Source organism: Curtobacterium sp. MEB011 (assembly GCF_030209655.1).
GTDB lineage: Bacteria > Actinomycetota > Actinomycetes > Actinomycetales > Microbacteriaceae > Curtobacterium > Curtobacterium poinsettiae.
On the sequence record NZ_JARVRN010000003.1, the window covers coordinates 283,562 to 332,789 of the forward strand.

At 68.5% G+C, this 49,228-nt stretch carries 51 protein-coding genes and 1 pseudogene (1 of these 52 only partly in view); 18 read left to right on the plus strand and 34 right to left on the minus strand.

Annotation, left to right across the window (positions count from 1 at the left end; genetic code table 11):
• On the minus strand, positions 1 to 449 hold the beginning of the coding sequence (locus QRN30_RS05390) for a LysR family transcriptional regulator (RefSeq protein ID WP_056069929.1). The gene continues 493 nt to the left of window position 1, outside the view; 449 of the gene's 942 nt are visible here — the first part of the coding sequence; its start codon is at positions 447 to 449; the stop codon falls past the left edge of the window.
• Between the two features lie 120 nt (positions 450 to 569).
• On the opposite strand from QRN30_RS05390, the gene QRN30_RS05395 reads away from it, so the two are divergent.
• Entirely contained in the window at positions 570 to 1,526 is a 957-nt protein-coding gene (locus QRN30_RS05395; protein ID WP_284760595.1) for a putative oxygenase MesX, read from the plus strand.
• 37 nt (positions 1,527 to 1,563) lie between these two features.
• Positions 1,564 to 2,613 (plus strand): methionine synthase, encoded by a 1,050-nt coding sequence (locus tag QRN30_RS05400; protein ID WP_194590808.1) that lies wholly within the window; start codon positions 1,564 to 1,566, stop codon positions 2,611 to 2,613.
• Between the two features lie 138 nt (positions 2,614 to 2,751).
• Here the strand turns inward: QRN30_RS05400 and QRN30_RS05405 are convergent, their stop codons facing one another.
• The 3 genes from QRN30_RS05405 to QRN30_RS05415 form a co-directional block, all read right to left on the minus strand.
• Complete coding sequence (locus QRN30_RS05405) at positions 2,752 to 3,171, minus strand: DUF1648 domain-containing protein (RefSeq protein WP_194590809.1); 420 nt, start codon at positions 3,169 to 3,171, stop codon at positions 2,752 to 2,754.
• Between the two features lie 37 nt (positions 3,172 to 3,208).
• Positions 3,209 to 3,412, minus strand: a complete 204-nt coding sequence (locus QRN30_RS05410; protein ID WP_274006828.1) for a PLD nuclease N-terminal domain-containing protein — start codon at positions 3,410 to 3,412, stop codon at positions 3,209 to 3,211.
• Positions 3,413 to 3,483: 71 nt separating this feature from the next.
• Complete coding sequence (locus QRN30_RS05415; protein ID WP_274006829.1) at positions 3,484 to 4,233, minus strand: hypothetical protein; 750 nt, start codon at positions 4,231 to 4,233, stop codon at positions 3,484 to 3,486.
• Positions 4,234 to 4,487: 254 nt separating this feature from the next.
• On the opposite strand from QRN30_RS05415, the gene QRN30_RS05420 reads away from it, so the two are divergent.
• Positions 4,488 to 4,913, plus strand: a complete 426-nt coding sequence (locus tag QRN30_RS05420) for a hypothetical protein (protein ID WP_284760596.1) — start codon at positions 4,488 to 4,490, stop codon at positions 4,911 to 4,913.
• Between the two features lie 343 nt (positions 4,914 to 5,256).
• Positions 5,257 to 6,492, plus strand: coding sequence for an acyl-CoA dehydrogenase family protein (locus QRN30_RS05425; protein WP_284760597.1), 1,236 nt, complete (start codon positions 5,257 to 5,259; stop codon positions 6,490 to 6,492).
• Between the two features lie 136 nt (positions 6,493 to 6,628).
• Here the strand turns inward: QRN30_RS05425 and QRN30_RS05430 are convergent, their stop codons facing one another.
• The 3 genes from QRN30_RS05430 to QRN30_RS05440 are packed head-to-tail and all read right to left on the minus strand — an operon-like array spanning position 6,629 to position 8,805.
• The gene (locus QRN30_RS05430; RefSeq protein WP_284760598.1) at positions 6,629 to 7,090 is read right to left on the minus strand and encodes a hypothetical protein; all 462 of its coding nucleotides are present in this window, start codon (positions 7,088 to 7,090) and stop codon (positions 6,629 to 6,631) included.
• A gap of 3 nt (positions 7,091 to 7,093) precedes the next feature.
• Positions 7,094 to 8,515: a hypothetical protein gene (locus tag QRN30_RS05435; RefSeq protein ID WP_259553014.1), complete on the minus strand. Its 1,422-nt coding sequence runs from the start codon at positions 8,513 to 8,515 to the stop codon at positions 7,094 to 7,096.
• Complete coding sequence (locus QRN30_RS05440) at positions 8,512 to 8,805, minus strand: hypothetical protein (RefSeq protein ID WP_259553015.1); 294 nt, start codon at positions 8,803 to 8,805, stop codon at positions 8,512 to 8,514. Before QRN30_RS05440 ends, QRN30_RS05435 begins: the two co-directional genes overlap by 4 nt.
• A gap of 117 nt (positions 8,806 to 8,922) precedes the next feature.
• On the opposite strand from QRN30_RS05440, the pseudogene QRN30_RS05445 reads away from it, so the two are divergent.
• Together QRN30_RS05445 and QRN30_RS05450 are read left to right on the plus strand one after the other, a co-directional pair.
• Positions 8,923 to 9,441 (plus strand): annotated as a pseudogene (locus tag QRN30_RS05445) (uroporphyrinogen decarboxylase/cobalamine-independent methonine synthase family protein); the annotation flags it as partial.
• 248 nt (positions 9,442 to 9,689) lie between these two features.
• Complete coding sequence (locus QRN30_RS05450; RefSeq protein WP_284760599.1) at positions 9,690 to 10,115, plus strand: hypothetical protein; 426 nt, start codon at positions 9,690 to 9,692, stop codon at positions 10,113 to 10,115.
• Positions 10,116 to 10,575: 460 nt separating this feature from the next.
• Here the strand turns inward: QRN30_RS05450 and QRN30_RS17630 are convergent, their stop codons facing one another.
• From QRN30_RS17630 to nrdH, 7 genes are all read right to left on the minus strand, one after another.
• The gene (locus QRN30_RS17630; RefSeq protein ID WP_502869530.1) at positions 10,576 to 11,238 is read right to left on the minus strand and encodes an RNA ligase family protein; all 663 of its coding nucleotides are present in this window, start codon (positions 11,236 to 11,238) and stop codon (positions 10,576 to 10,578) included.
• Positions 11,226 to 11,747 (minus strand): PIN domain-containing protein, encoded by a 522-nt coding sequence (locus QRN30_RS05460; protein ID WP_284760601.1) that lies wholly within the window; start codon positions 11,745 to 11,747, stop codon positions 11,226 to 11,228. The genes QRN30_RS17630 and QRN30_RS05460 overlap by 13 nt, the downstream gene beginning before the upstream one ends.
• Positions 11,744 to 13,108: an AAA family ATPase gene (locus QRN30_RS05465; protein ID WP_284760602.1), complete on the minus strand. Its 1,365-nt coding sequence runs from the start codon at positions 13,106 to 13,108 to the stop codon at positions 11,744 to 11,746. The genes QRN30_RS05460 and QRN30_RS05465 overlap by 4 nt, the downstream gene beginning before the upstream one ends.
• A gap of 294 nt (positions 13,109 to 13,402) precedes the next feature.
• Positions 13,403 to 14,377 (minus strand): class 1b ribonucleoside-diphosphate reductase subunit beta, encoded by a 975-nt coding sequence (nrdF, locus tag QRN30_RS05470; protein WP_017886894.1) that lies wholly within the window; start codon positions 14,375 to 14,377, stop codon positions 13,403 to 13,405.
• Between the two features lie 90 nt (positions 14,378 to 14,467).
• Positions 14,468 to 16,573: a class 1b ribonucleoside-diphosphate reductase subunit alpha gene (gene nrdE, locus QRN30_RS05475; RefSeq protein WP_017886895.1), complete on the minus strand. Its 2,106-nt coding sequence runs from the start codon at positions 16,571 to 16,573 to the stop codon at positions 14,468 to 14,470.
• Between the two features lie 17 nt (positions 16,574 to 16,590).
• Positions 16,591 to 17,007, minus strand: a complete 417-nt coding sequence (gene nrdI / locus QRN30_RS05480; RefSeq protein WP_031259561.1) for a class Ib ribonucleoside-diphosphate reductase assembly flavoprotein NrdI — start codon at positions 17,005 to 17,007, stop codon at positions 16,591 to 16,593.
• A 111-nt stretch (positions 17,008 to 17,118) separates the two neighbouring features.
• Positions 17,119 to 17,352: a glutaredoxin-like protein NrdH gene (nrdH, locus tag QRN30_RS05485; protein ID WP_017886897.1), complete on the minus strand. Its 234-nt coding sequence runs from the start codon at positions 17,350 to 17,352 to the stop codon at positions 17,119 to 17,121.
• Between the two features lie 355 nt (positions 17,353 to 17,707).
• Here nrdH and QRN30_RS05490 point away from each other — a divergent pair, with 355 nt between their 5' ends.
• From QRN30_RS05490 to QRN30_RS05500, 3 genes are all read left to right on the plus strand, one after another.
• Positions 17,708 to 18,913 carry an MFS transporter gene (locus QRN30_RS05490; protein ID WP_056069857.1) on the plus strand — a complete coding sequence of 402 codons (1,206 nt, stop codon included), beginning with the start codon at positions 17,708 to 17,710 and terminating at the stop codon, positions 18,911 to 18,913.
• Between the two features lie 188 nt (positions 18,914 to 19,101).
• Positions 19,102 to 19,920, plus strand: coding sequence for an aldo/keto reductase (locus tag QRN30_RS05495; RefSeq protein WP_071251312.1), 819 nt, complete (start codon positions 19,102 to 19,104; stop codon positions 19,918 to 19,920).
• A gap of 55 nt (positions 19,921 to 19,975) precedes the next feature.
• Positions 19,976 to 20,542: a hypothetical protein gene (locus tag QRN30_RS05500; protein ID WP_017886900.1), complete on the plus strand. Its 567-nt coding sequence runs from the start codon at positions 19,976 to 19,978 to the stop codon at positions 20,540 to 20,542.
• Between the two features lie 6 nt (positions 20,543 to 20,548).
• Here QRN30_RS05500 and QRN30_RS05505 read toward each other — a convergent pair whose 3' ends face one another.
• Positions 20,549 to 20,887, minus strand: coding sequence for a hypothetical protein (locus QRN30_RS05505; RefSeq protein ID WP_017886901.1), 339 nt, complete (start codon positions 20,885 to 20,887; stop codon positions 20,549 to 20,551).
• Positions 20,888 to 21,005: 118 nt separating this feature from the next.
• Here QRN30_RS05505 and QRN30_RS05510 point away from each other — a divergent pair, with 118 nt between their 5' ends.
• The 4 genes from QRN30_RS05510 to QRN30_RS05525 all read left to right on the plus strand — a co-directional run bounded on the left by QRN30_RS05510 (position 21,006) and on the right by QRN30_RS05525 (position 23,115).
• Positions 21,006 to 21,836 (plus strand): hypothetical protein, encoded by an 831-nt coding sequence (locus QRN30_RS05510; protein ID WP_259494213.1) that lies wholly within the window; start codon positions 21,006 to 21,008, stop codon positions 21,834 to 21,836.
• A 94-nt stretch (positions 21,837 to 21,930) separates the two neighbouring features.
• Positions 21,931 to 22,452: a ribonuclease H family protein gene (locus QRN30_RS05515; RefSeq protein ID WP_017886904.1), complete on the plus strand. Its 522-nt coding sequence runs from the start codon at positions 21,931 to 21,933 to the stop codon at positions 22,450 to 22,452.
• A 64-nt stretch (positions 22,453 to 22,516) separates the two neighbouring features.
• Positions 22,517 to 22,711: a type II toxin-antitoxin system VapB family antitoxin gene (locus QRN30_RS05520; protein ID WP_259553210.1), complete on the plus strand. Its 195-nt coding sequence runs from the start codon at positions 22,517 to 22,519 to the stop codon at positions 22,709 to 22,711.
• Positions 22,711 to 23,115: a PIN domain-containing protein gene (locus QRN30_RS05525; protein WP_159556942.1), complete on the plus strand. Its 405-nt coding sequence runs from the start codon at positions 22,711 to 22,713 to the stop codon at positions 23,113 to 23,115. The genes QRN30_RS05520 and QRN30_RS05525 overlap by 1 nt, the downstream gene beginning before the upstream one ends.
• 7 nt (positions 23,116 to 23,122) lie before the next feature.
• Here the strand turns inward: QRN30_RS05525 and QRN30_RS05530 are convergent, their stop codons facing one another.
• Both QRN30_RS05530 and QRN30_RS05535 read right to left on the minus strand, forming a co-directional pair.
• Positions 23,123 to 23,374 carry a DUF6458 family protein gene (locus tag QRN30_RS05530; RefSeq protein WP_017886906.1) on the minus strand — a complete coding sequence of 84 codons (252 nt, stop codon included), beginning with the start codon at positions 23,372 to 23,374 and terminating at the stop codon, positions 23,123 to 23,125.
• A 64-nt stretch (positions 23,375 to 23,438) separates the two neighbouring features.
• On the minus strand, positions 23,439 to 26,009 hold the full coding sequence (locus QRN30_RS05535) for a DEAD/DEAH box helicase (RefSeq protein WP_140448752.1): 2,571 nt from the start codon (positions 26,007 to 26,009) through the stop codon (positions 23,439 to 23,441).
• A gap of 182 nt (positions 26,010 to 26,191) precedes the next feature.
• Here QRN30_RS05535 and QRN30_RS05540 point away from each other — a divergent pair, with 182 nt between their 5' ends.
• Positions 26,192 to 27,205 (plus strand): LLM class flavin-dependent oxidoreductase, encoded by a 1,014-nt coding sequence (locus tag QRN30_RS05540; RefSeq protein ID WP_140448751.1) that lies wholly within the window; start codon positions 26,192 to 26,194, stop codon positions 27,203 to 27,205.
• Between the two features lie 548 nt (positions 27,206 to 27,753).
• On the opposite strand, the gene QRN30_RS05545 is transcribed toward QRN30_RS05540, so the two are convergent.
• Positions 27,754 to 30,234 (minus strand): glycoside hydrolase family 3 protein, encoded by a 2,481-nt coding sequence (locus QRN30_RS05545; RefSeq protein ID WP_194590819.1) that lies wholly within the window; start codon positions 30,232 to 30,234, stop codon positions 27,754 to 27,756.
• A gap of 176 nt (positions 30,235 to 30,410) precedes the next feature.
• On the opposite strand from QRN30_RS05545, the gene QRN30_RS05550 reads away from it, so the two are divergent.
• Positions 30,411 to 31,001 (plus strand): TetR/AcrR family transcriptional regulator, encoded by a 591-nt coding sequence (locus QRN30_RS05550; protein WP_017886910.1) that lies wholly within the window; start codon positions 30,411 to 30,413, stop codon positions 30,999 to 31,001.
• A gap of 114 nt (positions 31,002 to 31,115) precedes the next feature.
• Positions 31,116 to 31,979, plus strand: a complete 864-nt coding sequence (locus tag QRN30_RS05555; protein ID WP_031259567.1) for an NAD-dependent epimerase/dehydratase family protein — start codon at positions 31,116 to 31,118, stop codon at positions 31,977 to 31,979.
• A gap of 3 nt (positions 31,980 to 31,982) precedes the next feature.
• Here QRN30_RS05555 and QRN30_RS05560 read toward each other — a convergent pair whose 3' ends face one another.
• Together QRN30_RS05560 and QRN30_RS05565 are read right to left on the minus strand one after the other, a co-directional pair.
• Positions 31,983 to 33,596 (minus strand): DUF7059 domain-containing protein, encoded by a 1,614-nt coding sequence (locus tag QRN30_RS05560; RefSeq protein ID WP_284760603.1) that lies wholly within the window; start codon positions 33,594 to 33,596, stop codon positions 31,983 to 31,985.
• Entirely contained in the window at positions 33,593 to 33,958 is a 366-nt protein-coding gene (locus QRN30_RS05565) for an ArsR/SmtB family transcription factor (protein ID WP_017886913.1), read from the minus strand. Before QRN30_RS05565 ends, QRN30_RS05560 begins: the two co-directional genes overlap by 4 nt.
• 103 nt (positions 33,959 to 34,061) lie before the next feature.
• On the opposite strand from QRN30_RS05565, the gene QRN30_RS05570 reads away from it, so the two are divergent.
• Entirely contained in the window at positions 34,062 to 35,315 is a 1,254-nt protein-coding gene (locus QRN30_RS05570; RefSeq protein ID WP_214519410.1) for an MFS transporter, read from the plus strand.
• Positions 35,316 to 35,449: 134 nt separating this feature from the next.
• On the opposite strand, the gene QRN30_RS05575 is transcribed toward QRN30_RS05570, so the two are convergent.
• Both QRN30_RS05575 and QRN30_RS05580 read right to left on the minus strand, forming a co-directional pair.
• Positions 35,450 to 35,899, minus strand: a complete 450-nt coding sequence (locus tag QRN30_RS05575) for a TIGR02611 family protein (RefSeq protein WP_017886915.1) — start codon at positions 35,897 to 35,899, stop codon at positions 35,450 to 35,452.
• 130 nt (positions 35,900 to 36,029) lie between these two features.
• Positions 36,030 to 36,362 carry a TraR/DksA family transcriptional regulator gene (locus QRN30_RS05580; protein WP_056069831.1) on the minus strand — a complete coding sequence of 111 codons (333 nt, stop codon included), beginning with the start codon at positions 36,360 to 36,362 and terminating at the stop codon, positions 36,030 to 36,032.
• Between the two features lie 50 nt (positions 36,363 to 36,412).
• Between QRN30_RS05580 and QRN30_RS05585 the strand changes: the two genes are divergently transcribed.
• Positions 36,413 to 37,450, plus strand: a complete 1,038-nt coding sequence (locus tag QRN30_RS05585) for an LLM class flavin-dependent oxidoreductase (RefSeq protein ID WP_071251327.1) — start codon at positions 36,413 to 36,415, stop codon at positions 37,448 to 37,450.
• 39 nt (positions 37,451 to 37,489) lie between these two features.
• Here QRN30_RS05585 and QRN30_RS05590 read toward each other — a convergent pair whose 3' ends face one another.
• The 12 genes from QRN30_RS05590 to QRN30_RS05645 all read right to left on the minus strand — a co-directional run bounded on the left by QRN30_RS05590 (position 37,490) and on the right by QRN30_RS05645 (position 48,791).
• Complete coding sequence (locus tag QRN30_RS05590; RefSeq protein ID WP_371830328.1) at positions 37,490 to 37,948, minus strand: ASCH domain-containing protein; 459 nt, start codon at positions 37,946 to 37,948, stop codon at positions 37,490 to 37,492.
• A 116-nt stretch (positions 37,949 to 38,064) separates the two neighbouring features.
• Positions 38,065 to 39,117, minus strand: a complete 1,053-nt coding sequence (locus QRN30_RS05595; protein WP_071251334.1) for a site-specific tyrosine recombinase XerD — start codon at positions 39,115 to 39,117, stop codon at positions 38,065 to 38,067.
• 38 nt (positions 39,118 to 39,155) lie between these two features.
• Positions 39,156 to 39,755, minus strand: a complete 600-nt coding sequence (locus QRN30_RS05600) for a DUF1349 domain-containing protein (protein ID WP_017886920.1) — start codon at positions 39,753 to 39,755, stop codon at positions 39,156 to 39,158.
• Positions 39,752 to 40,327 carry an NUDIX domain-containing protein gene (locus tag QRN30_RS05605; RefSeq protein ID WP_017886921.1) on the minus strand — a complete coding sequence of 192 codons (576 nt, stop codon included), beginning with the start codon at positions 40,325 to 40,327 and terminating at the stop codon, positions 39,752 to 39,754. Before QRN30_RS05605 ends, QRN30_RS05600 begins: the two co-directional genes overlap by 4 nt.
• Before the next feature lie 172 nt (positions 40,328 to 40,499).
• Positions 40,500 to 42,215, minus strand: a complete 1,716-nt coding sequence (pyrG, locus tag QRN30_RS05610; RefSeq protein ID WP_031259575.1) for a CTP synthase — start codon at positions 42,213 to 42,215, stop codon at positions 40,500 to 40,502.
• A gap of 142 nt (positions 42,216 to 42,357) precedes the next feature.
• Positions 42,358 to 44,052, minus strand: coding sequence for a DNA repair protein RecN (recN, locus tag QRN30_RS05615; RefSeq protein ID WP_071251335.1), 1,695 nt, complete (start codon positions 44,050 to 44,052; stop codon positions 42,358 to 42,360).
• Between the two features lie 16 nt (positions 44,053 to 44,068).
• Positions 44,069 to 44,992, minus strand: a complete 924-nt coding sequence (locus tag QRN30_RS05620) for an NAD kinase (protein WP_284760604.1) — start codon at positions 44,990 to 44,992, stop codon at positions 44,069 to 44,071.
• Positions 44,989 to 45,822 carry a TlyA family RNA methyltransferase gene (locus tag QRN30_RS05625; protein ID WP_071251342.1) on the minus strand — a complete coding sequence of 278 codons (834 nt, stop codon included), beginning with the start codon at positions 45,820 to 45,822 and terminating at the stop codon, positions 44,989 to 44,991. Before QRN30_RS05625 ends, QRN30_RS05620 begins: the two co-directional genes overlap by 4 nt.
• The gene (locus QRN30_RS05630; protein ID WP_284760605.1) at positions 45,815 to 45,982 is read right to left on the minus strand and encodes a hypothetical protein; all 168 of its coding nucleotides are present in this window, start codon (positions 45,980 to 45,982) and stop codon (positions 45,815 to 45,817) included. Before QRN30_RS05630 ends, QRN30_RS05625 begins: the two co-directional genes overlap by 8 nt.
• A gap of 10 nt (positions 45,983 to 45,992) precedes the next feature.
• Positions 45,993 to 46,964, minus strand: a complete 972-nt coding sequence (locus QRN30_RS05635; RefSeq protein WP_231564126.1) for an HAD-IIA family hydrolase — start codon at positions 46,962 to 46,964, stop codon at positions 45,993 to 45,995.
• A 31-nt stretch (positions 46,965 to 46,995) separates the two neighbouring features.
• The gene (locus tag QRN30_RS05640) at positions 46,996 to 47,865 is read right to left on the minus strand and encodes a tetratricopeptide repeat protein (protein WP_284760606.1); all 870 of its coding nucleotides are present in this window, start codon (positions 47,863 to 47,865) and stop codon (positions 46,996 to 46,998) included.
• Positions 47,856 to 48,791, minus strand: coding sequence for a hypothetical protein (locus QRN30_RS05645; RefSeq protein WP_284760607.1), 936 nt, complete (start codon positions 48,789 to 48,791; stop codon positions 47,856 to 47,858). Before QRN30_RS05645 ends, QRN30_RS05640 begins: the two co-directional genes overlap by 10 nt.
• Positions 48,792 to 49,228 lie beyond the last annotated feature (437 nt).

Sequence of the window (49,228 nt, forward strand, 5' to 3'; positions counted from 1 at the left end):
ATGCCCACCTCGCTGCGCAGGGTGCGGACGTCCTCGATGATGTCCCAGGTGCGTGTCTCACGCAGCGAGAACTCGTACTCGTCCGCAGCTGCTGCTTCGACCATGCGCACGAAGGCCTCCACCGCGAACGAGTAGTGCTGGGCGGACACCCCGAGCAGCCGGCGCGACCGCTGGCCGCCGACGTACCGCTGCTCGAGCAGGGAGACCTGCTCGACGACCTGCCGGGCGTACCCGAGGAACTCGACGCCGTCGACGGTGAGCACGACCCCTCGGGCCGACCGGGTGAACAGCGGGCGCCCGATCCGCGTCTCCAGGTCCTTCATCGCCGCGGACATCGTCGGCTGCGACACGTAGAGCAGGTCGGCCGCGGCGCTGATCGAGCCCTCCGTCGCGACCTCGATGAAGTACCGGAGCTGCTGCAGGGTGATGTCGTTCGAGACCCGGGCCATAGGCCGAGGCTATACCGGTGCATAGCGTCTCGGTATTACCTGATGGCTCACCATTCCCGCCATGATCGATGCATCCTTCCCACCGCGCCCACGGGCCGCTCGACGAACAGATTGCCGACCATGGCGAACGACCTCACCTTCAGCATCACCCGGACCCGGTTCGACGAGGACTACTCCCCCGCCGACAGCTCCCGGCTGACCACGAACTTCGCCAACCTGGCGCGCGGCGAGCACCGTCAGCAGAACCTCCGCGCTGCGCTGGCGATGATCGACGGGCGAGCGAACGAGCTGGCCGCGGCGCACGACCGCTACCGTCTGCATCTCGACATCGTCTCGGTGGCGCTGGAGTTCTCCGACGGTGGTTCGGACGCGGAGTTCCCGCTGCTCGAGATGCTCGACGTCACGATCGTCGACCAGCACACCGGCGAGCGCCACCAGGGGATCCTCGGCAACAACTTCTCGTCGTACCTGCGCGACTACGACTTCTCCGTCCTGCTGCCGTCGTCGCCGGGCTTGCCGTCTGACTTCGGGGCGCTGCACGGGGCACTCTTCCAGCGCTTCCTGGAGTCCTCCGCGTTCCACTCGAATTTCAGTGCCGAGCCCGTCGTCTGCATCAGCGTCTCGACGAGCCAGACCTACCGCCGGAACGGGTACGTCCACCCGATCCTGGGCGCCGAGTACGAGCACGAGCACTCCTCGCTCACCGACGACTACTTCGGCCGGATGGGCATGCGGGTCCGGTACTTCCAGCCAGCCGGGGCGGCTGCTCCGCTCGCGTTCTACACGCGCGGCGACCTGACCGGCGACTACACGGACCTCCAGCTCGTCGGCACGATCGCAACCATGGAGACGTTCCAGAAGATCTACCGCCCGGAGGTCTACGCCGCGAACACCCCGGCCGGCAGCACCTACCGCCCCACCCTCGACCACACCGACTTCACGCCGACCCCGGTGACGTACGACCGCGAGGAGCGCAGCCGCCTCGGGATCACGCAGGGCCGGTGGACCGAGGAACACCTGGTGCGGCCGCACCACGCACGCCTCGCCCGGTGGGCTGACCTCGCCCTCGCGCGCTGACTCCCTCTGCCCTTCGACTGACTGGACCATCACACCCATGCGTTCTCTCCTCCCCACCTCGATCGTCGGCAGCCTGCCGAAACCGTCCTGGCTCGCCGAGCCCGAACGGCTCTGGTCCCCCTGGGAGCTGCAGGGTGCGGCACTGACCGAGGGCAAGCAGGACGCCCTCCGGTCCGCCGTCCACGAGCAGGAGCGCCGTGGCATCGACATCGTCAGCGACGGCGAGCAGACCCGCCAGCACTTCGTCACGACGTTCATCGAGCACCTGGACGGCGTCGACCTGGAGCGCAAGGAGACCGTCCGCATCCGCGACCGCTACGACGCAGCCGTCCCGACCGTCGTCGGTGCCGTCAGCCGTCGGGCGCCCGTCTTCGTCGAGGACGCGAAGTTCCTGCGGGCTCAGACCGATCGCCCCATCAAGTGGGCGCTCCCCGGCCCGATGACGATGATCGACACGCTGTCCGACCAGCACTACAAGAGCCGCGAGAAGCTGGCGTGGGAGTTCGCCACGATCCTCAACCAAGAGGCCCGGGAACTGCAGGATGCCGGCGTCGACATCATCCAGTTCGACGAGCCCGCCTTCACGGTCTTCCACGACGAGGTGCAGGACTGGGGCGTGGCCGCGCTCGAGCGTGCAGCCGAGGGCCTGCGCGCTGAGACCGTCGTGCACATCTGTTACGGCTACGGCATCGAGGCGAACAACAAGTGGAAGGAGACCCTCGGCGCGGAGTGGCGGCAGTACGAGCAGTCCTTCCCGCTGCTGCAGCAGTCGTCGATCGACATCGTCTCGCTCGAGTGCATCCACTCGCACGTTCCGCTTGAACTCGTCGAGCTGATCCGCGGCAAGAAGGTCATGCTCGGGGCGATCGACGTGGCGACCGAGACCGTGGAGACCCCGGAAGAGGTCGCGGAGGTGCTGCGTCGGGCGCTCGAGTTCGTCGATGCGGACAAGCTCATCCCGAGCTCCAACTGCGGGATGGCACCCCTGGCGCGGGGCGCGGCGCTGGACAAGCTCGGCGCGCTGTCCGCGGGAGCGGACATCGTCCGGGCTGAGCTCGTCGGCGCGGCGGTCCCGTCGGGGCGCTGACCACTGCGAGACACCACGGCGGCTCTCTTCCGGAAGGAGGAGAGCCGCCGTTCGTGTTGCGTCCGCCGCGTGCGCGGCTTTCGGTCCGATCTGGAGGCGCGGCTGCGCTCCGGCTGGAAGGTCACGCCGGCAGTGGCGTCACCTTCCACCGCCCCTCGCGGGGGAAAGCAACCAGTACGGGACAAACGCCCACACGGGCGCCGCCGCGAGAAGCCACCAAGCCGTCGGACTCAACGTCGAAGACCCCAATCCCACGATGATCAGCCAGCTCATCGCGAGAGCCGCAACGAACCCTGCGGTGACCGCACACGAGATGCGACCTCTGCGCCGGTCTCGAGCAAAAGCGGAGCCGACCGCCCCCACGAGGAACAGCGACTGTACCGCCGCGAGCAGGATCGCGGTTCCCAACGGAGTTCCGTACCCGCTCGGGCTGCCATCCGGGCCGAACGTCGTCGCGATCCGGTCGGGCAACCGATCCCACCAGACGCTGGTGACCGCGACCTCGACGACGACCGGGAACGCAGCAGCGACGGCTGCGAACAAGGCACGCGGATTCATGCTGCGCACAGGGTGCTGATCCGACCGAAACTTCCCCTCACCGCTGGCCAACGTCGTCATTTCTGGGCACGATCGACCGTTCGCGGTGCCGAGCGACGAACCACGTTGCCGGCCCGATGATCGGAACAAACAGGACGACGAGAGTCCATCCGAGCAAACGACGGCCAGAGGTCGACCGAGCTCGGATCAGCGAGATGAACGCTGCGAGCGCGAGGAACAGCGCGAGGAGGGATACGGCCATCAGCACACCGTCGAGCACTGTTGGAACAAGTGGATTCATCATCTGCCCCGCCGCCCAAGACGCCATTCCGCTCACTCCCAGCGGTTGTAGGTGATCGCGCCGTTGCCCTTGGCGCTGAGGCGCTGGATCGAGGAGTAGGTGCTCCACGCAACCGTGCCCCATGGAGTCGGCACACCACGCTTCACGACGACCTTGCACTTCGCAGTGGCCTGTCCGCCGCTGATGTAACCGCTGCTCTTGGAGGTCCTCACTTCAGTGAACGGCTGGACGTTCCTGACGACGGTGCACGAGTACCCGAGCATCTTCCTCGCTGTAGTACCGCTGTACTGGTACGACATCGACACCTTCGTCTCGGTGAGCCGGATTCCGGCGAAGGCGAACCACTGCTTCCCCCACGACGACCGGGATGCGGCCTTGGTCCCCACCCCGACGCCGTTTCCTGCCTGTCCAGCGCCCGACGGTTCCGTTTCTCCCCATTCAAAGTCCCCGTTCGTCCGAACAGTCTCCGGCCCGAGCACCCTCTCATCGGCGGCTGCGGTGGCCGCGGACGCAATGCTCGGATCCAAGAAGTAGGAAGCGAGCTCATGGCGCTGATCAGCGCTGAGGCGGTCGAAGGCCGTGATGTCGGACGGGGTTCCGGAAGCGACGAGGTCAGCGCGGATAGCCGACAACACCTCGGACGGCGTTCGCGGTTCAACAGCGTTGCTGTCGGCGGGCGGCGTGACCGTGGCGTTTGCCGGAACGGCGACGATGACGGAACCAGCGACGACGGCGCATGATGCGCCGATCGAGACGACACGTCCGTAGGTTGACTGCTTCATGGAAATTCCCCTCGCTCTCCGGCCTCAACGCCGGCTTTCGCGTCGGCGGCGTTGCCGACAACGAGCAGTCAACTCAGTGGTACATCAGATCTGCAACTTCAGAATTGTTCCGGGCGTGTCGTTGACGCGCGGAGGGCGATCGGCCGATCGAGTGGCGCGCCAAGGCGGCCCCGGACTCCGAGGGTCGGGTCCACCCCGCCCACCAAGGGGACGGCGTCTGCGAAGCGTCAGACTCGAGGGCGTTGACTACGGTCATGATCACCAAGGGCGTCATCCACCAGGTCGAGAGTGCGACTGTCCGGGATCGCAACGGCGTATCAGTCGGCAAGGTCGTGCAGGTGTTCCCCTCCGACGAGGACGGCAGTGCGGCCTACGTCTGTGTCGCGACGGGACTGCTCGGGCGACACCAGGCGCTCGTCCCCGCCGACGACGCCACGTTCGACGGCACGGACGTGCACGTCGGGTACACGAAGGACGCGATCAAGGGCGCGCCGTCCCTCGGAGCCGGGCGCACCTTGTCCCCCGCCGAGGCGAACGCCGTCCGCGGACACTTCGGGCTGTCCCGCACCGGCGCTGCGACCGGCGACATGGGCGACCCACACGAGAACCTCGACAAGGCCGGGACAGGTCTTGCGGGTGCCGACGACACCGAGGGCGCTGGGACGACACCGCCGGCCTGAACCTCACCGGAGTGAACGACGCCGAAACCGAGGCTTTCGCCCACACCCGGCCAGGCAGTGGCCAGTCCTCTGGCGGGTGCGTGCTCCCTCATTGACGCGCGCTTCTGTGAGCGCGGCGCAGGCGGGCTCCCCGAAGGAGCATGCCCGTTGTCGTCCGAGGTTGACTCCCCAGCCATCGCAGCGCGGTCACGTGTCATCGGAAGTCACCCTCCGACACACATCGACACAACCCTTCTCGCGGGCGTTCGGCGATGCCAAAGTCTCGCGATGGCGCAGATCTGGACGGGGCCGTCCGGTGCCACACCACGCGACAGGTAGCAACCCAGAGCACGAAGGAGTCCTCGTGACCATCAGCAACCAGACCGCCGACCGCACGATCGACGAGGGCGCCGACGACGAGCTCCTCGCCCGCTTCCGTCCGATCTTCGACCGCATCGCTGCCGGCGCCTCCGAGCGCGAACGCGACCACCGCCTCCCGTTCGACGAGATCCGCGAACTGGCCGCCGCCGGATTCGGCGCCGTCCGCGTCCCCGTCGCCCGCGGCGGAGCCGGGGCGACCCTGCCCCAGCTGTTCCGCCTGCTGACCGAACTCGCCGCTGCTGACAGCAACATCCCCCAGGCGCTCCGCGGTCACTTCGCGCTGGTGGAAGACCGGCTGGTCGCCCGGTCCGGGGAACGCGAAGGGTGGCTGGACCGCTTCGGCCGCGGTGAGATCGCCGGCAACTCGTGGACCGAGGTCGGGTCAGTGCAGGTCGGCGATGTGGTCACGAAGGTGACCCCGCAGGCGGACGGGACGTTCCGGATCACCGGGCAGAAGTACTACTCGACCGGCAGCATCTTCGCCGACTGGATCGACACCTACGCTGAGCGCACGGACACCGGCGAGCGGGTCATCGCGATCGTCGACGCGCACCAGCCCGGGGTCACGCACACCGATGACTGGGACGGGTTCGGGCAGCGCACCACCGGCTCCGGTACCAGCACCTTCGACGACGCCGTCGTGCAGGCCGACGCGGTGATCCCCTTCGACGAGCGGTTCAAGTACCAGACGGCGTTCTACCAGGGCGTGCTGTTGAGCGTCCTCGCCGGGTCCGTGCTCGCAGCCGAACGGGAGATCGCCCGCGAGGTCCGCAACCGCACCCGCGTCTTCTCGCACGGCAACGCCGACACGTTCGCGGCCGACCCGCAGATCCTGCAGGTCGTCGGCGAGGTGTCGGCGGCCGGGTTCGCCGCCACCGCGATCATCGACCGGGCCGCCGCGGCCCTGCAGGGTGCGTACGAGGGAGCCGGGCTCGACACCGCCGAGGACGAGCGCCGCAACGACCGCGCCGAACTCGCGACCGCGCAGGCGCAGGTCGCGCTGACCACCCTGGCGACGACGGCGACCTCGCACCTGTTCGACGCGCTCGCGGCGTCCGGGGTGAGCACGACGAAGAACCTCGACCGGCACTGGCGGAACGCTCGCACCGCCGGCAGCCACAACCCGTGGGTGTTCAAGGCGCGGATCATCGGTGACCACGCGGTCAACGGTGCCGAACCGCCCCGCGTCTGGGCGATCGGTGCGACCCGCACCTCGTGACGCCTGCACCGGAAGCTGGCCGCGTGAGTGCACGCGATCTCGTGACAGACGACGGACGGGAGGCGCGGTGCCAGCTGGCACCGCGCCTCCCGTCCGGTACACGGTCGCGAACACACGACGGTGGCGTCGCCACCTTCTACATGTCGGCGATGAGACGGAGCGTGTAGCCGTCTGGCACCGTCTGGTGTTCGACGTAGTGCATGAACACCGGCGCAGCCTGGTCAGCCGTGAACAGCTCGGCAGGATGCCGGGGCTCGTGCGCCGCCTGCACGTCGATGGTCTCCGTGAGCGGTTCGGTGAGATCGTGGGCACGGCCGATGATGTAGAAGCGGTACTCCCCGTCGTCCTCGCGGCGGCGCAGCTCCACGCTCATCTTCTCGGCGGTGCCACCGGCCTGCAGGTAGGAGTTGCCGTACTGCTCCTCAGTCTTGTCGGGGTTGAACATCCAGTCGGCGTCGTCGGGACACCACCAGAGCCTCCACGCGAAGTGCTCGTCGTTGTCGAGCAACCCGAGCATGCGGCGGACCTGGTCTGGCATCGGCCGGAAGGTGTCCCGCAGGATGCTGCTGATGCTGCTGTTGGTCTCTTGGATGATCATGCGCTACTTCACTCGTTGGTAGTTGACCGAGGTGATCTTGATGCGTTCCCCGTTCAGTTTGGCGTACGCGGGATGGTCGTACGACACTGCCTGGTCGAACGCTTTCTGAGCTTTGTCCGCTGACGTACCGCTCTTGACTTCGATGCCCTCCCACGTCCCGTCGGGCTTCTTCACCAAGCCGTCGTAGATCCGCTTCTTCGTAGCGCCTTCCATGCTCGCTCGCACCTGCTGCGTGGTCGTCACCTCGACCCCGGTTTCGTCCTCGTACTGCTTGATGCCCCTTGCCTCCTTCTGCGCAGAGTCGGCGCGGGCTTTGTTGTTGTCCTTCGACTGGTACTGCCCCTTGTTGTTCCGCCCAGGGTGTCCCTCGTTCGGCCCGTACGGATCCTTCTCCGCCTGCTCGACGTGATCGGTACGGTTCGGACTCACCCCGTCGTCGGTCATCGCGTGCACGCCGAGCTGGCTTGCGCCGGCCGCAGCAGCGGTTGCACCTGCGGCCATCACCGCTGCACCGGAGATGTTCAACGGGACTCCGCCGATCGCTCCGATCCCGGTGAGGTCGAGTGCGACCCCGCCGGCTTCCATGGCGGATCCCCCGGCCATCGCCGCGATACCGCCGAGGAGCTCGAGCATCTCATCCGGGTGGTTGACCATGGCGTTGCCCATCGAAGCGAACAGATTTCCGGCGACCGCGGCAGCATCTTGAACGTGCGGCCACGCCGCTTCTGCTTCCGCGCCGAGGACTGCCCCGCCGACACCGACGGCGGTCTTGGCGGTGTTCCACGCGTCCTCGAACCAGTTGCTGTGCTCCCCGCCGCTACTCGACGACACGTCCGCAGCGGTGTGCACGGGATGGGCGTCCACGGTGGAGGGACTGATGCCCTCGACCTGTGCCGCGATGCTGGCGAGGGTCGTCGTGACGTTGTCGTTGTGCGCCTGCACCTTGATGCGCAGTCCGAGTTCCTCGGCGACGAGATCAGGCACCTGCTGCCAGTTCGTGACGACTGTGCCTACGGCTCCGAGCAGGTCCCCGCTGGCTGCCTGCTTCGCAGCGGCCGTGGCAACCTGGCCAGGCGCGGACGAGTGGAACTGCTCGATCTGTCGGACAAGCCGGTCGTGGTCATCCTTCAGATCGTCGATGCTGTTCGCCGCACGGGACGCGATCTGCAAGAACTCCTCCGCGGCAGCCTGCATCTGCTGCGCTTTCTGCACGGCGGGATCCATCAGCGGCGTCAGCGCCGGCTGCAATGCATCGGAGGTGAACACCGCCGGGAGTCCTGCCCAGGACCGTGACGCGTTCGTCGCTGCGCCGAGGACACCGTCCGCAGCAGTCGAGAACAGACGCGCGGCAGAACGAAGTGCATCAGCATCGTCCGGCACGTCGGTGACGTCAGCAGCAGTCAAGGCACCGGCGAGGACGCTCACTCGCTCATGCTCCGCGCGCTGCCGGCAAGCTCCGCATCCGTCGCAGTGAGAGCCGACGACGCGGCAGTCAGCGCGCCCCCGAGACTGGTCATCCTGACGCCTATGTCGTCGAATCCGCCGCGGAAGCGAGCGGCCAGCTGTTCCACCGCCGCTGCGAGCGGGGCCGACGACACCGCCCCGGCCGCCACCGCGAGTGCAGCGTCCGCCTGCGCGGCATGCTCGTCACTGCCAGCGCTGTGCACCTGCAGCTCACGAACGAGCGACGCAAGCCCGCCCTCGTCGAGATTCAATTCCCCAGCCATGAGACCCCCAGTCCCCGGGACACCTTGTTCCAAAGGCAAACGTACGATCATGAAACCGCTCCGCGCGACATGTCTGAGAGCAACAAAAGCTCGCGCGGCCCAAGGAACGAGCCCGCCTTCACCGTCTTCCACGACGAGGTGCAGGACTGGGGCGTGGCCGCGCTCGAGCGCGCAGCCGAGGGCCTGCGCGCCGAGACCGTCGTGCACATCTGTTACGGCTACGGCATCGAGGCGAACAACAAGTGGAAGGAGACCCTCGGCGCGGAGTGGCGCCAGTACGAGCAGTCCTTCCCGCTGCTGCAGCAGTCGTCGATCGACATCGTCTCGCTCGAGTGCATCCACTCCCACGTTCCGCTTGAACTCGTCGAGCTCATCCGCGGCAAGAAGGTCATGCTCGGGGCGATCGACGTCGCGACCGAGACCGTGGAGACCCCGGAAGAGGTCGCGGAGGTGCTGCGTCGGGCGCTCGAGTTCGTCGATGCCGACAAGCTCATCCCGAGCTCCAACTGCGGGATGGCGCCCCTGGCGCGGGGTGCGGCGCTGGACAAGCTCGGTGCGCTGTCCGCTGGTGCGGACATCGTGCGGGCTGAGCTCGTCGGCACGGCGGTCCCGTCAGCCAGCTGAGCACCGCGAGACACCACGGCGGCTCTCTTCCGGAAGGAGGAGAGCCGCCGTTCGTGTTTCGTCCGCCGCGTGCGCGGCTTTCGGTCCGGCCTGGAGGCGCGGCTGCGGTTGCGCCGACGAGGCACGTTGGCACCGGGGTGCCGACCACGACAGGGCGTCTCTCCGTCACCATCGGCGCTCGGGTCCTGACCGCCGACCAGGGGGACGGCGTCTGCGAAGCGTCAGACTCGAGGGCGTTGACTACGGTCATGATCACCAAGGGCGTCATCCACCAGGTCGAGAGTGCGACTGTCCGAGATCGCAACGGCGTATCAGTCGGCAAGGTCGTGCAGGTGTTCCCCTCCGACGAGGACGGTAGTGCGGCCTACGTCTGTGTCGCGACGGGACTGCTCGGGCGTCAGCAGGCGCTCGTCCCCGCCGACGACGCCACGTTCGACGGCACGGACGTGCACGTCGGGTACACGAAGGACGCGATCAAGGACGCGCCGTCCCTCGGAGCCGGACGCACCTTGTCCCCCGCCGAGGCGAACGCCGTCCGCAAACACTTCGGGCTGTCCCGCACCGGCGCTGCAACCGGGGACATGGGTGACCCCCACGAGAACCTGGATCAGGCCGGGACAGGTCTTGCGGGTGCCGACGACACCGAGGGCGCAGGGACGACACCGCCTGCCTGAACTTACCGGGCCGACGCTCAGCAGCAACCTCGCACCGGCGGAGGGCCGGCTGGTCGCCCGCACCGGGCAACACGAGGGCCGAGTGGACCGCTTCGGCCGCGGTGAAATCGCTGGCAACTCGTGGACCGACGTCGCGTCGGTGCAGGTCGGCGACGTGATCACGAAGGTGACCCCGCAGCCGGACGGTCTGTTCCGGATCACCGGGCAGAAGTCATACTCGACGGGCAGCATCTTGGCCAACTGGATCGACACCTATGCCGAACTCACGGACACCGGCGAGCGGGTCATCGCGCGCCGCGCGAGCAGCCTGGACGTTGCTGGTTTCGGTGAGTGTATTCGCCAGTTATTCGTCAACGCGGAGGCTGTGAATCTGGCACTCGCGAGGCGCGTTTGTGGCCAATTCGATTATCGCAAACACTTCCCACAACTCAACAAGATCCCCCCTCCTATTGACTCCCACCTACCGCAACGCAAGACGATTTCGAACTACGGGGCCCGTCATCCAATGAGCTTCAATACTTTGAGTGAAACCGCTCCGGACGACCTTAGCCCGCCCGACGCGTTGAGAACCCCCGGCACGAAGCACAAGGCCTTCCATTAGCTCTTCACCGAACTTGCTCTTCACGATGAGGGAGAGAAGCTCCTCTTCGGAAAAGACGCCAACACCCAGTCGGGGAACGGTAGCAAGACCGGCTTGTCTTGCAATACCGTCACGCTCATCAATCGGCAGAAACCCACGTTTGGAGTCATAGACATCAAACAACAGGAACCAATCAGGAAGAGAGTCGTAACCAACACTATGCCTCGAGGCGCACCATTCGCCGAATAAGACTTTGTCATTACCGGCAGCATCCTCCAACCGTCGGGATCTAGGATCCGCCCAGCTAGAGAGACCACGGAAGCGACGCCCCCCAGGTTCAACAAATGAGCCCCGGGCCTGAAACCGTGCGGTTCCCTCGGAAAATGAAATACCGAGGTTCTCGCCGTCAACCTTTTCCTCGACGATGACCGGCTCGACGAGGAAACTTCCGCGATCCGACGAATTTAAAACCTTGTCACTTCGAACGTCGACACCGTCAGGCACACGCAGATAGGGAATCGAGGGGAACCTCACGAAGTCCATATCGGCGCTTCCATCTTGAACTTCTTAGCATAAGCTCGCCTAATAGAATCCTCGTGCACGAAACGAACTTCGACACCGTGGCGCGAGAGGACTCCTTGCCAATTCAGCCATTTTGTGTCGGAAGCCTGGAAGATCGGAGTCTTCGCAACTTTAGCAGCCGCAATGAATTTTCTATCAGAGGGGTCAATTTCTGCATCATCGCCCCCAAGCACGCCGTAGCTGTTCGATTCTGAGCTGTTCGGACGAATATTCGGCCGATACTTCAAGTGCCAACTGTACTGGTAGTCATGCACGTACTTCAGAAACTCATCACCGAGAGACGGCTGACCGCTGAGACTTAGCTGATGCATATATTCTTCGAGGATTTCGCCACCGTCGTCTACCACGATCTCTAGACGCTTCTCGAGTACCGCCTCGATCAACTCGTCGCAAGCGTCGCGCAGTTCGGCAGGCCAGTCTTCGGGATTCCTGCAGATGAGAAGCACGTTCGTGTCCACCACTCGACTCACGACGCCTCATTCTTGCGCCGCAGTCGCGCGCTTCGAGTCTGCGCAACAATATCTTCAGCAGAGTTGCCAAAAAAATCTCGCGGCCAATTGTGGACATTGCCGAGGTCGTCGACCTCCAGCGGTTCAACGCGAGAGCCGTCCGGGCCATTATTGATTACGTAGCACCGTATTTCGTCGGTTGTGATAGCACCCTCCGCGATCCGACGCAAGAGTCGGCGGAGCATATGTTCGGAGTGCGACTCGACAATGAATTGTGTGTCCCTACGTCCCCCGTTCTCACGCATGCGAATTGCGTCGATAAACAGGTCCGCCAAGCCGGCTTGCACCGAGGGATGAAGATGAATCTCTGGTTGCTCCATAATGACCGTCGATCCAGGAGCAGAGTAGAAAGCCTCCGCGATAACAGGAAGTACCTGCGAGACCCCAAAACCTACGTTGGTGAGGGGAACCGGGTTATTACTCCCAGGCGCCGTTACCCTCACGTCATATTCGTCACGGCCAACACCAATTGGGTCAAGTGCGAAAGAATCAATAATCCCGAGGTTCTTCAGCCACTCTGCCACCAACGCTTGAAGTGGTATGAATCGCCCCTTAGGCTTTCGGTTGTATTTACGGTCTCGCCCGGCGAGCAACGCCTCTACAGTTCTTTCACCCCGCCACCCGACATTCCCGACCTCCTCCCCAGACCACCGATACAGTCGGCCCGGCTTCTCGCGCAGCGGACCCAAGTAGTTTAGAGACGAAAGCTGCTCTTCCAATGCGAGCACCAGGTCCGGTGCGAACTCGAGGTTCTGGTAGCGGGTGGTCAGATCATCTGGAAACGAGTGGAACTGTGCCGGTGCGGAGACCGGCCACTTCCTGCCGAGAGTGCGAACAAGTTCGATACCCTGCGCGGTCATGTCAAACTTTCCGGCTGCGTCTCTCGCGCTTGCAAGTTTGAAGGTACTTTCCTCCCCTACTAGTTCATAGCCGTATTCTTCAACGCGGACCCGAGGCGGGGCATCGCCGACTGCGTGAATAGTGGAATGGAACCGGACATCCCGCCCTTTGAACGTGCGCCTCTTCTTCGCATCGGTAACTTCGAGATTGCGACTACGCCGCCATCCAATCTCAAACTCAAGGGGGTGCCGGACGTCGCCGCCGCGAATCAAATCCGTATAGCTGCCAAGGTCTACGGGAGTATTTTCGTCCCCAGTGTGAAGGACTCTCTTGCGATCGGGTGATTCGACTGTCTGCCGAAGCATGAGCAAGAATTGATGGAGACTCGACTTCCCGGACGAGTTGGACCCGAAAAGAATCGTTAGCGGTGCCAGCTCAAGATCGCCGGTATCGCGCCAGGCCTTGAAATTGCGTATGCGCAAGTGTGTTAGCAAAATAGGTACCAATCTGGCCGGTTTTTAACGCGTGCAGGAGCGCGCTCGCTCAAAGTACCCTGCCGGAGAGCCGCCCGATGTGTGCCCCGCCCCGCCAGCGACGAAGACGGAGTGGACTTCCGATTACGGCAGCTGGCTTCCCGCCGTAGGCAATCACGACTGCCGAGGGCTTAGGCGCAGTGCCCCCGCCTGGGCAGCCTGTCTCGCGAGAGGCAGCAGGAGATGCACAGAAACGCCCCGCCAGCCGAAGCCAGCGGGGCGTCCCCATGAGTCAGTCCAGGATCAGAAGTCCCAGTCCTCGTCCTCAGTATTCACGGCCTTGCCGATGACGTACGACGAGCCGGACCCCGAGAAGAAGTCGTGGTTCTCGTCCGCGTTCGGCGACAGGGCGGAGAGGATGGCCGGGTTCACGTCCGTGATGTTCTTCGGGAACATCGGCTCGTAGCCCAGGTTCATCAGCGCCTTGTTGGCGTTGTAGTGCAGGAACTTCTTGACGTCCTCGGTCAGACCGACCTCGTCGTAGAGGTCCTGCGTGTACTGCACCTCGTTCTCGTACATCTCGAACAGCAGCGAGAACGTGTAGTCCTTGAGCTCGTCGCGCTCGGCCTGCGTGAGGGTTTCGAGGCCCTTCTGGTACTTGTACCCGATGTAGTACCCGTGGACGGCTTCGTCACGGATGATCAGGCGGATCAGGTCGGCGGTGTTCGTGAGCTTGGCACGCGACGACCAGTGCATCGGCAGGTAGAAGCCCGAGTAGAACAGGAACGACTCGAGCAGCGTCGAGGCGACCTTGCGCTTCAGCGGGTTGTCGCCCTGGTAGTAGTCCATCACGATGGACGCCTTCTTCTGCAGGTTCGGGTTCTCCTCGGACCAGCGGAAGGCCTCATCGATCTCACGCGTCGACGCGAGCGTCGAGAAGATCGACGAGTAGGACTTGGCGTGCACCGACTCCATGAACGCGATGTTCGTGTAGACGGCTTCCTCATGCGGAGTGATCGCGTCGGGGATGAGCGACACGGCGCCGACGGTGCCCTGGATGGTGTCGAGCAGGGTCAGACCGGTGAACACGCGCATGGTCAGGGTCTGCTCGGCCGGCGTCAGCGTGTTCCACGACTGCACGTCGTTCGACAGCGGCACCTTCTCGGGCAGCCAGAAGTTGTTGACGAGACGGTTCCAGACCTCGACGTCCTTGTCGTCCTGGATGCGGTTCCAGTTGATGGCCTGGACCCGATCAATGAGCTTCAGCTTCTCGACCAACGTGTGTTCCTTACAGAAATGGTGACTAAGTGACGGACTGGAGGCGCGGTGCGGGTTGGCACCGCGCCTCCAGGGAGCAGAGCGGCAGCTCTACAGCATGCAGCTGACGCAGCCCTCGACCTCCGTGCCCTCCAGCGCGAGCTGGCGGAGACGGATGTAGTAGATCGTCTTGATGCCCTTGCGCCATGCGTAGATCTGCGCCTTGTTGATGTCACGCGTGGTGGCGGTGTCCTTGAAGAACAGCGTCAGGGACAGGCCCTGGTCCACGTGCTGCGTCGCCGCGGCGTACGTGTCGATGATCTTCTCGGCACCGATCTCGTACGCGTCCTGGTAGTAGTCCAGGTTGTCGTTCGTCATGAACGGCGCCGGGTAGTAGACGCGGCCGAGCTTGCCTTCCTTGCGGATCTCGATCTTCGACGCGATCGGGTGGATCGACGACGTCGAGTGGTTGATGTACGAGATCGAACCGGTCGGCGGGACGGCCTGCAGGTTCTGGTTGTAGATGCCGTGCTCCTGGATGGACGCCTTCAGCGCCTTCCAGTCGTCCTGCGTCGGGATCGTGATGTTCGCGTTGTCGAACAGCGAGGCAACGCGAGCCGTCGCGGGGGTCCACGTCTGGTCGGTGTACTTGTCGAAGAACTCACCCGACGCGTACTTCGAGTCGCGGAAGCCGTCGAAGGTCTCGCCGGTCTCGATCGCGATCTTGTTCGACGCACGCAGGGCGTGGAACAGCACCGTGTAGAAGTAGATGTTCGTGAAGTCGATGCCCTCTTCGGAGCCGTAGTAGACGCGCTCACGAGCGAGGTAGCCGTGCAGGTTCATCTGGCCGAGGCCGATGGCGTGCGACTTGTCGTTGCCGTCCTCGACCGAACGCACCGAGGTGATGTGCGACATCTGCGAGACCGAGGTCAGGCCGCGGATGGCGGTCTCGATGGTCTTGCCGAAGTCGGGCGAGTCCATCGTCAGCGCGATGTTCAGCGAGCCGAGGTTGCAGGAGATGTCCTTGCCGATCTCCTTGTAGGACAGGTCCTCGTTGAAGGTCGTCGGGGTGTTGACCTGCAGGATCTCCGAGCACAGGTTGGACATGTTGATCCGACCCTTGATCGGGTTGGCCTTGTTCACCGTGTCCTCGAACACGATGTACGGGTAGCCCGACTCGAACTGGATCTCGGCGATGGTCGTGAAGAAGTCACGCGCCTTGATCTTCGTCTTCTTGATGCGCGAGTCGTCGACCATCGCGCGGTAGTTCTCGGAGATCGGGACGTCGCCGAAGGGGACGCCGTAGACCTTCTCGACGTCGTACGGCGAGAACAGGTACATGTCCTCGTTGTTCTTCGCGAGCTCGAACGTGATGTCCGGCACGACGACGCCGAGCGACAGCGTCTTGATGCGGATCTTCTCGTCGGCGTTCTCGCGCTTGGTGTCGAGGAACTTCATGATGTCCGGGTGGTGGGCGCTGAGGTAGACCGCGCCGGCACCCTGACGCGCACCGAGCTGGTTCGCGTAGGAGAAGGAGTCTTCCAGCAGCTTCATCACGGGGATGATGCCCGAGGACTGGTTCTCGATCTGCTTGATCGGGGCGCCGGCCTCGCGGATGTTGGAGAGGAGCAGGGCCACGCCGCCGCCGCGCTTCGAGAGCTGCAGCGACGAGTTGATGCCGCGCGAGATCGACTCCATGTTGTCCTCGATGCGGAGCAGGAAGCAGGAGACGAGCTCGCCGCGCTGTGCCTTCGCCGTGTTGAGGAACGTGGGGGTCGCGGGCTGGAAGCGGCCGGCGACGATCTCTTCGACCAGGTCGATGGCGAGCTGCTCGTTGCCCTGGGCCAGGCCGAGGGCGGTCATGACGACGCGGTCCTCGAAGCGCTCCAGGTACCGCTTGCCGTCGAACGTCTTGAGCGTGTAGCTCGTGTAGTACTTGAACGCGCCGAGGAACGTCTGGAACCGGAACTTCTTCGAGTACGCCAGGTCGTTGAGTCGCTGGATGAAGTCCAGCGAGTACATGTCGATCGTGGCTTGTTCGTAGTACTCGTTCTCGACCAGGTAGTCGAGCCGCTCCTTCAGGTTGTGGAAGAAGACGGTGTTCTGGTTGACGTGCTGCAGGAAGAACTGCTTGGCGGCCTCACGATCCTTGTCGAACTGGATGTTCCCGTCCGCGTCGTAGAGGTTGAGCATCGCGTTGAGGGAGTGGTAGTCCATCCCCGTCTGCGGCGACGTCAGATCGACGTCTGCAACTGCTGCGTCCAAAATGCATCCAATCCTGAGTTGACCGCCGACACGTCGTCAGGGGTCCCGAAGAGTTCGAATCTGTAGAGAAGGGGGACATTGCACTTCTGTGCGATGACGTCCCCTGCGAGGCCGTACGCCTCGCCGAAGTTCGTGTTGCCACCCACCACCACGCCGCGGATGAGCGAGCGGTTGTGGGCGTCGTTGAGGAACTTGATGACCTGCTTGGGCACTGCCCCGTCGCCGTTGCCGCCACCGTAGGTGGGCAGCACCAGGACGTAGGGCTCGTCCACGTGCAGGAACGGTTCGCTCGGGTAGATCGGGATCCGGTCCGCATCGCGGCCGAGCTTCTCGACGAAGCGTGCGGTGTACCCGGACACGCTCGAGAAGTAGACCAATCGGCTCATGGTGCGCTCCTCGTGGAAAGGTGCGGACAGGCGGACCGGGCGGGCCAGGAGAGGCGAGTCGCGCCTCCCGAGATGCCCTGCCTGCGGGCCCCTTCGGGGCCCGCAGGACGACTACGCCAGTTCGGCGCTGAGGGTCGCGATCTTGTCGGGGCGGAAGCCCGACCAGTGGTCGTCGTCCGTGACGACGACGGGGGCCTGCATGTAGCCCAGGCTCTTGACGTGCTCGAGCGCTGCTTCGTCCGTGGACACGTCGTGCACTTCGTACTCGATGCCCTTGTTGTCGAGGGCCCGGTACGTCGCGGTGCACTGGACGCAGGACGGCTTGGTGTAGACGGTGACGGCCATGTTCTCCCCTGGTTCCTACTGGTTTCTGCTGTGCTGTGGAGGTGGTGCTGATGTCTGTCCGCAGTCGTGTCCGGGAGGGGCCGCTGCGATGTCTCCACACTACATCTAGTGGCTAGCCGCAGCACCGACCACAAGAGGGAGTGTTACAGCCGTGTAGTTCTCCACAACGCCCTCCACAGTCTGTGGATTCCCGGGAGGCCCGAGTTTCCGCCAGTCTGCGGCCGGCCACCGACACTTCCCCACACCGGGGGACAGTCACGATCCACAGATGTGGAATCAGCCCATCGGCGTGTCGCGAAGGCCCCCTCCCCAGGACGGGGGACACCCCGATCCGGCCGGTCCGTACACTCGTCTCGTGAGTACGTACGGGCCCCTCCTGAAGACCCCTGGCGTGGGTCGTGTCATCGCCGCACAGCTCACCGCACGGTTCCCGTTCGGCATGCTGTCGCTGGCCTACCTGCTGCACGTCGAGCACGTGTTCCACTCCTACGGCGCCGCCGGTCTGGTGCTCGCGACGACGAGTGTCGGGCAGGCGCTGGCCGGGCCGCTGACGAGCCGCTGGATGGGCAGCTGGGGCATGCGCCCCGTCCTCATCCTGACGAGCATCGTCGCGCTGGTCAGCATGGTGGTGATCGCGTTCGTGGTCATGCCGCTCTGGGGCTACGTGGTGGTCGGGTTCCTCGGCGGTCTGGCGGTTCCACCCGTGCAGCCGGCGGTGCGCACCATCTACCCGAAGATGGTGACGTCGGCGCAGCTCACACCCCTCTTCTCCCTCGACGCCAGCGCGCAGGAGCTCATCTGGGTCGCCGGCCCCGTCATCACCACCTTCGTCGCCACCCAGGTCGGCACGGTCGAGGCGATCGTCGTCGCGATGGTCTTCCTGGTCGTCGGCGGCGCGTGGTTCATCGCCTCCCCCGAGCTCGGCCGCGTCCGCATCCCCCGTTCGAAGCGCGCCTTCGGTGTCGTGCTGAAGCGCCCCGCCGTCGTCGTTGCCACCCTGACCGGTCTGCTGCTCATCGGGGCGTGCGCGGCGGTCGAGGCGAGCGTCACCAGCGTCTTCGGTGAGGGCAGCCCGAACGCCGGCATCGTCCTCGCGGTGTTCGCGGTCGGTTCGCTCGCCGGCGGCCTGGCGTTCGGCCACCGCCCGATCTCCCGCAACACCCTGTGGACGCGCATGGCCGTCGTGTTCGTCGGCCTCACCCTGGCCCTCGGCGGCACGGGCTTCTGGTGGCTCTGCCTCGCCCTGGTCATCGCGGGTGTGGGCATCGCGCCGGCCCTCGCGGTGATGTTCGGTTCGGTCTCCGCCACCGTCAAGTTCTCCGACACGGCCGAGGCCTACGGCTGGATGGGCACCGGCCAGCTGATCGGCGCGGCCGGCGGTTCGGCGATCGCCGGCTTCCTGATCGACGGCAGCGGCCCCGTCGGCGGCTTCACCGTCGGCGCCGTGATGGCCGGCCTGGGCGTGCTGCTCCCCCTGGCGATGCGGAGCTGGCTGCCCGACCTGCGCGGCCGCGACGCCAGCCCGCTCCCCGACACCGAGCCGGTGCACCTGCCGACCTGAGCGGACGCTTTCGGGCGTACCTGGTCGAATCGGGCGTACCCGGTCGGAAGTTCTGAGCAGGTACGCCCGTTTCCACTCGCCATCGCCGCCGGTATGGGAAGGAACGTGCGCCCGGCGTACGGGTCGCGTTCTCCACAGATTGCCTGGAGGCCCGGCGCGCGCCCGCCAGGCACCGGCAGGATGGGTGCATGGTCACCTCAGTTCCCCTGCGCGACGGCCGCTCGATCCCCGCGATCGGCTTCGGCGTCTACAAGGTCGACGACGCACAGGCCGAGACGGCGGTCGGCCTTGCGCTGGACGCCGGCTACCGGCACGTCGACACCGCCGAGATGTACGGCAACGAGACCGGCGTCGGCAAGGCGATCCGGGCCTCCGGGCTGGACCGTGACGATGTCTTCGTGACGACCAAGGTGTGGAACGACCACCAGGGGCGCGAGCAGACCCTGCGGGCGTTCGACGGAAGCCTCGAGCGACTGGGGCTCGACGCCGTCGACCTCTACCTGATCCACTGGCCGGCCGCCGCGAACGACCGCTACGTCGAGACCTGGCGGGCGCTGGTGGAACTGCGCGAGTCGGCGCGGGCTCGGAGCATCGGCGTCTCGAACTTCCAGGTGCCGCACCTGCAGCGACTCATCGACGAGACCGGCGAGGTACCGGCGCTGAACCAGGTCGAACGGCACCCCTGGCTGCCGCAGCGCGAGCTCATCGCGTTCCACGAGCAGCACGACATCGTCACCGGGGCGTGGTCCCCGCTCGGCCGCGGGCGCCTGATCGACGAGCCGGTGCTGACCGGCATCGCGGACGCGCACGGCGTGAGCGTGGCGCAGGTGCTCGTGCGGTGGAACGTCCAGCAGGGCGTGGTGGTGCTGCCGAAGTCGGTCACGCCCTCGCGGATCCGGTCGAACCTCGACGTGGACGGGTTCGAGCTGACCGACGACGAGCTCGCGGCGATCGCGACACTCGAGTCCGGCCAGCGGACGGGCTCCCACCCGGACACGGTGTCGTAGCGGGCGGGGTACGCACCGGTCAGCCACGGCGAGGGCAAGGTCGTACTGTCGAGGGGTGATCGATCCTCAACAGGCCGCCCGTGAACATCTGCGTCCCGATGAGCACCTGTACTGGGCGGGCACCAGTGACCCGGCCAAGCTCTTCTCGGGCCGCGACGGCTTCCTCATTCCGTTCTCGCTGCTCTGGTGCGGATTCGTCGGCTTCGGCACCGTCAGCGTCCTCCGAGACGGTCAGATCGGGCCAGAGCTCGTCATCTTCCCGCTCTTCCTCGTCCTCGGCCTCCACTTGCTGTTCGGCCGGTTCCTCGTGAAGCTCCACCGGAAGCGGACGACGGTCTACGCCGTGACCGACCGCCGCGCCCTGGTCATCACGGCGCGTGGGACCCGCGACGTCCCGGTGGGCCGATCGGACCGCACGACGCGCTGGTCGGCCGACCGACGGCACTGCACGGTCGAGTGGCAGGAGCAGTTCGGTCCGTTCGCTGGCGTGACCCGCGGTCTGCAGACGCAGATCTACGCGAACACCGGACTCGATGGATTCTTCGGTCCGCAGCTCGTGGCGTTCTGGGACGTCCGCGACGGCGAGGAACTCGTGCGCGCACTCGAGCTCGCGACCCGGTAGCCCGGATCAGCCCCGGCGGTCCTCCTCTGACTGCCACGGCAGGTGCAGGTCGCCCGGTTCGGGCTCCACGTCGCCGGCGTCGTCCGCGCCGCCGGTCCCGGGGGCCGCGATGACCTTGGACGGGTCGATGCCGTCCTCACGCAGGTCGTCGTCGTCACGCTGCTTCGTCTGGGACGCGTCCATCTCGCGCTCACTCGACGGGCTGTACGACGTGTCCGCCGCCCGCTGCTCGCGGCCGCTGACCCCGTCGACGTCGTCGCTGTGCGCCGCGTCGCGGAGCGCATCGTTGCGTGCTCGGTCGTCGGACGGCTCGGGGCCGGGGGCCTTCGGGATGCTGTCGCTCATGGTGTTTCCTCCTGCAGCGGACGCTAGTCCTCGGCCCCGTGTAACGAGTCTGGCTCGGTCCGCTCCCCGCACTCGATGACGCCCCTGGCCCCAGCTACGCTGCCGACGAGGGGGAACGATGCGACGAACACGGACCGCGACGACCGCGGTGATCGGCTCGGCACTGGTGGGGCTGCTGCTCGCCGGGTGCACGGCGTTCGGCGGCGACGAAGCGATCCCGACGCCGACGCGTCAGGCATCACTCGACGGGACGAGCCGGAGCCCGGGAGCCGACCCGACCTCCGCCGCACAGCAGGTCAGCACACCGCAGGTCTTGGCGGCCGGCACGGTCGCCGCCGAGACCGATGTCGTCTCGGCGAGCGGTGACACCCGGATCCACGTGCGGGTCGTCGCGAACGAGAGCGGCACCTTCGACGCCGAGTTGTCCGGCTACCGCACGACGAACCCGCAGTGGATGAGCTTGGACTTCCGCGGAGGTGACGCTGACGGTGCCGGCGACGCCAGCGGGTACCGTGCCGGAGTCGTCATCTGGGACCCGGAGACCGGCGCTCCGGACTCGGTCGGGCTGTCAGACGCCGGCCCCACTCCGGACTTCCTGCACAGCGTCGCGCTCGTGCCGGCGCCGTCTGATGACGGGGACGATTCCGGACGCACCGGCATCGGCTCCGTGCTCGCAATCGCTCCGTTGCACTGGACGATCCCCGACCCGTACCCGGACCTGCAGGTCGACGTGGGCGCATCGCGGCCCGGGGCGAACGGTTGGGTGCACGAACGTGACGGCGTGCCGGTGTCGTACCAGGTGTCGAGCGACGACGCGCAGGTGACGGTCGCTGAGCGCTTGGGCATCACCGTCGCGCAACTCCGCTGGCTGAACCCGTCGCTGCAGACCGGCGCGGACGACCAGCTCATCACGGACACCGATCTCAACCTGGATCCCGCAGCGCGCTGATCCGGTCGCCGCCCCGCCGGACGGAGCCCGTCCGTACGGTCGGTTACGGTTGACCAGCACTCGCGAGCACTCGGCACCACCAGGAGGTCCCATCGTGACGATCGTCGCCGCCGCAGACGGCTCAGCCCTCGGCAACCCCGGCCCCGCCGGCTGGGCCTGGTACGTCGACGACGACCGGTGGGCGGCCGGCGGCTGGCCCCGCGCGACGAACAACATCGGCGAGCTCACCGCCGTGCTGCAGCTGCTCCGTGCCACGAAGGACACCGGCGAGCCGCTGCACATCCTGTGCGACAGCCAGTACGCCATCAAGGCCTGCACCGAGTGGCTCGCCGGCTGGAAGCGCAAGGGCTGGCGGAAGGCCGACGGCAAGCCGGTCCTCAACGTCGAGATCATCAAGGAACTCGACGCGGAACTGCAGGGTCGCAAGGTCACGTTCGAGTGGGTCCGCGGCCACGTCGGTCACGAGATGAACGAAGCTGCCGACGTCCGTGCCCGTGGTGCTGCCACCGCGTTCCAGAACGGCACCGACGTGCCGCACGGTCCTGGCTGGCCCAACGTCGAGGTCCCCGAGCCGTCCGCGCTGCCCGACGCCACCCCGCCCGCGACCCTCTTCTGACCCTTCCGCCAGCAGCCCGCCCGGTTATGTACTCCCCTGTATAACGGAGGTGATCGGCTTGGCAGTGACGACGATCGATCTTGATCCACGCGTGCTCGATGATGCGAAGCAGCTGACCGGCGCCCGCTCCAACCGCGAGGTCGTGCAGAGAGCACTCGAAACCCTCATCGCGGTGCGGCGACAGCCCGCCGCCGTCGAACGCATCATCGCGCGAGACTTCAGCGCCGACCCTTCTGCGGCCGACGAGCTGCATCCCTGATGGCGACGTACATCGTCGACAACTCCGTCTGGTGGAAGGCACACCGTTCAGCGGGCATCGCACAGCGGCTTCGCGAGATCGCGACGCAGGACCTGATCATGACCTGCCCGCCGCCGGTCCTCGAGTACTGCCATGCAGCACGCACCGGACCCGACCACCAGGGGTACCGCGACGACATGGACGCCTTCCTCGAGGCTTCAGAACACCCGGACATCCAGGATGTCACGAGCATCCATAACGCCCTCTGGAACAACGGCCACGTCCGCGGAGCCGGACCGATCGACGTCCACATCGCTGCCTACGCCGTGCGCAACGGGGCCACCGTCCTCAGCTCGGACCGCGACTACGACCACATCGCCGACGCAGTCGCCGATTTCCGGCACGAGTACCTGCCGGAGCGCTGACTGCGGGTCAGTAGGTCCCGTCGCGCCGCTCCTGCTGCGTGATCTGCTCCCCCGACGCCGGGTCGACGCCCGAGCGCGTGGTGGTCGTGGTGCGGCGACCACCGAAGGCCACGGCGAGGCTGATGATGAGCAGCACGACACCGGCTGCCATCAGGATGTAGCCGATCAGGCGCAGGTCGACGCCGGCGAGCTGGATGTTCAGCGCGAAGGCGACGATCGCGCCGATGACGATCAGGGCGATGCTGGATCCGATGCGCATGACGCAGTCCTCTCGGGTGGGGGTGGTGCGGCAGACGGTACACGTCCGACAACCCCCGCGCGGATCAGTCGACGTCGACTTCGGCCCACCCGTCGAACCGACCGATCTCGGTGACCCGCACGACGGCCTCGCCGACCTCGTCCGAGGCGTCCAGGTCGATCGTCGCCGAGAACCCGAAGTCCTTGTCGCCCTCGGGGTCGGAGAAGATCTGCCGTGCCTTCCAGACCCGCGGTGATGCCGTGGCACCGCTCTCGTCGAGCACCAGGTACTGCATGGACCGTGCGTCGGCGTCCGTGCCGATGCTGTCGTGCTCCTCGTAGTACTCCTCGAGCACGGTGTCCCACGCCGACCGGTCGAACCCGGCGGTCGCGTCGAGCTCCCCGAGCCCGTCGATGTCGTCGGCCGCGGCGAGCAGCACCCGCTGGAACAGGGCGTTGCGCACGAGCACCCGGAACGCCCTGGGATTGCCGGTGAGCCGTGCGGGCTGCGGCGGCGCGATCTCCTCGTGTTCCTCGGAGGCCAGCAGGACGTCGCCGTTGAGCAGCGCCTCCCACTCGTCGACGAGTGAGGAGTCGGTCTGCCGCACGACCTCGCCGAGCCACTCGATCAGGTCGTCGAGCTCCTGCGTCCGCTGTTCCTCGGCGATGGTCTGCCGCATGGTCCGGTACGCGTCGGACAGGTAGCGGAGCACGAGCCCCTCGGAGCGGGTGAGCTGGTAGAAGCGCACGAAGTCGCCGAAGGTCATCGCGCGTTCGTACATGTCGCGGACGACGGCCTTCGGGGACAGCTGGAAGTCGAGCACCCAGGGCTGTTCGGCGGCGTAGGCCTCGTAGGCGGCGGTCAGCAGCTCGTCGAGCGGCTTCGGCCAGGTGACCTCCTCGAGCAGCTCCATCCGCTCCTCGTACTCGATCCCCTCCTGCTTCATGCGGGCGACGGCCTCGCCACGCTCCTTGAACTGCTGCTGCGACAGGATCGCCCGCGGGTCGTCGAGCGTGGCCTCGACGACCGAGACCATGTCCAGTGCATAAGTGGGAGAAGAAGGGTCGAGCAACTCGAACGCGGCGAGCGCGAACGGCGACAGCGGCTGGTTGAGCGCGAAGTTCGGTGCGATGTCGACGGTCAGGCGGTAGGCGCCGTCGACCTTCTCGATCACCCGTGCGTTGATGAGGGTCCGGGCGATGACGAGTGCCCGCCGGGCCATGGCGAGCTGCCGGGAGCGCGGTTCGTGGTTGTCGTAGACCAGCGACCGGACGTCGGCGAAGGCGTCCCCGCCACGGGCGACGACGGACAGCACCATCGCGTGCGTGATCCGCATGCGCGATGCCATCGGCTCGGGCTCGGCCGCGATCAGCCGTTCGAAGGACGCCTGCCCCCATGACACGAAGCCCTCGGGCGCCTTCTTCCGCTTGATCTTGTTCTTCTTCTTCGGGTCGTCGCCGGCCTTGGCGACGGCGCGGGCGTTCTCGATGTCGTGCTCGGGGGCCTCGGCGACGACGTCACCCTCGGTGTCGTACCCGGCGCGTCCGGCGCGGCCGGCGATCTGGTGGAACTCGCGTGCGGACAGCTGGCGCATCTTGGTGCCGTCGAACTTCGTCAGTCCGGTGAACAGCACGGAGCGGATCGGCACGTTGATCCCGACGCCCAGGGTGTCGGTGCCGCAGATGACGGGCAGCAGGCCACGCTGGGCGAGCTGCTCGACGAGTCGTCGGTACTTCGGCAGCATGCCGGCGTGGTGCACGCCGATGCCCGCCCGGATCAGGCGCGACAGGGTCTGCCCGAACCCGGCGCTGAAGCGGAAGCCGGCGATGGCGTCGGCGATCTGGTCGCGGCGTTCGCGCGAGGCGACCTTCGCCGACATCAGCGACTGCGCCCGCTCGAGTGCGGCAGCCTGGGCGAAGTGCACGATGTAGATCGGCGCCTTGCCCTCCTCGAGCAGCCGCTCCACCGTCTCCTGCACGGGCGTCATCACGTACTGGTACTCGAGCGGCACGGGTCGCGAGACACCGGTCACGCGGGCGGTGGGCCGGCCGGTCCGGCGGGACAGGTCGTCGGCGATGGTGGTGACGTCGCCGAGGGTCGCCGACATGAGCAGGAACTGCGCACGCTCGAGCACGAGCAGCGGTACCTGCCACGCCCAGCCGCGGTCGAGGTCGCCGTAGAAGTGGAACTCGTCCATCACGACGACGTCGACATCGGCGTCCGGTCCCTGCCGCAGCGCCAGGTTCGCCAGGATCTCGGCGGTGCAGCAGACGATGGGGGCGTCGGCGTTGACGCTCGAGTCGCCGGTGACCATGCCGACGTTCTGCGCACCGAACAGTTCGACGAGCTGGAAGAACTTCTCGGACACCAGCGCCTTGATCGGCGCCGTGTAGTAGCTCCGTTTGCCCTCGGCGAGCGCGGCGAAGTGCGCGCCGGCCGCGACGAGCGACTTCCCGGTACCGGTCGGCGTGCTCAGCACGACGTTCGCGCCGGAGACGAGCTCGATGACCGCTTCGTCCTGCGCCGGGTACAGGGGCCGGCCGCCCTCGGCGGCCCAGGCCGCGAAGGCCTCGTAGACCTCGTCGGGGTCGACGACGCCGTCCACCGCCGCCGGGATCGCGGCGACGAGCGGGGGCGGGGCGGTGACGTCTGTCATGCGCCCATCCTCCCAGGTGCGGCCATGACGGACTGGGCCCACGCCGCCGGTCCCGGGGCGACGCGCCAGCGGCGGACCGGCCGTGCCGGTGGGGAGAGGCGCGGTGCCAGCCCGCCACGGGCCTCCCGTCCGCCCCGTCGCCGACTCAGGCGCATTTCGATACGTGCGCATAGACTCGCGCCATGCGCGAACTCGGCTTCCTCTCCTTCATCCCGAACCACGGCGGCACCGACGGCGCCGCCGGCGCCCTGGCGGACGGCCTGCGCCTGTTCGAGACCGCCGAGTCCCTCGGCTACGGCACAGGTTGGGTGCGTGGACGGCACTTCGAGCCGTACCTGACGAGCCCGATGACCTTCTTCGCGGCCGCTGCGCAGCGCACCAGCACCATCGCGTTCGGCACCGCCGTGCTCGGCATGCGCTACGAGGACCCGGTGCGCCTGGCCGAGGATGCCAGCACGGTCGACCTGCTCAGCGGCGGCCGTGTGCAGCTCGGCATCAGCACGGGCATCGCCGGGTACGGGCCGATCCTCGACCCGGTGTTCGGCACCGTCGACCGCAGCTTCCGCGACGAGGCCGAGGCCCGCGCAGCACGGCTGCTCGAGGTCCTGCAGGGCGAGCCCCTGGGCAGTGCCGGCAAGGGCTACGAGAGCATCCCCGCCGGGGCCGACCTGACCCTGCAGCCGCTCAGCCCGGGCCTGCGCGACCGCGTGTGGTGGGGTGGCGGCAGCATGGGCACGGCGGTGCGCACGGCCGAGAAGGGGCTGCTGCTGCACTGCTCGACCCTGAACACCGAGGACACGGGTGCGCCGTTCGCCGAGGCGCAGGCCGACCAGATCGCCGCCTACCGCGAGCGGTTCGCCGAGCTGCACCCGCACCGCGAGTCCAAGGTCGCCGTGGGCCGGATCGTGGTGCCGCTCCTCGACGACCACGACCGCGCCGTGCACCAGGAGTTCCTGACCGGGTACGCGTCCGGGATGGACGACGAGGGCCGACCGCTGTCGGGCACGCCGCCGTTCCGCTTCAGCAAGGTCGTGTCCGGCGAACCGGCGGCCATCGTCGACGCCCTGCTCGCCGACCCGGCTGTCACCGCCACCGATGAGCTCGTCATCACCCTGCCGGCGAACGGTGACCGTGCGGCACACGAGCGGATCCTGCGCATCGTGGCCGAGGAGGTCGCTCCGGCGCTGCGGGCCTGAGGGCCAGCGACGCGGGCAGACGCCTGGAGCCTGATCGCCTGCGGCCCTGCCGCCACCGAGAGTCGAGGGCATCCGGCGGGGCTCTGATCGAGTTGGTGAAGCCCGAGAGCCCGGCCGGATGACCATCTCGTCCCTGATCCGCACGAGATGGTGCCCCCATCGTTCCACCTACCGACCGGTTTGTCACACCGATCTGCGTCCCTGGAGCAAAGAAGTTGACCAAGTGTCACTCGTTTTTGCGGACCAGCACGAAGTCCGGCAACCGGTTCACCGGTGCGCACCGAGTCCGGGACGATCCGCGGAACGAGGTTCCGGCACGGAGCACCGATGCGGCTCCGACCCGGAACGACGAATGCGCCCCCGCGCGGACGCGGGGACGCATTCTGGGACGCACCGGGGAAGCCAGGGCGACAACGGCCGGATCAGGAGGCCGAATCGCTCACCCAGCGACCCCGTAGTCGGTGCGTGCGCGGACGGTAACCAGCCGACTCGCGCACGACGATGTTACTGAACAGAGTCGGGAGCTGCGCGGAAACCGGACGACTTCGTCACTCCAGTTCGAGGGACGCGGTTCCGGCGTCGTCGACGACGGAGGCACCGACGTGCAGCGTGAACGTCCCCGACTCGTACTGCCACGAACCGTCCCAGTGGGCGAAGGCGCGTGCCGGGACCTCGATCGAGACCTCCGTCGACTCCCCCGCACCGAGCCGGACCGGGGCAAACCCGACCAGCCAGCGAACCGGGCGGTCGACCGCCGACTCCGCACGGGACGCGTAGACCTGCACGACGTGCTTGCCGGCGCGGTCGCCCGTGTTCGCGACGGTCGCCGTGACGATGACGGCGTCGCCCTCGCGCACGGTCGGCGTCGCGGAGACCCCGTCGATCGACCACGTGGTGTAGCCGAGGCCGTGCCCGAACGGGTAGGCCGGCTCGGTGCCGGCCCGCAGCCAGGCCCGGTACCCGACGTGGACGCCCTCGTCGTAGGAGACCTTGCCGTCCACCGGGGTGACGTCGAGCACGGGGACATCGGCCATCGCGACCGGCCACGTGGTGGGCAGGCGTCCACCGGGCTCCTGCCGCCCCGTCAGCACGTCGGCCAGGGCGTTGCCGTACTCCTGCCCGCCGAACCAGGTCAGCAGCACCGCGGCGACGTCGTTCCGCCACGGCATCTCGACCGGCGAACCGGCGTTCACGACGACGACCGTGTTCGGGTTCACGGCGGCGACCGCGCGCACCAGGTCGTCCTGGTGACCGGGCAGCGCCAGCGAGGAGCGGTCGTAGCCCTCGGACTCGACCTTGGAGTTCGTCCCGACCACGACGACGGCGACGTCCGCACCACGAGCGGCCTCGACCGCTGCGTCGATCAGCACGGCGGGGTCGTCGTCGGACGGCTCGGTACCGAACTGGTACGCCAGCACCCCGCCGAGCGTCTCGTCCTGGATGACGTCGTACTCGATCCGGATCGCGACCTGCTGGCCGGTGGTCACCGACACGGGCACCGACCGCGCCGGCGGGTTCAGGAACGCGGCGCCGAGCTGGTCGCCCTCGTACGGCACGTCCTCGTCGAGCAGCAGCTCGCCGTCGATCCACATGCGTGACCGTCCGGCCGCGCCGATGCCGAACCGCACGGTCCCCGTCGACTCGGCGGTGTAGGTGGTGGTGATGTCGAGCCGGTCGGCTTCGCGCGTCGGCGCGTCACCGCCGAACCAGAACAGTGCCGTCGCGCGGCGGTCCTCGACGAACAGCTCCTCGCCGTCCTTGACGAAGGCGACCCGCGCTCCGGGCTCACCGGTGCCGGGGTTCGTGATGGTGGACAGCGGGAACTCCGCGATGCCCTCCTGCACGACGGCGCCGATCGCGTAGTCCACGCTCGCGCCGGGGAACGCCGAACGGATGCCGTCCAGCGGCGACACGACCTGCGACGGCACGACCGTGGCCGAGCCACCGCCCTGCGTGCGGGCCTGGTCGGCGTTGTGGCCGATCACCGCGATGCGCGACACGGCGGGGGCGTCGAGCGGCAGGACACCGGTGTTGCGGACCAGGACGGTGCCCTCGGCCTCGGCCTCGCGGACGAACGCGATGCCGTCCTCGACGTGCACGGGCGACGCGGCGACGGGTTCGAAGCCCTCGAGCGCGCCGACGCGGGCGGCCAGGGTCAGGATCCGGCGGACCTTGCGGTCGATCGCTGCCATCGGCACCTCGCCGGACTGCACGGCGGCGAGCAGCGGCCCCTCGCTCCACCACGGGTTCGGTCCGGGCATCGCGACGTCCTGCGACGCCTTCGCGGAGTCCACGGAACGCACTCCGGTCCAGTCGGACACGACGATGCCGTCGAAGCCCCACTCCGAGTTGAGCGGGGTCTCGAGCAGGTCGTTCTCCGATGCCGTCACGCCGTTGATCGCGTTGTACGACGACATGACCGCCCAGGCGTGCGCCTCGGTCACGGCCTTCTCGAACGCCAGCAGGTACAGCTCACGCAGCGCGCGGTCGGACACCTCGGTCGACGCGGTGAAGCGGTCGGTCTCGTAGTCGTTCGCGATGTAGTGCTTCGGGGTGGCGGCGACACCGTTCTCCTGCACACCGTCGACGTACGACGCGGCCAGGTCGCCCGTGAGCACGGGGTCCTCGCTGAACGCCTCGAAGTGCCGGCCACCCAGCGGGGACCGGTGCAGGTTGATGGTCGGGCCGAGCACGACGTCGACGCCCTTGCGACGGGCCTCGACGGCAGCGGCGGCGCCGTAGCGCTTCGCGATCGCGCGGTCCCACGAGGCGCTCAGCGCGGTCGCCGACGGCAGGTTCAGGGACGGGTCACGCTCGTCCCACACCTCGCCGCGCACGCCGGACGGCCCGTCCGACATCAGGATCCGGCGCAGCCCGATCTTCTCGACGGGCCAGGTGGTCCAGAAGTCACGTCCGGTGAGCAGCTGCACCTTCTCGTCGGTGGTCAACTGGCCGAGGAGCGCATCGATGCGCTCGGTCAGCGGCGTCGACGGACTGGAGGCGGTGCTCGCGTCGTTCACGGTGGTCACGGTGGTCGGTCCTCTCGTTCAGGGCCGCGGGGCGCCGCCTGGACGGCCGGGGCCTCGTCGCCCACACCCACCATCCACCGGGTTCGCCGCCCGCGCTGGCAGCTCCTGCACCGTACCACCCAAAACCGACCGCTGGTTGGTTTTCTGGGGTCTCCCGTGGGCGGTACAGTCTGGCCATGGCACGACGGGGTTCGTACGCAAAGGGCATCGCGAAGCGCGAGGAGATCCTCACGGTCGCGCTGGACCTCGTGGCGTCGCAGGGCTTCCGGCGGACGAGCATCAAGGACATCGCCGACGCCGTGGGCCTGACCCAGGCCGGCCTGCTGCACTACTTCGACTCGAAGGACGAACTCTGGGTGGAGATCCTCCGCCGCCGCGACGAGCTCGACCTGGCACACGACTGGCAGGCCGCGGACCCGGCAGCCCTGCTCGCCGCGATCGTGCGGCACAACGCCGAGGTCCCGGGGCTGGTGCAGATGTTCGTCAACCTGTCCGCCGCGGCCGCCACCGACGCCGAGCACCCGGCGCACGAGTACTTCCGCGAGCGCTACGAACGCAGCCGCCGCGTGCTGTCTGCCGACTTCCGCACCATGCAGCAGGACGGTCGGCTGCGGTCCGACATCGACCCCGACGAGCTCACGAGCGTGCTGCTCGCGGTGTCCGACGGCATGCAGATCCAGTGGCTCTTCGACCCCACCCGCGACATGGCCGAGCACGTCGAGCTCGTCGCCCGTCTGGCGATCGCCCAGGTCGCCCCCACCGCCTGAGAGACCCCCGCCCCGGCAGTGGGGTACGGACAGGGCCTGGTCGTGTCAGGGCAGGCGGGGCAGGATGGTCGATGCCCGCCAGGGCGTGTTCCGACGACGATGTGGAGTGACGCGATGACGCGTGTAGTGGTGACCGGTGGCAGCGGCAAGCTCGGACGAGCGGTGGTGCGCGACCTCGATGCGCACGGGTACGACGTGGTCCTGCTCGACCGTGTCCCCTCGCCGGACAAGCCCGAGCGTGTCCCGTTCGTGCGGATCGACCTGACCGACCACGGCCAGGTCCTGAACGCCCTGCTCGGCATCGACGACCGGTACGACCACGTCGACGCCGTCGTGCACCTCGCGGCGGTGCCGGCCCCGGGACAGGTGCCCGACGTGGCCCTGATCACCAACAACGTGACCTCGTCCATCAACGTCTTCCACGCCGCCCGTGCCGCCAAGATCAAGAACGTCGTGTGGGCGTCGAGCGAGACCCTGCTCGGCATCCCGATGGGCGAACACCTGCCGCCCTACCTGCCGGTCGACGAGGAGTTCGCCGTCCGCCCGCAGTCGTCGTACTCGCTCGGCAAGGCGGTCGAGGAGGAGATGGCCCGCCACTTCACGCGCTGGGACCCGGAGCTGAAGATGATCGGGCTGCGCTTCTCGAACGTGATGGACGAGACCGACTACCCGGCGTTCCCGTGGGACGCCACCCCCGAGGCGAAGACGTTCAACCTGTGGTCGTACATCGACTCGCGCGACGGGGCCCAGGCCGTCCGCCGTGCGCTCGAGGCGGACCTCACCGGGTTCGAGGCGTTCGTCATCGCGAGCCCCGACACGGTGATGGACACCCCGACGATCGAACTCGTCGAGCGTTTCGTGCCGGACATCGAGCGCCGTGCGGACATCGACGGCGTCAGCTCGCTGCTGTCGTCGGAGAAGGCCCGCGAACTCCTCGGCTACACGCCCGAGCACAGCTGGCGCGACCACCGCGCCTGATCGTCAGGCGGCGGGGACGAGCAGCCCGTCGAGCACCAGGTCACGCGCCGCCGGCAGCAGGTCGGCGGCCAGGGCCTGCTCGTCCACGCCGGTGATCTGCGCGAGTGCGCCGATGATCGCCGCGACGGACAGGTCACCGTCGCACGCACCCACGAACGCCGCGAGTGCGGTGTCCGCGTCCACCCGGCGCCCGAGCCCGCCGCCCTGCACCAGCGTCATCACGGTGGGGTCGTCGTTGCCCGGCCAGTAGTACCGCTCCTCGGTGACGTCACCGGCCACCGCCAGGTGGGCGGCAGCGAGCGCGGCGTCGTCGTGGGCGGCGAGCCAGGCGGCCGCGTCGAGGACGCGGGCGACCGTCGCCCCCAGACCCGCGGGGTTGGAGCCGAGCGTCTCGGGGACGCGCTCGAACCGGCGGAGGCCGGACGGGCCTCCCGGCAGGGGTCGACGCACCACGACGTAACCGAAGCCGACGCCGGTGACGCGGCGATCCGCGAAGTCGTCGAGCCACGCGCCCATCAGGGTGTCGAACCCGTCCGTGCAGGGCTTGGTGCCGCCGTCGCGGATCCAGGTCTCGGCGTAGGACGTCGGGTCCTGCCGCTCGCGCTCGATCACCCACACGTCGAGGCCGGTGTCGGCGAACCAGGCGCGCACGCGGTCCAGGCCGTCGACGCCCCAGTGGTACTCCCAGTTGCCGAGGAGCTGTGCGGTGCCACCGGGCTCCAGGTGGTCCCCGAGGCCCCGGAGCACCGTCTCGACCAGGGCGTCACCGACCATGCCGCCGTCGCGGTACTCGTAGGACGGGACGCCTTCGCGACGAGGCGTGATGACGAAGGGCGGGTTCGAGACGATCCGGTCGAAGCGCTCCCCCGCGACCGGCTCGAACAGTGAGCCGAACCGGAAGTCGATGCCGTCGATGCCGTTCAACTGCGCGTTGAAGCGGGCGATGTCGAGGGCACGGCGCGAGATGTCGGTGGCGACCACGTGGTCGGCGAACCGCCGCGCGTGCATGGCCTGGATCCCGCAGCCGGTGCCGAGGTCGAGCACCCGCTCGACCGGCACGGGCACCTGCAGGCCGCTCAGCGTCGTGGTGGCGCCGCCGATGCCGAGGACGTGTTCCTCGCTGATCTCGTGTCCGAGGGCGAGCTCGCCCAGGTCGGAGACGATCCACCAGCTGCCGGCGCCGAGGTCGTCGACGAAGGCGTAGGGGCGCAGGTCGACGGTGGGGTGGACGAGCGGGGCGCCGCCGTCGCCTTCGCCGTCGCCTTCGCCTTCGCCTTCGCTGCGCAGCAGACCCGATGCGATGACGGCGTCGAGCCCGGCGGTCGGGAACGCCGCGGCTGCCTCAGCGCGCGCCACCGGCAGCCCGAGCACGAACAGCGTCGCCAGGGTGCTGAGCGGCGTGGTCTCGCGGGCGGCGAGCGCACGGAGCGCAGCGACCCGCGAACCGCGGTGCAGCGATGCGGCGGCCTCGGCGCCCCACAGGGAGTCGAGCCGGTCGACGGTGAAGCCGGCGGCCGTCAGGTCCGCGGCGAGCGCCGTGGCGACGGCGGGGTCTGCGACGATCGACGGCAGCGTGTGCACGGTCGGGCTCGGGGCGGCGTCGGGCTCGCCGCTCACGAGGCGAGCCCCTCGCGGAGCAGGGCCGATGGGACCTGCCAGTCGAGCACCAGGTCGAGGAGCCCGGGGAACCGCTGCTGCACGTCCGCCACCCGGACACGGCTGACGCGGGTCAGGCCCTCCAGGTGCTGCTCGAGCAACCCGGCCTCGCGCAGGACCCGGAAGTGGTGGGTCAGCGTGGACTTCGGCCGGTCGATGCCGACCCACCCACAGCTGCGCTCGCCGCCGGCCGCGTCGACCAGGTAGCGGTGCAGGATCGCGAGCCGGATCGGGTCGCTCAGGGCGTCCATGACGACGGGGAGGTCCATCTCGGCCACGGACGGCTGCGGCAACCGTTCGGGAGCATCGACGTGCGCGGGCATGGACGGGACGCTACCACCGTTCGGCTTGCTGTACGACTTGCGTCGTACTGTTCGAGTGCGGTACGAATGCAGTCGTACTGCACGGAGATGGAAAGGGGTGCGCATGCACCAGTCAGCTCGTTCGGTCGCCGGGTTCTGGATCCTGGCGGCGATGCTCCTGGTCTCGGTCGCCTCGTCGGCCGTCCCGTCGCCGATCTACCCGGTCTACGCCGCCGAGTGGCACCTCACGCCGCTCATGCTCACCGGGGTCTTCGCCATCTACGTCGCCGGCCTGCTGGCGAGCCTGCTCATCGCGGGGCGCTTGTCCGACCACGTCGGCCGGAAGCCCGTGCTCGTCGTCGGCGGGCTGGGCGTCGCACTGTCGCTCGGCCTGTTCGCGGCGGCGGACGGGGTCGTCGCGCTCATCGTGGACCGGATCGTGCAGGGCGTCTCGGTCGGACTGCTCATCGGTGCTCTCGGCGCGGCCCTCATCGACAACTCCCTCGAACGCCACCCGACCATGGCGGGTGTGTTGAACGGTGTCATCCCGCCGATCGCCCTGGCCACCGGCGCGCTGTCGAGCGGCGCCCTGGTGCAGTGGGGTCCGGCGCCGGAGCAGCTCGTCTACCTGCTGTTCGGCGCGCTCCTCGTGCTGCTCGTCCTCGCGCTGTCCGTCGTCCCCGAGCAGGTGGAGCGTCGCCCAGGAGCACTCCGCTCCCTGCGCCCGACGATCAGCGTGCCGCGGTCATCGCGTCGGTTGTTCCGCGGCGTCGCCGGATCGCTCGTGGCCAGTTGGGCGCTGGGCGGCATGTTCCTGTCGCTCGTCCCCTCGGCACTCGGCGCGGTGTTCGGCATCACGAACCACTTCGCCGCCGGTGCGCTCATCGCGGTCGTCACCGGTGTCGGCGCCCTGACCGGCCTGGCGATCCAGCGGATGGACACCCGACGTGCGGTCCTGCTCGGGCTCGTGGCGCTCGTGCTCGGCCCGATCATCACCGTGTCGTTCGTGTTCGCGCACTCCCTGCCGGGCATGGTCGTCGGCAGCGCCGTCGCCGGTGTCGGCTTCGGCGCCGGGTTCCAGGCACCGCTGCGGATGCTGCTCGCCACAGCTGCACCGACCCACCGCGCCGGACTGCTCTCCACGATCTACGTCGTCAGCTACCTGGCGTTCGGGGTGCCCTCGGTCATCGGAGGCCTGCTCGAGCCGTCGATCGGCCTCGTCCCGGTCATCGCTGGTTACGGCGGCTTCATCGTGCTCGCCGCGGTCGTCGCCCTCGTGCTGCAGCTGTCGTCGAAGGACGCCGCCGAGGTCGAGGAGCGCGCTGCCGAGGTCATCGAGCGCACCGCGACTGGTTCGGTCCGGGTCGCGGCCGAGTAGGCGCGCCCGGCACGGTGCGGCGCTGCCCATTCGGTGCGAGGTTGATCGCTCGGTGCGAGCCTGCAGCGCCGCACGGAGGCGTCAACCTCGCACGCGGTGACCAGCACCGCACGGTGCCGACTGCGACGGCCCGACTAGTGGCCCGGGTGTGCCGAGTTCGCCCCGCGAGCGCGCGCACGGACCCCGACGGTCCGCGCCGCTCCGGTGTGCGCAGCATCGACGTCGGCCTTGCCCCGGTCGGCCGCATCGCGCAGACGCTTCGGCCCGTGCCGCTTGGCCCAGTCCCAGAAGCGGTGCAGCTGCGCCTTGAGCCACGTGATGATCTTGTGGAAGAAGTGGAACTCGCTCGCCAGCACGGTGAGACCGATGAACACCACGAGCCACCCCGGGCCCGGCAGCGGCACCAGGATCAGCCCGATGATGACGACCAGCCCGCCGACCAGACCGACCAGCACCTTGTAGAACAGGTGCACGTGCGGCCGCTCGTGGATCCAGGCGCGCAGGCGGTGGAACCACTGGAAGCGCTGTCGGGCCGCACCATCGGCCCGGGCGTCGCCGGGTCGGTCGTTCGGGTCGCCGTCCATGCCGAAAACGTAGGGCGCGCGGCTGGGAATCAGCGGCGCACGCGGTGGACGCGGGGTGCGCAGGCCGGGAGGCGCGGGGCGGGGTTGCGCCGCGCCTCCAGTCCGTCACGCGGCAGCGTCCGCCCACCCCTCAGGCGTGCGCGACGCACGTCGCCGCCCACGGGACGGCGGCCAGCCGGGCCTCCGGGATCGGCTCGCCGCCGACCGTGCAGCGGCCGTAGGTGCCCTCGTCGATCCGTGCGAGCGCGGCGTCCACCTGGCGGATCCGCAGCTGCGCACCGTCGCGGACCGCACCGAGCGAGCCACGTTCCCACGCCAGGGTCGCACCCTCGGGGTCGTGCTCGTCGTCGGAGTTGGCATCCTGCCGGGCGTCACTGACGTCACGCATGCTCCGCTCGACCTCGGTCAGCAGCCGTTCGTTGCGGGCGCGTTCGGCTTCGAGTGCGGGGCGGGGGTCCTCCATCCCGGACACGGTAGTCGCGGCGGAATGACCCCGCCCCCGGATGCGTTCGCATGGACATGACGAAGATCGGGTTCCTGTCGTTCGGACACTGGCGTGACGTGCCGGGGTCGAAGGTGCGCAGCGGGCGAGAGGCCCTGGTGCAGGCGATCGACCTCGCCGTCGCAGCGGAGGAAGCAGGCGTCGATGGCGCCTACTTCCGCGTCCACCACTTCGCGCCGCAGCAGGCCGCACCGTTCCCGCTGCTCGCCGCCATCGCCGCGAAGACGAGCCGGATCGAGATCGGGACCGGCGTCATCGACATGCGCTACGAGAACCCGCTCTACATGGCGGAAGAGGCCGCGGCCACCGACCTGATCTCCGGCGGGCGACTGCAGCTCGGCGTCTCGCGGGGATCACCCGAGACCGCCGTCGCCGGCTACCAGCAGTTCGGCTACGTGCCCGACGCCTCCGATGAGAACGGTGGCGACATGGCCCGAGCGCACACGAGCGTGTTCCGCCGTGCGATCGCCGGCGAGCCGATGGCCAACGCCAACCCGCAGATGACCGGATCGGTCGGGTCCCTGCCGATCTCCCCGTTGTCCGACTCGCTCGGCGACCGCATCTGGTGGGGTGCCGGCACCCGCGCCACCGCGGAGTGGACGGCCGAGCAGGGCATGAACCTGATGTCCTCGACCCTGCTGACCGAGGACACCGGTGTGCCGTTCGACCAGCTGCAGGCCGAGCAGATCGAGCGCTTCCGCCGGGTGTGGGCGGAGTCGGGCTGGGAGCGGACCCCACGGGTGTCGGTCTCGCGCAGCATCATCCCGATCATCGACGACGAGTCGCGCCACTACTTCGGCATCCGTGCACAGGTCGAGGGGCAGGACCAGGTCGGGCACCTCGACGGCGGGCTCGCCCGGTTCGGCCGCTCCTACATCGGTGAGCCCGAACAGCTCGTCGCGGAGCTCGCGGCCGACCAGGCCGTGCGCGCTGCCGACACCGTGCTCGTCACCGTGCCGAACCAGCTCGGTGTGGAGTTCAACGCGCGGCTGCTCGCGGCCGTGAAGGACGTCTTCACCGAGGTCGACGCGGAGCCGGTCCCCGCCTGACCCCGTATCGGGATCCGGTTCAGCCGTTCGGGATCGGCCTCAGCCGTTCGGCCACAGCAGCCGGAACCGCTCGCACACGACGGGCATGTCCGGCGCGAACCCGCGCGGGTGCTCGGAGTGTGCACGCCAGAACGCCTCGTGCACGGCCCGCCAGTGCTCGAGCGTGCGGTCGCCTTCACCCTCGGCCCAGGCGTGGTCAGCATCGACTTGATCGAACGGGACCACCTGGACCAGCGTCGTCTCGATGACCGCGCGGGGCGCATCGGAGCCGTCGGTCACGATGCTCAACTCGTCCACTGCGGGCAGCGGGTCACCGGTCGCCTCGTAGTCCCAGAGCGACGACGCCGTGCCGACCTTGACCCCGTCGAGCACGAGCTGCAGGAGCGCGTCCGCCTGCTCCGGGGTCGCACCGAACGACCAGGCTTCCGGCATGTCCACCGGAAGGTCCGGTCGCTCGAGGCGTCGTGCGGTCCAGAAGTCGTCGAGCGTCGAGGGCACGCCCCGACCGTAGTGCACCGGGAGACGGCACTTCGTGAGCAGGAGATGTCGAGTGCGATGCCGCGACCCGACCATTGCTGCTCACGAAGCACGCCCGTCTCCCCCCATCGTGCTGCTCACGAAGCGCGCCCGTCGCGCCCATCTGGCAGCGCCTGCCGCCGCGCTCTCGGGTGCGCCGTCTGGTACACGTCCCGCAGCATGTCGGCCGTGACCATCGTGTAGATCTGCGTCGTGGCGACGCTCGCGTGCCCGAGCAGCTCCTGCACCACGCGGACGTCAGCACCGCCCTCGAGCAGGTGCGTCGCGAACGAGTGCCGGAAGGTGTGCGGTGACACGTGCGCCTCCAGGTCGGCGGCGGCAGCAGCGGCCTGGATCACGAGCCAGGCGCTCTGTCGCGACAACCGCGCACCACGGGCGCCGAGGAACAGCGCCGGCGTCGACGCTCCCCGTGCCGCGAACACCGGCCGTGCCCGCACCAGGTACGCGTCGATCGCGGCCCGCGCGAAGCTGCCGAGCGGGACGATCCGCTGCTTGTTGCCCTTGCCGGTGACCTTCACGACGGCGAGCCCGTCCGCACCGGGGCCCGGGCCCGGGCCCGGAGCGTCGGCAGCGGCGTCCGACAGCGTGGTGACGTCGTCGACCGACAGCCCCACCGCCTCGGAGATCCGCGCACCGGTGGCGTAGAGCAGCTCGAGCAGGGCCTTGTCCCGCAGCTGGACGGGGTCGTTCGCGTCGACGGAGACCGCCCCGAGCAGCCGTTCCATGTCCTCGACGGGGATCGCCTTCGGCAGCCGCATGGGAGCCTTCGGCGGTCGGACGGCGGTGCCGGGGTCGAGCGGCAGCCAGCCCTCTCCCGCGGCGAAGGCGGTGAACGAACGGACCGAACTGAGCATGCGCGCGATCGACCGCGGCGCCAACGGTCCCGATGGTCGCGTGGCGAGGTGCTCGACGAACCCCGAGACGTCCGCCCGCGCCAGGCGAGCGACGTCCTGCAGCACCGAGGAGCCTCCGGCCCGGTCAGCGCCGTCCGACTCGACGACCGGTGCGACGCCGAGCCACTCGGCGAACACGGCGAGGTCCCGCCGGTACGCCGACAGCGTGTGCTGCGAGAGTCCCCGCTCGATCGCGACGTGCCGCAGGTACGTCTCCACGGCACGATCGAGGGGCATCACCTCAGCAGGCTAACCGGCGAACGGCCACCTGCCCGTCAGTGCAGCGCTTCGTCCGGCGCGCCCACCCGGAAGCCGGTGAACGTCACGGTCAAGCCAGCTCGCGTCGGCCCGGCGCACAGCAGCCCCGCGGACACGACGGCCTCCGGGTCCAGGTACGCGACCCGGACGAGCCGGGGCTCGTCGCCCTCGGCCCACGCCCGGATCGTCACGGCGTCACCGTCGCGGCTCGCGCGGACGGTCACCACCCGGCCCACCCACTCCGGCACGGGCGACACGGACCAGTCGGAGAACCCACGCGTGACCACGGCGCCGAGCTGAGGAGCACCGTCCGAGAACTCGACACCGGCCTTGATCCACGTCCGCTCGTCGACGCGCAGGAACACCCCGGCCTGGTCGAACTGCTCGGTGTAGTCGAGCACGAACGACGCCTCGACCGAGAACGGGCCGTCGGTCGGTTGCAGCAGCGCGTGCTCCGAGTCGTGCACGAACCCGTACGAGGTGGTCCGCCAGGCATCGCTGCCCTCGACGGCGGTGACACGGAACACGTCGCCGTCGAGCACGGAGGCCTGCGGCTCGTGCGTCCAGGCACCGGCGCCGACCAGGTCACGCAGACCGTCGACCGCTGCCCCGCTCACTTGCTGCGCTGTTCGATGGCCTCGACCGCGAGCGTCGCGACGACGAGGGCCGAGTTGTTGAGCCGACCGCCCAGGATCCCGTCGAGCAGCTCCGCCCGTGGCACCCAGCGCGTCACGATGTCGGCCTCTTCCGCCTCGCGCTCGAACGCGGACCCGGTCGACCGCACGCCGCGCGCCCGGTAGACCTGGATGAACTCGTCGCTGCCGCCGGACGACGTGTTGTAGCGGATCAGCGGCTCCCACGTGTCGGCTTCGAGGTCGGCCTCTTCGCCCAGCTCGCGCTTCGCGGCGGTCAGGTGGTCCTCGCCCGCCATGTCGAGCAGGCCGGCGGGCAGCTCCCAGTCACGCATCCGCACCGGGTGCCGGTACTGCTGGATGACCAGGACGCGGCCCTCGTCGTCCTCGGCGTACACCGCGACCGCGCCGGTGTGGTCGATGTACTCGCGGACCATCGCGTCACCGTTGTACGCGACGGTGTCGCGACGCACGTCCCAGACGGCGCCCTCGTAGACGACGGTGGATTCGGTGACCTCGAAGGAGGCGGACTCGTCGGCGATCGGTGCGTCTGTCACGGCTCCATCCAAGCACGCGCGCGCCGGACGCCCCGTCGGAACCAGGTTCCGGACACAGCACCGCGTCATTCCGTGGTTCCGTGTCCGGAATCAGGTGCCGTGGACGCGCCCCCAGACGGACGGGAGGCGCGGCGCCAGCTGGCACCGCGCCTCCAGTCAGAGACCACTCGCGCTACGCGACCTGCTCCTCGGTCTGCGGGTCGAACAGGCTGGACGCCTCGTGGCGCTCGATCGCGGCCGCGACGAGCCCCGCGAACAGCGGGTGCGCATCGGTCGGACGCGAGCGGAGCTCCGGGTGCGCCTGCGTGGCGATGTAGAACGGGTGCACGTCGCGCGGCAGCTCGACGTACTCCACCAGCGTGCCGTCCGGCGACGTGCCCGAGAACACCAGGCCGGCATCCGCGATCTGCTCGCGGTACTTGTTGTTCACCTCGTAGCGGTGACGGTGCCGCTCGGAGGCCTCGGGCGCACCGTACAGCTCCGCCGCCAGCGACCCTTCGGTGAACGACGCCGGGTACAGGCCCAGGCGCATCGTGCCGCCCAGGTCGCCACCGGCGATGATGTCGACCTGCTCCGCCATCGTCGCGATGACCGGCGTCGAGGTCTCCGGGTCGAACTCGGTGCTCGACGCGTCGGTCAGACCGACCTCGTGGCGGGCGTACTCGATGACCATGCACTGCAGGCCGAGGCACAGGCCGAGCGTCGGGATGCCCTGCTCACGCGCGAACTTCAGCGCGCCGAGCTTGCCCTCGATGCCGCGCACGCCGAACCCACCCGGGATGCAGATGCCGTCGACGTCGCCGAGCTGCTTCGCCGCGCCCTCGGGGGTGGTGCAGTCGTCGGACACGACCCACTTCAGCGTGACCTTCGCGTCGTGCGCGAAGCCACCCGCACGGAGCGCCTCGGTGACGGACAGGTAGGCGTCCGGCAGGTCGATGTACTTGCCGACCAGCGCGATCGTGACGTCCTTCTTCGGCTCGTGCACGGCCTTCAGCACAGGCGTCCAGGCGGTCCAGTCGACCGGACCGGCGTCGAGCTTGAGCGCCTCGACGATGACCTGGTCGAGACCCTGGTTGTTCAGCAGCGTCGGCAGGTCGTAGATCGAGGGGACGTCCACAGCGTTCACCACGGCGTCCTCGTCGACGTCGCACATCAGCGCGATCTTGCGCTTGTTCGACTCCGACACCGGACGGTCGCTCCGCAGCACGAGCGCGTCGGGCTGGATGCCGATCGAGCGGAGCGCGGCGACGGAGTGCTGGGTCGGCTTGGTCTTCTGCTCACCCGAGGCGTTCATGAACGGCACCAGCGACACGTGCACGAAGAACACGTTGCTTCGGCCGAGCTCGTGCCGCACCTGACGGGCGGACTCGATGAACGGCTGCGACTCGATGTCGCCGACGGTGCCCCCGACCTCGGTGATGATGACGTCGGGCTGCGGGTCGTTCTGCGCCTGCTCGCGCATCCGGCGCTTGATCTCGTCGGTGATGTGCGGGATGACCTGCACCGTGTCGCCGAGGTACTCGCCGCGACGCTCCTTGGCGATCACCGTCGAGTACACCTGACCGGTCGTGACGTTCGCGGCCTGCGACAGGTTGATGTCGAGGAAGCGCTCGTAGTGCCCGATGTCGAGGTCCGTCTCCGCGCCGTCGTCGGTCACGAAGACCTCGCCGTGCTGGAACGGGTTCATGGTGCCCGGGTCCACGTTGAGGTACGGGTCGAGCTTCTGCATGACGACCTTGAGGCCGCGAGCAGTGAGCAGGTTGCCGAGGCTGGCCGCCGTCAGGCCCTTGCCGAGAGACGAGACGACCCCGCCGGTCACGAAGATCTGCTTCGTCACCTTCGGGGTCGAGTTCGAAGAATTGGTACCGCCGCTGAGAGTGTCCGCCACGGGATTCCATCGTACGTCAGAACTGCCGGGAGGCGCGACCCCGGTTCGCCGTGGGCGTTGCGCGGGTGGGTGGCCGGGTCGTCGAGCCGTGGCCGGGTCACCGTGCCGTGGCCGAGTCACCGGGATCAGGCAGGTCTGGCCGTCAGGCCCGCTGGCCGGCCACGTCGAGCAGCTCGCGAGCGTGCTCGATGCCGCTGGCGCTGTCGCCGAGCCCGGAGAGCAGCCGAGCCATCTCCTGCAGCCGGTCCTCGCCTTCGAGCCGTCGCACACTCGACGAGGTCACGGCACCGCTGGCGTCCTTCACGACGTTGAGGTGGTTGTTCGCGAACGCGGCGACCTGGGCCAGGTGCGTGACGACGATGACCTGCGTGCGCTCGGCGAGCTTCGCCAGCCGCCGGCCGATCTCGATGGCCGCCGCCCCACCGACACCCGCGTCGACCTCGTCGAAGACGAAGGTCGGCACGGTGGTGCTGCCGGCCATGACGACCTCGATCGCGAGCATGACGCGCGACAGTTCACCACCGGACGCCCCCTTGCCGATCGGCCGGGGGTCGGTGCCGGAGTGCGGCTGGAGCAGGATCGTCACCTGGTCACGGCCGTGGCGGCGGTACTCCCCCGCGTCGGTGACCTCGACCACCAGGGTCGCGCCACCCATCGCGAGGGTCTTCAGCTCGGCCGTCACACGCTTCGCCAGGTCGGCCGCCGCCTTGGTACGCGCCGTGGTGAGCGCTGCGGCGGCGGACTCGAGCGCCTGCTCATCCTGCTCGACCGACTGCTGCAACGCCGCGATCCGGTCGTCGTCGCCGTCGAGTTCGAGCAGCCGGTCACTCGCGCGCTGACCGTAGGCGATGACGTCGTCCACCGTCTCGCCGTACTTGCGGGTGAGGCCGGCCAGCAACGCCCGGCGTTCGTTGATGAGTTCGAGGTCGTGCCCGGCTTCGGGTTCCAGGGAACCGAGGTAGCTCGAGATGCTCGCCGACGCCTCGGCCGCCTGGATGCCCAGCTCCGTGAGCTGCTCGAGCACCGGCTGCAGGGCACTGTCCGACGACACCACACGCTCGACGGCACGGCGCGCGGACTCGACCAGGCCGACGACGTCCGAGACGCCGTCGAGGGACTCGCTGGACAGTGCCTCGTGCGCCAGGGCAGCCGACAGCCGGAGCTCCTCGAGGTTCCCCAGGCGCTCGGCGCGCTCGGCCAGCTCGACGTCTTCCCCGGGCTGCGGGTCGGCGGCTTCGATCTCGTCGGAGGCCGCACGGATCCGCTCGGCCTCGGCCACCCGGTCGTCCCGGTCACGGACCAGGACCTCGAGTTCACCGGCGTGCTGCTGCCAGGCGTCGTACGCGGCCACGTACCGGGCAAGGGCCTTCTCGAGCGAGGATCCCCCGAACCCGTCCAGCGCTGCCCGCTGCGCGGTGGCCGAGGTCAGGCGGATCTGGTCGGACTGCCCGTGCACGGTGACGAGCTGGTCGGCGAGTTCACCGAGGACCGCGACGGGGGCACTGCGACCGCCGACCGTGGCACGGCTGCGCCCCTCGGCGGAGACCGTGCGGGTGAGGATGAGCTCGCCGTCCTCGACGGTGCCGCCGGCGTCCTCGACACGTTCGGCGACCGCGTCCTGCTCGGGGACGTGCCAGCGGCCTTCGACGACCGCGCTCGACGCGCCACGGCGAACCGAACCGGCGTCGGCCCGCGCACCGAGCAGCAGCCCGAGTGCGGTGACGATCATCGTCTTGCCCGCACCGGTCTCCCCGGTGACCACGGTGAAGCCCGGCCCGAGTTCGAGCGTGGTCTCACCGATGACACCGAGGTCGCGGATCGCGATCTCCTCGATCATCGGTCGTCCTCCGTGCTCATCGGTCGTCCTCGTCGCTCTGGGGGCCGCGCCACCCGGCGACGGGCAGCTGGAACTTCGCGACCAGCCGGTCGGTGAACGGGGCGTTCTTGAGCCGGGCGACGCGCACCGGGTCGGGCGAACGCCGGACCTCGACGCGGGCACCCGGGGGCAGGTCGTGGGTGCGGCGTCCGTCGCACCAGAGCACGCCGACGCCGCTCGTTCGCCGCAGGACCTCGATCGCGAGCGTGCAGTCCGGCCCGACGACGATCGGACGGGCGAACAGGGCGTGGGCGCTCAGCGGCACCATGAGCAGTGCGTCCACATCGGGCCACACGATGGGGCCACCACCCGAGAACGAGTACGCCGTGGAGCCCGTCGGGGTCGACACGACCACACCGTCACAACCGAAGGACGACAGCGGGCGGCCGTCGACCTCGGTCACGACTTCGAGCATCCGCTCACGGGACGCCTTCTCGATCGTGGCTTCGTTCAGCGCCCAGCTCGAGTAGACGATCTGGTTGCCCAGGACGACGTCGACCTGCAGGGTGACGCGTTCCTCGACGTTGTACTCGCCGGACAGCGCACGCTCGACCGTCTCGGCAAGACCGTCGCGCTCGCTCTCTGCCAGGAACCCGACGTGCCCCAGGTTCACCCCGATCAGCGGAGCACCGGTGTTCCGGACGAGTTCCGCGGCGCGGAGGATCGTGCCGTCGCCGCCGAGCACGATGACGATCTCGAGCTGGTTCGGCTGGACGTCGACGCCCAGGATGTCGACCTTGCCCACCGACGCTTCGGCGCGGCGGATGTCCGCGTACTCGTCGAAGGGCATGACGGGCGTGAGACCGGCGGCGTGCAGGAGGTCGCAGACCTCGACCGCGGCGTCGATCGAGTCGCGGCGACCCGTGTGGGACACGAGCAGGATGTGCCGTTCGTCGCTCATGAAGACCCTTCCGTGAGTTCGGTCGCCCGGACTCTCCATTCTGTCGGATTGCCCCCGACACCGCGCTGGAAGCGGGCCAGGTACTCGTGGTTGCCGTGTGTCCCGACGATCGGGGACGCGGCGAGCCCACTGGTGCCGAGGCCCAGGTCCCACGCCGCCCACAGCACGTTCATGAGCGCGTCGTTCCGGAGCCCGGCGTCGTGCACGATGCCCTCGCGGACACCGCCACGACCCACTTCGAACTGGGGCTTCACCAGCAGCACGAACTCGTCCGCGGGGACGGCCTCGGCCAGCGCCGGCAGCACGAGTCTGAGCGAGATGAAGGACAGGTCCCCTACCACGAGGCTCGTGTCGGTGGCTGCGTCGTCGAGCGCCAGGTAGTCGGCGCGCGTGAGGTTCCGGGCGTTCGTCCCCTCGACCACGGCGACGCGTTCGTCGAGCGCGATGGTGGGGTGGAGCTGTCCGTGGCCCACGTCGAGCGCGATGACACGGCGCGCACCACGTGCGAGCAGCACCTGGGTGAACCCGCCGGTGCTCGCGCCGACGTCGAGCACGACACGATCGGCAGGGTCGACGTCGAAGGCGTCGAGCGCACCGACGAGCTTCCGGGCTGCACGCGACACCCATTCGTCCGCGGCGTCGACCTCGATCTCGGCGTCTGGCGCGACCGGCGTCGACGGCTTGAGCACGGCACGCCCGCCGACGAGCACTCGGCCGTCCTGGATCAGCTTGCTGGCCACGGTGCGCGACCGAGCGAGTCCGCGTGCAGGGAGCAGCGCGTCGAGGCGGACCGGGGTCGCGTCGGGGACGGCTCCGTCCGGCTCAGGCACTCGCGGAGCCGCCGCTCTCGAGCCGCGTCCGCAGCTCGTCGTGCAGCGCGGAGAAGGCGTCGGCGCGATCGACGAGCGGGAGCGTCTCTGCCTCGGCGGTCCGCGCGGCGAAGGCGTCCTGCTGCTCGGGTTCGGCGGACGGCTGCTCGGAGTTCGGCACGTCCGACACGCTACTCGCCGCCGTACAGCTGCGGGTCGACGTCGAGCCCGTAGATGGCCAACTCGGACTCCCAGATGATCGTGGAGCCGGCGCGCAGTCGATCGATGTCCGTCCCGGCGTCGAGCACCCGGACCACGTGCCCGCGCATCGCCACCGTCGAGGTTCCGACGGTCACGTACCGGGTGCCGTCCTCGTCCTCGCGCCGCACCGTCTCCGGGTACGGCTGGGACAAGCCGCGGAGGTCTTCCAGCACGTAGGTGGGACGCGAGCGCTGGTCGGCCGCGAGCACCTGCTTGGCCTGGTCGATGCCGGTGAGCACGAGCACGCTCGGGATCCCGACGTCGTTCGCGCCCTTGATGTCGGTGTCCAGCCGGTCACCGATGAACAGGGTCCGACCGCCGCCGAAGCGTTCCACCGCGGTGTCGAAGATCGGCCGCTCGGGCTTGCCGGCGACCACGGGCATGCGACCGACGGCCTGGTGCACGGCGGACACGAGCGTCCCGTTGCCGGGGGCGATGCCGCGCTCGACGGGGATCGACCAGTCCATGTTCGTCGCCACCCACGGCACGTCCGGGTCGGCCAGGGCGAACGACGCCTCGGCCAGTTCCTTCCAGCCGAGATCCGGCGAGAAGCCCTGGATCACCGCTGCCGGAGAGTCCTCGGCGCTCGACGTCACCGTGAACCCGGCTGCCTCGACGATGCTGGACAGGCCGAGCCCGCCGGTCACCAGGACGGTCGACCCGGCCGGCACCAGGGTCGCGAGCAGCTGGACGCCGGCCTGCGACGAGGTGACGACGTCGCCCTCGGACACCTCGAGCCCGTAGCGCTCGAGGTGTTCAGCGACGTCGATCGGGCGGCGCGATGCGTTGTTCGTGATGTAGCCGACCCGCGCCGTGAGGGATGCCCGGGTCAGTGCTTCGACCGCGTGCGGGATCGCGTTGCGGCCCCGGTAGACGACGCCGTCGAGGTCGGTGAGGACCACGTCGACGCCGTCGGTCAGCGCCGCCGGGTGCTCAGCCGGCTGCGGAGCCGTCGACGTCGCGGGGGTTGTCGTCGTCGATCTCGCCGGGCTCGTCGGCTGCCGAGGTGTCGTCGTCGAGGTCGTCGAAGGCTGGTTCGTCGTCGAGGTCGTCGTCGACATCGTCGGCGGAGTCGTCGTCGCCGTCGAGTGCGTCGGTCGCGACGTTGTCGGTTCCGAGGTCTTCGGCGTCGTCGTCTCCGGCGTCTCCGGCGTCTCCGGCGTCTCCGTGTACTTCGACTTCGATCGTTTCCTCGACCACATCAACTGTCTCCCAAGCGTTGTCGTCCGCGATTTCGGCGAGGGCCGCTGCCGCGCGGTCCACTCGGGCCCACCACTCGTCGGCCTCGTCCTGTCGACCGAGCTCCTCGAGCGTGGCCGCGTAAGCACTGTAGAGCGCCGGGGACCACGTGTAGGCGGTGGACGGGTCGAGCTGTGGAATCTCCAGCTCGCCGAGCGCAGCTGTGGGATTCCCGAGGTCGAGACGGGCGCCGGACATGGCGATCGCGAGTTCGACCTGCACCGGTGTCTCGAGGGCCGACCGTTCGACCGAGCGGCCGAGTTCGAGCGCGCGCTCCGGACGTCCGAGGCCGCGCTCGCAGTCCACCATCATCGGCAGCTGGTCGTTGCGACCCGAGATCCGGCGGTAGGTGCGGAGCTCACGCAGGGCCGTGGCGAAGTCGCCGAGACGGTAGGCGGTGATGGCAGCGGTCTCACGGACGACACCGACCCGACCAGCACGACGAGCCGCGCTCAGCGCGTGCTGGTTCGCCGTCTCCGGGTCGTCGTCGACGAACAGCGCAGCAGCCACCAGGTGACGAGCCACCCAGTCCGCGTTGTCCTTGCTGAGGGTCTTCAGCTCCATGCGGGCGGCCGGGTCGAGGTCACGCGCATCGATCTCTTCGGGGATCTCCGGGTCCTCGTGACGCGGACGGATGGACTTCGTGCCGTACGGATCGCGGTCTTCCCAGTCGTCGCGGGCCGCTTCGCCGAAGCGTGCACCGGCGTGCCGGGAGCCGTCGCCGAACCGACGACGCTCCTCGCCACCATCGCGGCTCGGACGGTCCGAGGACCCGCCACGGAACGGACGGTCGGAGGAGCCGCCACGGTCGCCGTCGCGACGCGGGCGGTCCGAGGAGCCACCACGGTACGGACGGTCACCATCACGAGCCGGACGGTCCGAGGATCCCCCGCGGTACGGACGATCGCCATCACGACGCGGACGGTCCGAACCGCCCTGGAAGGGTCGGTCCCCGTCACGGCGCGGCCTGTCCGAGGACCCGCCACGGTTCGGACGATCGCCATCACGAGCGGGACGGTCCGAGCCACCGCGGTACGGGCGATCGCCATCACGAGCCGGGCGGTCGGACGATCCACCGCGGTACGGGCGATCGCCATCACGAGCGGGACGATCGGACGAGCCACCGCGGTACGGGCGGTCACCATCACGAGCGGGACGATCCGAGCCACCGCGGTACGGGCGGTCACCGTCCCGACGCGGACGGTCAGAGCTCCCACCACGGTACGGACGGTCAGCATCACGAGCCGGACGATCCGAAGACCCACCACGGTACGGACGGTCACCGTCACGACCCGGGCGATCGGCACCACGCGGACCATCCCCGCGCGGCGGACGGCCTGCGGCGCCACGATCACCCTGCCACGAGGGTCGGTCATTGCGGTCGCTTGACCGGAACGGACGATCGCCGTCACGACGCGGAGCGCTGTCCCGGCGGGGAGCACCATCGCGGAACGGACGGTCCCCACCTTGCGGACGATCGCGACGGTCACCCTCGCGACGCTCGAACTCACGAGGACCAGAGGACCATCGGCCGTTGCTCTGGTCGTCACGACGCGGAGCACCATCACGACGGGGGAAACGATCGCCGTCCCGCCGGGGTCGATCTCCGCGGTCGCCGTCGTTCCGCCGCTGATCGTCGTCGTTCGCCACCGTTGCTCCTCATCGCGTGCCCGGTGCAGTGCCTCGGGCGTTCATCCGCTGTGTCGTTGTGTTGGGTGCCGCGTCGGTCGCCCGACGGTGGTTCCAGTCCATCACGAACCGGAGCCGGCGTCGAGTGAACGGCGGCAGAAACAGAAATGGCCACCGGCCCCGACCGAGAACGAGGGTTTCCCCTGCGAATTCTCGATGGAGGGCCGATGGCCACATCTTTCTTACGTTAAGTCCGGCGGCGTCCTACTCTCCCACAAGGTCCCCCTTGCAGTACCAT

Excerpts from the sequence above, each read along its gene's own strand:
- QRN30_RS05395 (WP_284760595.1), top strand. The coding sequence starts at position 570 with ATGGCGAACGACCTCACCTTCAGCATCACCCGGACCCGGTTCGACGAG.
- QRN30_RS05400 (WP_194590808.1), top strand. The coding sequence starts at position 1,564 with ATGCGTTCTCTCCTCCCCACCTCGATCGTCGGCAGCCTGCCGAAACCG.
- QRN30_RS05405 (WP_194590809.1), bottom strand. The coding sequence starts at position 3,171 with ATGAATCCGCGTGCCTTGTTCGCAGCCGTCGCTGCTGCGTTCCCGGTC.
- QRN30_RS05410 (WP_274006828.1), bottom strand. The coding sequence starts at position 3,412 with ATGGCCGTATCCCTCCTCGCGCTGTTCCTCGCGCTCGCAGCGTTCATC.
- QRN30_RS05415 (WP_274006829.1), bottom strand. The coding sequence starts at position 4,233 with ATGAAGCAGTCAACCTACGGACGTGTCGTCTCGATCGGCGCATCATGC.
- QRN30_RS05420 (WP_284760596.1), top strand. The coding sequence starts at position 4,488 with ATGATCACCAAGGGCGTCATCCACCAGGTCGAGAGTGCGACTGTCCGG.
- QRN30_RS05430 (WP_284760598.1), bottom strand. The coding sequence starts at position 7,090 with ATGATCATCCAAGAGACCAACAGCAGCATCAGCAGCATCCTGCGGGAC.
- QRN30_RS05450 (WP_284760599.1), top strand. The coding sequence starts at position 9,690 with ATGATCACCAAGGGCGTCATCCACCAGGTCGAGAGTGCGACTGTCCGA.
- QRN30_RS17630 (WP_502869530.1), bottom strand. The coding sequence starts at position 11,238 with ATGGACTTCGTGAGGTTCCCCTCGATTCCCTATCTGCGTGTGCCTGAC.
- nrdE (WP_017886895.1), bottom strand. The coding sequence starts at position 16,573 with ATGGACTACCACTCCCTCAACGCGATGCTCAACCTCTACGACGCGGAC.
- nrdI (WP_031259561.1), bottom strand. The coding sequence starts at position 17,007 with ATGAGCCGATTGGTCTACTTCTCGAGCGTGTCCGGGTACACCGCACGC.
- nrdH (WP_017886897.1), bottom strand. The coding sequence starts at position 17,352 with ATGGCCGTCACCGTCTACACCAAGCCGTCCTGCGTCCAGTGCACCGCG.
- QRN30_RS05495 (WP_071251312.1), top strand. The coding sequence starts at position 19,102 with ATGGTCACCTCAGTTCCCCTGCGCGACGGCCGCTCGATCCCCGCGATC.
- QRN30_RS05505 (WP_017886901.1), bottom strand. The coding sequence starts at position 20,887 with ATGAGCGACAGCATCCCGAAGGCCCCCGGCCCCGAGCCGTCCGACGAC.
- QRN30_RS05510 (WP_259494213.1), top strand. The coding sequence starts at position 21,006 with ATGCGACGAACACGGACCGCGACGACCGCGGTGATCGGCTCGGCACTG.
- QRN30_RS05525 (WP_159556942.1), top strand. The coding sequence starts at position 22,711 with ATGGCGACGTACATCGTCGACAACTCCGTCTGGTGGAAGGCACACCGT.
- QRN30_RS05530 (WP_017886906.1), bottom strand. The coding sequence starts at position 23,374 with ATGCGCATCGGATCCAGCATCGCCCTGATCGTCATCGGCGCGATCGTC.
- QRN30_RS05535 (WP_140448752.1), bottom strand. The coding sequence starts at position 26,009 with ATGACAGACGTCACCGCCCCGCCCCCGCTCGTCGCCGCGATCCCGGCG.
- QRN30_RS05540 (WP_140448751.1), top strand. The coding sequence starts at position 26,192 with ATGCGCGAACTCGGCTTCCTCTCCTTCATCCCGAACCACGGCGGCACC.
- QRN30_RS05550 (WP_017886910.1), top strand. The coding sequence starts at position 30,411 with ATGGCACGACGGGGTTCGTACGCAAAGGGCATCGCGAAGCGCGAGGAG.
- QRN30_RS05555 (WP_031259567.1), top strand. The coding sequence starts at position 31,116 with ATGACGCGTGTAGTGGTGACCGGTGGCAGCGGCAAGCTCGGACGAGCG.
- QRN30_RS05565 (WP_017886913.1), bottom strand. The coding sequence starts at position 33,958 with ATGCCCGCGCACGTCGATGCTCCCGAACGGTTGCCGCAGCCGTCCGTG.
- QRN30_RS05570 (WP_214519410.1), top strand. The coding sequence starts at position 34,062 with ATGCACCAGTCAGCTCGTTCGGTCGCCGGGTTCTGGATCCTGGCGGCG.
- QRN30_RS05575 (WP_017886915.1), bottom strand. The coding sequence starts at position 35,899 with ATGGACGGCGACCCGAACGACCGACCCGGCGACGCCCGGGCCGATGGT.
- QRN30_RS05580 (WP_056069831.1), bottom strand. The coding sequence starts at position 36,362 with ATGGAGGACCCCCGCCCCGCACTCGAAGCCGAACGCGCCCGCAACGAA.
- QRN30_RS05585 (WP_071251327.1), top strand. The coding sequence starts at position 36,413 with ATGGACATGACGAAGATCGGGTTCCTGTCGTTCGGACACTGGCGTGAC.
- QRN30_RS05595 (WP_071251334.1), bottom strand. The coding sequence starts at position 39,117 with ATGCCCCTCGATCGTGCCGTGGAGACGTACCTGCGGCACGTCGCGATC.
- recN (WP_071251335.1), bottom strand. The coding sequence starts at position 44,052 with ATGATCGAGGAGATCGCGATCCGCGACCTCGGTGTCATCGGTGAGACC.
- QRN30_RS05620 (WP_284760604.1), bottom strand. The coding sequence starts at position 44,992 with ATGAGCGACGAACGGCACATCCTGCTCGTGTCCCACACGGGTCGCCGC.
- QRN30_RS05640 (WP_284760606.1), bottom strand. The coding sequence starts at position 47,865 with ATGGAGCTGAAGACCCTCAGCAAGGACAACGCGGACTGGGTGGCTCGT.